The 57,671-nt window shown below is 68.6% G+C and carries 48 protein-coding genes and 1 pseudogene (1 of these 49 running past the window's edge); 36 read left to right on the top strand and 13 right to left on the bottom strand.

The window, feature by feature from the left end; genetic code table 11:
- The 4 genes from ACFFGN_RS09725 to ACFFGN_RS09710 form a co-directional block, all read right to left on the bottom strand.
- A protein-coding gene (locus tag ACFFGN_RS09725) for an MFS transporter (protein WP_380045579.1) crosses the window boundary here: on the bottom strand, window positions 1–732 show its 5' portion. Its footprint begins 483 nt before the window's first position; 732 of the gene's 1,215 nt are visible here — the first part of the coding sequence; the start codon lies at window positions 730–732; the stop codon falls past the left edge of the window.
- A 663-nt stretch (window positions 733–1,395) separates the two neighbouring features.
- Window positions 1,396–3,609: a HelD family protein gene (locus ACFFGN_RS09720; protein ID WP_380045576.1), complete on the bottom strand. Its 2,214-nt coding sequence runs from the start codon at window positions 3,607–3,609 to the stop codon at window positions 1,396–1,398.
- A 154-nt stretch (window positions 3,610–3,763) separates the two neighbouring features.
- Window positions 3,764–5,071 (bottom strand): phytoene desaturase family protein, encoded by a 1,308-nt coding sequence (locus tag ACFFGN_RS09715; RefSeq protein ID WP_380045573.1) that lies wholly within the window; start codon window positions 5,069–5,071, stop codon window positions 3,764–3,766.
- Window positions 5,071–5,682 (bottom strand): DUF4126 domain-containing protein, encoded by a 612-nt coding sequence (locus ACFFGN_RS09710; RefSeq protein ID WP_380045570.1) that lies wholly within the window; start codon window positions 5,680–5,682, stop codon window positions 5,071–5,073. Before ACFFGN_RS09710 ends, ACFFGN_RS09715 begins: the two co-directional genes overlap by 1 nt.
- Window positions 5,683–5,854: 172 nt before the next feature.
- On the opposite strand from ACFFGN_RS09710, the gene ACFFGN_RS09705 reads away from it, so the two are divergent.
- Entirely contained in the window at window positions 5,855–7,777 is a 1,923-nt protein-coding gene (locus ACFFGN_RS09705) for an N-acetylmuramoyl-L-alanine amidase (RefSeq protein WP_380045567.1), read from the top strand.
- A 44-nt stretch (window positions 7,778–7,821) separates the two neighbouring features.
- The gene (locus tag ACFFGN_RS09700) at window positions 7,822–8,577 is read left to right on the top strand and encodes a nucleotidyltransferase domain-containing protein (RefSeq protein ID WP_380045563.1); all 756 of its coding nucleotides are present in this window, start codon (window positions 7,822–7,824) and stop codon (window positions 8,575–8,577) included.
- A 4-nt stretch (window positions 8,578–8,581) separates the two neighbouring features.
- On the opposite strand, the gene ACFFGN_RS09695 is transcribed toward ACFFGN_RS09700, so the two are convergent.
- Window positions 8,582–9,052 (bottom strand): YbaK/EbsC family protein, encoded by a 471-nt coding sequence (locus tag ACFFGN_RS09695; protein ID WP_380045560.1) that lies wholly within the window; start codon window positions 9,050–9,052, stop codon window positions 8,582–8,584.
- A 213-nt stretch (window positions 9,053–9,265) separates the two neighbouring features.
- Here ACFFGN_RS09695 and ACFFGN_RS09690 point away from each other — a divergent pair, with 213 nt between their 5' ends.
- Entirely contained in the window at window positions 9,266–10,015 is a 750-nt protein-coding gene (locus ACFFGN_RS09690) for an SDR family oxidoreductase (protein WP_380045557.1), read from the top strand.
- 79 nt (window positions 10,016–10,094) lie between these two features.
- Here the strand turns inward: ACFFGN_RS09690 and ACFFGN_RS09685 are convergent, their stop codons facing one another.
- Window positions 10,095–10,736 carry a DM13 domain-containing protein gene (locus tag ACFFGN_RS09685; RefSeq protein ID WP_380045554.1) on the bottom strand — a complete coding sequence of 214 codons (642 nt, stop codon included), beginning with the start codon at window positions 10,734–10,736 and terminating at the stop codon, window positions 10,095–10,097.
- Between the two features lie 319 nt (window positions 10,737–11,055).
- Between ACFFGN_RS09685 and ACFFGN_RS09680 the strand changes: the two genes are divergently transcribed.
- The 4 genes from ACFFGN_RS09680 (at window position 11,056) to ACFFGN_RS09665 (ending at window position 13,557) form a co-directional block, all read left to right on the top strand.
- Entirely contained in the window at window positions 11,056–11,421 is a 366-nt protein-coding gene (locus tag ACFFGN_RS09680; RefSeq protein ID WP_380045551.1) for a DUF6504 family protein, read from the top strand.
- Window positions 11,418–11,891, top strand: coding sequence for an SAV_6107 family HEPN domain-containing protein (locus ACFFGN_RS09675; protein WP_380045548.1), 474 nt, complete (start codon window positions 11,418–11,420; stop codon window positions 11,889–11,891). The genes ACFFGN_RS09680 and ACFFGN_RS09675 overlap by 4 nt, the downstream gene beginning before the upstream one ends.
- Window positions 11,892–12,174: 283 nt before the next feature.
- Window positions 12,175–12,921, top strand: coding sequence for a methyltransferase domain-containing protein (locus ACFFGN_RS09670; RefSeq protein ID WP_380045545.1), 747 nt, complete (start codon window positions 12,175–12,177; stop codon window positions 12,919–12,921).
- A gap of 135 nt (window positions 12,922–13,056) precedes the next feature.
- Entirely contained in the window at window positions 13,057–13,557 is a 501-nt protein-coding gene (locus ACFFGN_RS09665; protein WP_380045542.1) for a hypothetical protein, read from the top strand.
- A gap of 45 nt (window positions 13,558–13,602) precedes the next feature.
- Here ACFFGN_RS09665 and ACFFGN_RS09660 read toward each other — a convergent pair whose 3' ends face one another.
- Window positions 13,603–16,845 carry a M36 family metallopeptidase gene (locus ACFFGN_RS09660; RefSeq protein ID WP_380045539.1) on the bottom strand — a complete coding sequence of 1,081 codons (3,243 nt, stop codon included), beginning with the start codon at window positions 16,843–16,845 and terminating at the stop codon, window positions 13,603–13,605.
- Window positions 16,846–17,360: 515 nt separating this feature from the next.
- On the opposite strand from ACFFGN_RS09660, the gene ACFFGN_RS09655 reads away from it, so the two are divergent.
- Window positions 17,361–17,837 (top strand): SCO2097 family morphological protein, encoded by a 477-nt coding sequence (locus ACFFGN_RS09655; RefSeq protein ID WP_380045535.1) that lies wholly within the window; start codon window positions 17,361–17,363, stop codon window positions 17,835–17,837.
- Between the two features lie 765 nt (window positions 17,838–18,602).
- On the opposite strand, the gene ACFFGN_RS09650 is transcribed toward ACFFGN_RS09655, so the two are convergent.
- The 3 genes from ACFFGN_RS09650 to ACFFGN_RS09640 are packed head-to-tail and all read right to left on the bottom strand — an operon-like array spanning window position 18,603 to window position 23,226.
- The gene (locus tag ACFFGN_RS09650) at window positions 18,603–20,960 is read right to left on the bottom strand and encodes a transglutaminase TgpA family protein (protein ID WP_380045532.1); all 2,358 of its coding nucleotides are present in this window, start codon (window positions 20,958–20,960) and stop codon (window positions 18,603–18,605) included.
- Window positions 20,957–22,243 carry a DUF58 domain-containing protein gene (locus tag ACFFGN_RS09645; RefSeq protein WP_380045529.1) on the bottom strand — a complete coding sequence of 429 codons (1,287 nt, stop codon included), beginning with the start codon at window positions 22,241–22,243 and terminating at the stop codon, window positions 20,957–20,959. Before ACFFGN_RS09645 ends, ACFFGN_RS09650 begins: the two co-directional genes overlap by 4 nt.
- A gap of 2 nt (window positions 22,244–22,245) precedes the next feature.
- Window positions 22,246–23,226, bottom strand: coding sequence for an AAA family ATPase (locus ACFFGN_RS09640; protein ID WP_380045526.1), 981 nt, complete (start codon window positions 23,224–23,226; stop codon window positions 22,246–22,248).
- A 527-nt stretch (window positions 23,227–23,753) separates the two neighbouring features.
- On the opposite strand from ACFFGN_RS09640, the gene mraZ reads away from it, so the two are divergent.
- The 14 genes and pseudogenes from mraZ to ftsZ form a co-directional block, all read left to right on the top strand.
- A complete protein-coding gene (mraZ, locus tag ACFFGN_RS09635; protein ID WP_328995038.1) occupies window positions 23,754–24,185 on the top strand; it encodes a division/cell wall cluster transcriptional repressor MraZ in 432 nt (143 codons plus the stop codon).
- A gap of 312 nt (window positions 24,186–24,497) precedes the next feature.
- Window positions 24,498–25,469 (top strand): 16S rRNA (cytosine(1402)-N(4))-methyltransferase RsmH, encoded by a 972-nt coding sequence (gene rsmH, locus ACFFGN_RS09630; RefSeq protein ID WP_380045522.1) that lies wholly within the window; start codon window positions 24,498–24,500, stop codon window positions 25,467–25,469.
- Window positions 25,469–26,086: a cell division protein FtsL gene (gene ftsL / locus ACFFGN_RS09625; RefSeq protein WP_380045519.1), complete on the top strand. Its 618-nt coding sequence runs from the start codon at window positions 25,469–25,471 to the stop codon at window positions 26,084–26,086. The genes rsmH and ftsL overlap by 1 nt, the downstream gene beginning before the upstream one ends.
- 568 nt (window positions 26,087–26,654) lie before the next feature.
- Window positions 26,655–28,400 (top strand): peptidoglycan D,D-transpeptidase FtsI family protein, encoded by a 1,746-nt coding sequence (locus ACFFGN_RS09620; protein ID WP_380045516.1) that lies wholly within the window; start codon window positions 26,655–26,657, stop codon window positions 28,398–28,400.
- 238 nt (window positions 28,401–28,638) lie between these two features.
- Window positions 28,639–28,800, top strand: coding sequence for a hypothetical protein (locus ACFFGN_RS09615; RefSeq protein WP_380045513.1), 162 nt, complete (start codon window positions 28,639–28,641; stop codon window positions 28,798–28,800).
- Window positions 28,801–29,376: 576 nt separating this feature from the next.
- Window positions 29,377–31,008, top strand: coding sequence for a UDP-N-acetylmuramoyl-L-alanyl-D-glutamate--2,6-diaminopimelate ligase (locus ACFFGN_RS09610; RefSeq protein WP_380045510.1), 1,632 nt, complete (start codon window positions 29,377–29,379; stop codon window positions 31,006–31,008).
- Window positions 31,005–32,402: a UDP-N-acetylmuramoyl-tripeptide--D-alanyl-D-alanine ligase gene (locus ACFFGN_RS09605; RefSeq protein WP_380045507.1), complete on the top strand. Its 1,398-nt coding sequence runs from the start codon at window positions 31,005–31,007 to the stop codon at window positions 32,400–32,402. Before ACFFGN_RS09610 ends, ACFFGN_RS09605 begins: the two co-directional genes overlap by 4 nt.
- Window positions 32,399–33,463 (top strand): phospho-N-acetylmuramoyl-pentapeptide-transferase, encoded by a 1,065-nt coding sequence (gene mraY, locus ACFFGN_RS09600; protein WP_380045505.1) that lies wholly within the window; start codon window positions 32,399–32,401, stop codon window positions 33,461–33,463. Before ACFFGN_RS09605 ends, mraY begins: the two co-directional genes overlap by 4 nt.
- Entirely contained in the window at window positions 33,460–34,902 is a 1,443-nt protein-coding gene (murD, locus tag ACFFGN_RS09595; RefSeq protein ID WP_380045502.1) for a UDP-N-acetylmuramoyl-L-alanine--D-glutamate ligase, read from the top strand. Before mraY ends, murD begins: the two co-directional genes overlap by 4 nt.
- Window positions 34,903–34,913: 11 nt before the next feature.
- Window positions 34,914–36,170, top strand: coding sequence for a putative lipid II flippase FtsW (gene ftsW, locus ACFFGN_RS09590; RefSeq protein WP_380045499.1), 1,257 nt, complete (start codon window positions 34,914–34,916; stop codon window positions 36,168–36,170).
- A 5-nt stretch (window positions 36,171–36,175) separates the two neighbouring features.
- On the top strand, window positions 36,176–37,267 hold the full coding sequence (murG, locus tag ACFFGN_RS09585) for an undecaprenyldiphospho-muramoylpentapeptide beta-N-acetylglucosaminyltransferase (RefSeq protein ID WP_380045496.1): 1,092 nt from the start codon (window positions 36,176–36,178) through the stop codon (window positions 37,265–37,267).
- On the top strand, window positions 37,264–38,697 hold the full coding sequence (gene murC, locus ACFFGN_RS09580; protein ID WP_380045493.1) for a UDP-N-acetylmuramate--L-alanine ligase: 1,434 nt from the start codon (window positions 37,264–37,266) through the stop codon (window positions 38,695–38,697). The genes murG and murC overlap by 4 nt, the downstream gene beginning before the upstream one ends.
- Window positions 38,694–39,434 carry a cell division protein FtsQ/DivIB gene (locus ACFFGN_RS09575; RefSeq protein WP_380045490.1) on the top strand — a complete coding sequence of 247 codons (741 nt, stop codon included), beginning with the start codon at window positions 38,694–38,696 and terminating at the stop codon, window positions 39,432–39,434. Before murC ends, ACFFGN_RS09575 begins: the two co-directional genes overlap by 4 nt.
- A gap of 221 nt (window positions 39,435–39,655) precedes the next feature.
- Window positions 39,656–40,951: pseudogene (gene ftsZ / locus ACFFGN_RS09570) on the top strand (cell division protein FtsZ); the annotation flags it as partial.
- Between the two features lie 852 nt (window positions 40,952–41,803).
- Here ftsZ and ACFFGN_RS09565 read toward each other — a convergent pair.
- Window positions 41,804–42,310 carry an ArsR/SmtB family transcription factor gene (locus tag ACFFGN_RS09565; RefSeq protein WP_380045485.1) on the bottom strand — a complete coding sequence of 169 codons (507 nt, stop codon included), beginning with the start codon at window positions 42,308–42,310 and terminating at the stop codon, window positions 41,804–41,806.
- Between the two features lie 56 nt (window positions 42,311–42,366).
- On the opposite strand from ACFFGN_RS09565, the gene ACFFGN_RS09560 reads away from it, so the two are divergent.
- From ACFFGN_RS09560 to ACFFGN_RS09535, 6 genes are all read left to right on the top strand, one after another.
- Complete coding sequence (locus ACFFGN_RS09560; RefSeq protein ID WP_380045482.1) at window positions 42,367–43,320, top strand: S41 family peptidase; 954 nt, start codon at window positions 42,367–42,369, stop codon at window positions 43,318–43,320.
- Window positions 43,321–43,337: 17 nt separating this feature from the next.
- Window positions 43,338–44,072 (top strand): peptidoglycan editing factor PgeF, encoded by a 735-nt coding sequence (pgeF, locus tag ACFFGN_RS09555; RefSeq protein WP_380045479.1) that lies wholly within the window; start codon window positions 43,338–43,340, stop codon window positions 44,070–44,072.
- Window positions 44,069–44,782 carry a YggS family pyridoxal phosphate-dependent enzyme gene (locus ACFFGN_RS09550; protein WP_380045476.1) on the top strand — a complete coding sequence of 238 codons (714 nt, stop codon included), beginning with the start codon at window positions 44,069–44,071 and terminating at the stop codon, window positions 44,780–44,782. The genes pgeF and ACFFGN_RS09550 overlap by 4 nt, the downstream gene beginning before the upstream one ends.
- A 49-nt stretch (window positions 44,783–44,831) precedes the next feature.
- The gene (locus tag ACFFGN_RS09545) at window positions 44,832–45,359 is read left to right on the top strand and encodes a cell division protein SepF (protein ID WP_380045473.1); all 528 of its coding nucleotides are present in this window, start codon (window positions 44,832–44,834) and stop codon (window positions 45,357–45,359) included.
- Between the two features lie 36 nt (window positions 45,360–45,395).
- Window positions 45,396–45,701, top strand: a complete 306-nt coding sequence (locus ACFFGN_RS09540; protein WP_380045469.1) for a YggT family protein — start codon at window positions 45,396–45,398, stop codon at window positions 45,699–45,701.
- Window positions 45,702–45,908: 207 nt separating this feature from the next.
- A complete protein-coding gene (locus tag ACFFGN_RS09535) occupies window positions 45,909–46,676 on the top strand; it encodes a DivIVA domain-containing protein (RefSeq protein ID WP_380045467.1) in 768 nt (255 codons plus the stop codon).
- Between the two features lie 83 nt (window positions 46,677–46,759).
- Here the strand turns inward: ACFFGN_RS09535 and ACFFGN_RS09530 are convergent, their stop codons facing one another.
- Window positions 46,760–47,290, bottom strand: a complete 531-nt coding sequence (locus tag ACFFGN_RS09530) for a pyridoxamine 5'-phosphate oxidase family protein (RefSeq protein ID WP_380045464.1) — start codon at window positions 47,288–47,290, stop codon at window positions 46,760–46,762.
- A gap of 45 nt (window positions 47,291–47,335) precedes the next feature.
- Between ACFFGN_RS09530 and ACFFGN_RS09525 the strand changes: the two genes are divergently transcribed.
- Window positions 47,336–47,815: a MarR family winged helix-turn-helix transcriptional regulator gene (locus ACFFGN_RS09525; RefSeq protein WP_380045461.1), complete on the top strand. Its 480-nt coding sequence runs from the start codon at window positions 47,336–47,338 to the stop codon at window positions 47,813–47,815.
- Window positions 47,816–47,920: 105 nt separating this feature from the next.
- Here ACFFGN_RS09525 and ileS read toward each other — a convergent pair whose 3' ends face one another.
- A complete protein-coding gene (ileS, locus tag ACFFGN_RS09520; RefSeq protein ID WP_380045458.1) occupies window positions 47,921–51,064 on the bottom strand; it encodes an isoleucine--tRNA ligase in 3,144 nt (1,047 codons plus the stop codon).
- Window positions 51,065–51,401: 337 nt separating this feature from the next.
- Here ileS and ACFFGN_RS09515 point away from each other — a divergent pair, with 337 nt between their 5' ends.
- From ACFFGN_RS09515 to ACFFGN_RS09485, 7 genes are all read left to right on the top strand, one after another.
- Entirely contained in the window at window positions 51,402–52,220 is an 819-nt protein-coding gene (locus ACFFGN_RS09515; RefSeq protein ID WP_380045456.1) for a class I SAM-dependent methyltransferase, read from the top strand.
- Window positions 52,221–52,292: 72 nt separating this feature from the next.
- Window positions 52,293–54,134: an AfsR/SARP family transcriptional regulator gene (locus ACFFGN_RS09510; protein ID WP_380045453.1), complete on the top strand. Its 1,842-nt coding sequence runs from the start codon at window positions 52,293–52,295 to the stop codon at window positions 54,132–54,134.
- Window positions 54,135–54,144: 10 nt separating this feature from the next.
- Complete coding sequence (locus ACFFGN_RS09505; protein WP_380045450.1) at window positions 54,145–54,747, top strand: carboxymuconolactone decarboxylase family protein; 603 nt, start codon at window positions 54,145–54,147, stop codon at window positions 54,745–54,747.
- A 22-nt stretch (window positions 54,748–54,769) separates the two neighbouring features.
- Window positions 54,770–55,036, top strand: coding sequence for a DUF167 domain-containing protein (locus ACFFGN_RS09500; protein ID WP_380045448.1), 267 nt, complete (start codon window positions 54,770–54,772; stop codon window positions 55,034–55,036).
- A gap of 371 nt (window positions 55,037–55,407) precedes the next feature.
- On the top strand, window positions 55,408–55,860 hold the full coding sequence (locus ACFFGN_RS09495; protein ID WP_380045445.1) for a TraR/DksA family transcriptional regulator: 453 nt from the start codon (window positions 55,408–55,410) through the stop codon (window positions 55,858–55,860).
- A complete protein-coding gene (gene lspA, locus ACFFGN_RS09490) occupies window positions 55,833–56,579 on the top strand; it encodes a signal peptidase II (RefSeq protein WP_380045441.1) in 747 nt (248 codons plus the stop codon). The genes ACFFGN_RS09495 and lspA overlap by 28 nt, the downstream gene beginning before the upstream one ends.
- On the top strand, window positions 56,572–57,501 hold the full coding sequence (locus tag ACFFGN_RS09485) for an RluA family pseudouridine synthase (protein ID WP_380045438.1): 930 nt from the start codon (window positions 56,572–56,574) through the stop codon (window positions 57,499–57,501). Before lspA ends, ACFFGN_RS09485 begins: the two co-directional genes overlap by 8 nt.
- Window positions 57,502–57,671: the final 170 nt, after the last annotated feature.

Below are 57,671 nucleotides of genomic sequence, written 5' to 3'. Positions count from 1 at the left end.
CAGAACGGCCAATAGCGGCGAGACGAGCATGACGGAGCCGCCGAAGAGCTGGGAATTCCAGAACAACGCGTTCAGGCCCCGGTGGGCGAAGATCTCGCGCCAGCCGGTGACGAGGTCCTTCGAGGCCTTCACAGTACGGACCGGCGGGGCTGGTTCCGGTGCGCGGATGCGGCTGACGCCGAAGGCCGAGAGCAGGTAGCTGACGGCGTCCAGCGCCATCGTGATAGTTGCCCCTAGCAACGAGATCAGGCCGCCGCCGATCGGCGTACCGAGGGTGTTGCTGAACCAGAAGGCGGACTCGATCCGGCTGTTGGCCAGGGTGAGGCCGTCCGCCGGGACCAGCGCCTTCAGATGGGTGCCACTGGCCGCGGTGTACGCGATCGTGGCCGAGGTGGTGACCAGCGCGACCAGGCAGAGCTGGAGATAGGTCAGGCCGTCGAGCAATGCCGCGACCGGGATGCTGGCGGCCGCGGCGAAGCGGACCAGGTCCGTCCCGATCATGACTGGCCGCTTGCGCCGGTGCTCGATCAGTCCGCCGAAGGGCAACGCGATCACGGCAGCCGCGAGGCCCGACAGGGTCGCGAGCAACGACACCTGCAGGGTGGACGCGTCCAGCACCGTGATCGCGATCAGCGGCAACGCGCCCGCCGCCAGCGCCGTACCGATAGCGCTGGTCGAGTACGCGATCCACAACAGCTCGAAATCCCGCCCCAGCGGGCCCCGTCCCACCACCCGCTGGACCCTACTGCGCCCCACCGACAGACTTGTTGCGTGGTGCAGGGCAGCCGGTTGGCGGTGCTGACGCGCCCTCGACCTGACCCGAACCGGCCAAGTGCGGCGGGATTTCAGCGGACGGGTGAGGTCTGACCGGTTGCCTCGGGTGGTCCCGTACCCCTATCGCTCCGGGTGGTTCCGCGGTTCCGTCCGGGTGGTTGGGTGTGCGTGGGTGGTTCCGTCCGGGTGGTTGGGTGTGCGCGGGCGGTTCCGTCCGGGTGGTCGCGCCCGCGCGGCTTCGTGATCGACGCCGTGAGGATGAGCGCGTCGCCGGGTGCTCCCGCGCCTGATCGCAGGGTCGACCTTTGAGGTCGGGGGTCGACGTGCCAAATTTGACGGGTCCACCCCCGATTCCGACGGTCGACCCTCGGAACAAGCCACCCGGAACGGGCTAGTGCCGGGTTCTGGTGCGACTACCTGGCTGCAACCGGGTAGTGGCACAACAACCTGGTAGCGGGCACGGCAAAACCCGGCACTGTCCCGAAACCCGGCAGTGATCCCCAAACCCCGTAGTGGCGCCGAAACCCGGTAGTGGTCCCAGAACTTGGTAGCCGGCCAGTCGCCTCGCGCTGCGGTCTCCGCCGACCTGGGAGGGCCCACCGATGATTCGGTGGGCCCGGATCAGGGCAGCCAGTTGGTGGTGCTGTTGATGGTGATCATGCGCTGGGTGGCGCGGGTCAGGACGACGTACAGGGCGCGGATGCCGCCGAGGGTGTCGGTGACGATGGCGTCGGGCTCGACCACGACCACCGCGTCGTACTCCAGGCCCTTGGACTCCAGCGGGCTGAGGGCGGCGACGCGCGGGTTGCCGATCTCGGCCAGGACCTTGCCGACCTCGGCGCGCAGCCGGGGCGGCACGATGACGCCGACGGTGCCCTCGACCAGTCCGAGCAGTTCGGTGGCGGCGGCCGCGGCGGCATCCGCGACCTGGCCGACCTCGACCTGGCGGTGCTCGGGCTCGACCCCGGTCTCACGAACGGCGTTGGGCAGATCCGCGTCCGGGATCTCGCGCCGGATCACCTCACCGGCGAAGGCATAGATCTCGGCCGAGTTCCGGTAGTTCGTGGACAAGCGGAACGTGTGCCGCTGCAGGTGACTCAGCATCGAGTCCATCGCGGCGGTCGCCTCGGCCGGATCGTGCCAGGCGCTCTGAGCCGGGTCGCCGACGATCGTCCAGCTGGCCTGCGGGCCGCGCCGGGTGACCATGCGCCACTGCATCGGCGAAAGGTCCTGCGCCTCGTCGACCAGGACGTGCGCGTACTCCGCGACCTCCTCGGCCTCGGCCGCCGCGATCGCCCGGGCCCGTCGCTCGGAGCTGGTGAGCACCTCGTTGACGCCGTCGCTGAGACCTTCCAGCCAGTCGAACTCCTCGTCCCGCTCGACCGGCAAAGGCCGTCCCAGCAGCTGATCGAGCTCGTCCAGCAAGGCGATATCGGCGACGGTCAGTTCGGTCGCGGTGCCGATCGCCTCGGCCAGCAGGCCGACCTCGGCGTCGTTGAACTCACCCCGCGCCCAATGCCGCAGCCGGCGGGCGTCGCCCAGCCAGCGCAGCACCTGCACGGGCATGAGCGTCGGCCACCAGGCGAAGAAGAACGAGGCGAACGCCGGCAGATCCGTGACGGCATCGCCGAACGACTCACGATCGGCCAGCTTGCCCGACTTCAGGTCTTCGGGGAATCGCTGCCACAAGGCGTTCACCAGACCACGCCGGGCTTCGGTGACCGCCTTGTTGCGCTGGGTCCGTCGCAGGGCGTTGCGGCGCACGTTGTCGAGCGCGTTCGCGTCGAGTTCGACCGAGGCGCCACCGACAAAGATCTTCAGCGACGTGGGCGCACCCGGCACGCGATCGCGGGCGGCGCGGCTGAGCACCTGCCGGATCCGCAGGGATCCCTTGATCCGGGCCACTTCCACGTCGTCGACGGCCGTGGCGCTGACGCCGTCGACCACCTCGCCCATCGCCCGCAGGGAGACCGTGTTCTCACCGAGGCTGGGCAGCACCCGCTCGATGTAGGCCATGAACGCGGCGGACGGGCCGATCACCAGCACGCCGCCGCGCTCGAACCGCCGCCGGTCCGAGTACAGCAAGTACGCCGCGCGGTGCAGCGCCACCACCGTCTTACCCGTGCCCGGGCCACCGCCGATGACGGTGACACCGCGGGCGGGAGCGCGAATGGCCTTGTCCTGTTCGGCCTGGATGGTCGCGACGATATCGCGCATGGTGTGCCCACGGGCCCGGGACAGCGCCGCCATCAACGCGCCCTCACCCATCACCGGCAGGTCCTCAGGGGCCCGCTCCGGCGCGAGGAGATCGTCCTCGAGGCCGATGATCTTCGCGCCGCGGCAACGCAGTACCCGGCGCCGTACGACGCCCAGGCGGTCGGCCGAGGTGGCCCGGTAGAACGGTTCGGCGGCAGGCGCGCGCCAGTCGATGACCAGTGGTTCGTACTCCGCGTCGCGAACGCCGATTCGGCCGACGTACAACGTCTCCAGCTCGTTGGCGGTGGTCGCGGGCTCGTCCGCACCGGGCCGGTCGGAGTCGAGCCGGCCGAAGACCAGGCCTTCGTGCTCGGCGTCGAGTTCGGCGATCCGGCGGGCGGCGGCGAAAACCAGCACGTCCCGCTCGTACAGGCCGGTCATCTCCTCGTCCCGGACCATGCCGACCTGCTGGGCCTGGCCGCGTTGATGGCCGTCGACGGCGATACGTGCCGCCGATCGGGCGGCCTCCTCGACCCGGCCGTAGACCCTGTCGACGTGCGCTTGCTCGACGGCCAACTCGGCCCGTTCGACGGATTCCAAGTCGGTCGGGAGACCGGTTGACTCGGGGGAGTGATCCACCAGGGTCCTCTCTGCTGCCGGGCGCGACCCCGGCACGAACACATGAACGACCGAGTCTATTCCGCCGCTCCCGCCCAGGCGCAGCCGGTCTCGGCCTTCAGCCGCTTCCAGCCGTTTGATATGACGCGGTCCGCGCTGGCTTCGCGACCGTTGCTCAGGCCTTGCCGATGGCGTCGGCCACGATCGCCGCGCCGAGCACCACGGCCGGTACGCCGCCACCCGGATGGGCGCCGGCCCCAACGCAGTACAGACCCTTCACACCGGTCACGTTCTTGGCCCGGCGGCTCGCGGTCCGGGCGCCTTCCCAGGCGATACCGGTCCACCATGAGCCCGAGGTCTGCCGGCTCACCACGTGATCGCGGATCGGCAGCCCACGGGCCACCAGCAGATCGATCACGTCGTCGCTGGGATAACCGTGTACGAGCACCGACCAGGCCTGGTGCCCGGGTGGTGCCTGCCCGGCGCGGCGGATCAGCACCGGTGGTTCGCCGTGCAGCACGGTTTCGAACGGCAGTTCCGGCAGCGGTTCGCGCAACCCGAGATGTACGACGTACTGCGACTCGGCCAGATGCGTGGACAGGATGCGACGGCGTTCCTTCTTCGCGGCCGGGTCGATCACCAGGTGCTCGAACAGCTCGCGTGGATCGATATCGCTCACGACGAGATCGGCCGCGAGTTCGCTGCCGTCGGCCAGCCGCACACCCTGGACCGTGCCGCCCGAGGTCAGTACGCCGGCCACGTCGACGCCCAGGCGGACCTCGACCTTGCGCTCGGTCAAACGCTTGCCGAGGGCATCGACCAGGACGGCGAACCCGTCTTCGAAGGTCCACCGGCCGAAGGTGCGCTCGAGGTACGAGCCGACGCCGAAGTATCCCGGCGTACGTGAAGCGTCCGAGCCCTGCAGAGTCGCGTGGAACGCCAGCACCTCGCGGGCCCGTTCGTCGCTCAGCTTGCGCTTGGCAACCTTCTCCAGCGACTGCCATGGCCGCAGGGCCCGCCACGCGGCGAAGGATCTCTTGTCCGGTAGAGGTGCCTCCAGTGCCGTCTTACGCAGCACCTGCCAGGTCTCGCCGTACGAGTCGACCAGGTCGGTCCACTCCAGCGAGGCCTTCTCGCCCGCCAGGTCCCGCCAGGCGGCGAGCTGGCCGGCGCGATCGGTGAGAGGGAGGTCGAGAACGGTGCCGTCCGTGAAGAGATGGCGGCGCGGTTCCTGGATCGGGTCGAGCTGGGCGAGCTGTTCGAGTGGCCGCCCGGACTTGCGGAACAGGTCGCGCAGGGCGGCCGGCAGCGTCGTACTGGCCGCGCCGGCGTCCCAGCGGAAGCCGTCGGCCTCGATGCTGCCGAGCACACCGCCGATCCGGTCGCGGCGTTCGCAGATGGTGACCTGGTGACCGAGCTTGGCGAGGCGGGCAGCGGCGGCGAGGCCACCGAGGCCGGCCCCGATGACGATGACGCGGGCCATCAGAGGGTGCCGTTCCCGTTCGCGGGGGCGGACCGTCTGGCCCGCCAGGCCTGGTACCGCTCGAGGCCGCGCCGGATCAGCTTGAGCGCGAGGTAGACGCCGATCGCGCCGAGCACCAGCAGGATCGCGCTGATGATCAACGCGATCTCGGGATGGAAGGCGGCGAGCGAGACGACCCCGGCGACGGCGACGTCCTCACCGGAACTGACCGCGATGTTGCTCACGGGTTCGGGGGAGGTGTTGACCGCCAGCCGCAGGCTCGCCTTGATCAGATGCGAGACCAGCGCCACGCCGCCACCGGTGGCGGCCACGATCGCCTGGTTCAAGGTGGTGGTGTCGCTGGCCATCAGGGCCGCGATCACCGCGCCGACGGTCGGCCGGATCACCGTCGAGATGGTGTCCCAGGCGGAGTCGACGTACGGGATCTTGTCCGCGACGAACTCGAACGCGAACAGCACGCCCGCCACGATCAGCACGTCGGTGCGGGTCAGCGCGTCCGGGATCTGGTCGAGTTCGGCGAACCGGCCGAGCAGTCCCAGGATCAGGACGCAGGCATAGGCGTTGATCCCGCTCGCCCAGCCCGTGGTGAATGCCAGCGGCAACGCTTCCATGACGTGCTCCGTCTTCCCCGTGGATCCTGCGTTTCGGTCAGCATTGAACGATTCCCCCCGCAGTTTCCGTAAACCGTTGACATAGACCGGCGGTGCGACCCAGAGTGAACGGGCCACCGGTCTGAGTGAGACCGGACCCGGGCCACCCCCCATCGGGTCAGGGAGATCAATCATGCGTCGTCGTCCGAAGATTCTCGCCGCATTGGCAGCAGTCGCGCTGCCGATGGCGGTGACCGGCGTGTCGTCCGCCGAGCCACCAGTCGCCCCGGCGACCGCCCAAGAGGCCGGTCCGGATGCGCTGGCCGCCGCCTTCAAGGCGGCCTCGGCCCAGTACGGCGTACCGGAGTCCGTGCTGCTCGCCGTGTCCTACGCGCAGTCGCGCTGGGACGACCACGAGGGCAAGTCGAGTACGTCGGGTGGTTACGGCCCGCTGCACCTGACGGCCGTCGATCCGAGCACCGTCCGGGAGCGGTCGGGCCGGCGTGTCACCGCCAAGGTGGACTCGCTGCAGACGCTCTACCGGGCCTCCGAACTGACCGGGCTCGCCCCGGCCACCCTCAGAGCGGACACCGCCGCCAACGTTGCCGGCGGTGCCGCTCTGCTGGCCGAGCACCAGCGCGCGCTCGGTCTGCCCACGGGTACGGAGACCGCGCCCGGCGAGTGGTACGCCGCGATCGGCAAGTACGTCGGCGCCGAGGACCGGACGGCCGCGGGCATCTTCGCGGACGACGTCTTCGCGATCCTGGCGAAGGGCGCGGCGCGGACGACGAACCTCGGCCAGCGGGTCGTGCTGCCCGCCGTAGAGGCAGTTCCGGTCAAGTCTCAGCTGGCCTTGCTCGATCTGCCCGCTGGCTCCGACCCGGCCGACAACCAGGCTGACTGCCCGAAGAGCGTCGCGTGCGAATGGCTGCCCGCGCCGTACGAGTGGTACGGCAAACCCAGCCCGGGCGCCTACGGCAACCACGACAAGGCCGACCGCCCGAACGACATGAAGATCGACTACATCGTGGTGCACGACACCGAAGGCGGGTGGCAGGGCACGCTCAACATGGTGCAGAACCCGAAGTACGTGAGCTGGCAGTACACGATGCGCTCGTCCGACGGGAAGACCTGGCAGCACGTGCCGCACAAGGACGTCGCCTGGCACGCCGGCAACTGGTACGTGAACTCGCACTCGATCGGGATCGAGCACGAGGGCTTCGCGGCCCAGGGCGCCACCTGGTACACCGAGGCGCTCTACCGGAACTCGGCCCGGCTGGTGAAGTACCTGGCCGGCAAGTACGACATCCCGCTGGACCGGGCCCACATCATCGGGCACGACCAGGTGCCGGGCACGGTGCCCGCGACCGTTCGGGGCATGCACTGGGACCCGGGACCCTACTGGGACTGGGAGCGCTACTTCGAGTACATGGGTGCGCCGATCAAGGGCACGCCACTGCCGGTTCGCGTCGGCTCGCCGGTGATCATCAAGCCGGGCTTCGAGGGCAACAACCAGGTGATGACCGGCTGCAGCTCTACCGGGTGCGTTCCGCAGGGTACGAACTTCGTCTACCTCCGGACGGCTCCGGACGAGAATGCGCCGCTGGTGAAGGACTTCGGTCTGCGGCCGGACGGTTCGCACAGCACCACGCATGTGTCTGATCACGGCGCACGGATCGCCGCGGGCTCGAAGTACGTCGTGGCAGAGATCCAGGGCGACTGGGTGGCCGTCTGGTACCTCGGCGCCAAGGGCTGGTTCAAGAACGCTCCGGCCGACAAGGACGCCTACACCAAGCCGAGCCTGGTTGTGACGCCTAAGCCGGGTCTGGCCTCTGTACCGGTCTATGGCCGGGCCTACCCGGAGCAGGCCGCTTACCCGGCGGAGATCCCGTACCAGCCGGTGACGCCGTTGCAGTACTCGATCGGCGCGGGCCAGGCCTATCCGATCGGTGACCGGGACATCCAGACGGACTACTACTACGCCAAGACCTTCGACGGATCCACGCCGCTCGACCGGACTCAGGTAGTCGGCAAGGACCGCTATTACCAGATCTGGTTCGGCCATCGGATGTTCTACGTCCGGGCCGCCGACGTAAATGTTCGGTTGTCCTTCTGATCCCGACAAGCCTCTCACCACCTAGGTGGTGAGAGGCTTGTCCTATGTCTACCGCCGAGGCTGACGAATTACTGGAACGCTTTACCCGGAAGGTCCGCCAGCTTGTCACTGTCGAGGCTGTCTGGGCCCATGGCTCATTGGCACTTGGAGACTTCCAGCCACACAGCAGCGACCTAGACCTGGTTGTACTCCTCAGTGGCGAACTGAACCTCAGCCAGTGGGCCGAAGTGCGCAACCTGCACAAGAAGCTGGCCAAGCGCTCCGAGCTGGCCGAGCGACTGTCCTGCGCGTACGTCGACAAGGCCTTGCTGGCGGACGTCGAACGGACTCACCCCACCTGGACGCACGGCAAGGGCGTCGAGAAGCCGGTGACGCCTGTCACGCGTCGGGAGCTTCTAGTCGGCGGACTCACCTTGTACGGCCGGGAGCCGGCTGGAATCGTTCCGCCGGTCACAGACGATGAGCTCGTCGCGTTCATTCGAAGTGACCTACGCGACTTCTGGTATCCCGCGACGGATAAGAAGCACATCTGGCAAAAGGACATCTGGGTAGACCTTGGGCCGTTGACGGTGGCCCGGGCGAAGGTCACGCTCGAAGAGGGCCGCCTGATCACCAAGGGCGAGGCGATCGACGTGATGAACACGCTGGCCGCCCCGCCCGCGCTGGTGGACGACATCTGCCGCCGCCGCTACGAGGTAGGCCCGGCCACCAGCCGGAAGTGGCGAGCCGAGCGAGGCGAACTGGCCCGGCGATTCGTACGGGCGCAGATCGAGAAGGTCCTCAGCCTCAGCTCCCACTGAGGATTCAGTTGACGGTGGCTGGGGTGCCGCCGGTCATGGCGAGCAGTTCGTCGTACGTGGTGGGGAAGATGGCGTGCGGGATGCCGCCGGCGGCCCAGACCTCCGGGTAGTTCGCCAGCGTGGTGTCCACCAATGTGCGCACGCGTTCGGGGTGGCCCACGGGCGCGACGCCACCGATCGGCTGGCCCGTGTGAGTCCGGACGAACTCGGGCGTGGCCCGCTTCAGCTTCGCGACGCCCAGCTCCGCCGCGACCTTGGCGGTGTCGACCCGGTGCGCGCCGGAGGTCAGGATCAGCACCGGCGATCCGTCGGCGTCGAAGATCAGGCTGTTCGCGATCGCTCCGACCTCGCAGCCGAGCTGATCGGCGGCCGCCTGAGCGGTCGGCGCGGCCTCGTCGAGAACCCGGATCTGGCCGGTCACGCCCGCGGCGGACAGGTCGGCGGCGACCCGCTGGATGTTGGGATGCTCGTGCACGTCTACTCCGGACCACTCGATGGGACTTGGCCCGATCGTAGCCAGCACCCCGGCTTTGTTTCCCGGTGTTTTGTCAGTTGAGCCTGCTGCCCGGCCTGGGTCCGGCGGTTGCCGTGCGTGTGGTCCCGGGGGTTGTCACAGGTCGGTGGGCTGTTCGGTCCTAGCTGGTGACCGGACGGCAAAGCGATGCCCCGGCGGACAGGAAGGTGTGTCATGAAGGTTGTAGTCATCGGCGGTACGGGCCTGATCGGTTCGAAGATCGTGGCGAAGCTCGGCGAGCACGGGCACGAGGCGGTGCCCGCCGCGCCGAACACCGGGGTGAACACCATCACCGGCGAAGGGCTCACCGAGGCACTGGCCGGCGCCGACGTGGTGATCGACGTGTCGAACTCGCCTGTGTGGGAGGACGCGGCGGTGCTGGAGTTCTTCGAGACCTCCACCCGCAACCTGCTCGCGGCCGAGGCGGCAGCGGGCGTCGGCCACCACGTGGCGCTGTCGGTGGTCGGTACCGAACTGCTGCTCGAGAGCGGGTACTTCCGCGCCAAGCTCGCGCAGGAGAAGCTGATCGAAGGCTCGTCGATCCCGTACTCGATCGTGCGCGCGACCCAGTTCTTCGAGTTCGTGCCGAGCATCGCGGACGCCGCCACCCAGGACGGCACCGTCCGGCTGGCCCACGTGTTCTTCCAGCCCATCGCCGGCGACGACGTGGCACAGGCCGTCGGGCGGACCGCCGTCGGTTCGCCTCTGAACGGCAAGCTCGAGGTCGCCGGGCCGGAGCGGTACCGGATGGACGACTTCTTCCGGCACGCGCTTGCCGCCCGCAACGACGATCGCGAGGTGGTTACGGACGCCAATGCCGTCTACTTCGGGGTCTCACCTTCCGAGGCCGCGCTGGTACCTGGCGGCGAGCCGATCCTCGGCGAGGCGCGGTACGACGAGTGGCTTGGTCGCGCCGGTTCCTAGTTCGGTGACGCCGCCGGGCGGTTCAGGACCAGCGTGGCGGCGCCGTTTCGGGGGGGGCAGGCTGGGACCGCGTTGAGGGTCAGGCTGGGACCAGTTTGGCGGCGCCGAAGGAGACATTGAAGCGGTCGCACCAGATCGAGACGCTGGTGAAGTTCTTGAGGTCGACGCCGGCCGGGATGGCGTAGTTCTGGTTGCCCTTGTTGCCTTTCAGGCGACCCAGGTTCTCGTACCGGCCGTCGTCGAAGACGTGCCAGCCCGCTTTGCCTTCCCGTACGGCGGCGTCCGACAGCCAGACCTTGAGGTCGGGGCCGTCGGAGGTGTCGAGGCCTTCCAGACGGAGCACGCGCGAGCCGTCGGCGAGCTGGACGATCCGGGCCGTGCCCGAGGTGTCGTGCTCATGGGTGATGAAGCTGCCCTTGGCGAGCGTTACCGGGGTACTAGCCGGCGCCTCGGTGGGGTCCGTCACGCGGGGTGGCGTCGGGGTCGACTTGGACGCCGTCTGGTCCGGCCGGGTGGGGGTGGCATCCGGTCGCACGGAAATTGTCGGTGGCGTACTCGACGATGGATTCATGGAGATCGGAGCGGTGCCCGGGAGCGCCTCGTCCACGACCTTGTCGGTGACCAACCGCCACGGCTGGAAGAGCGCGAGCCCGATGACCGCGGCGACGGCGAGCGCGCCCGCGGCGATGCTGATCACGGTTCGGCGGCTGGGGGCTGACATCGGTCTCCTCGGGTCGGTTCGGCCTGCCCGTTCAGTCTCGCCCATCCGCTGGTCATGGCGGCGTGCCCGGCGCTTACGGCCCGTTGACGATTGTCGGCGGGCAGGGTTAGGCTTCCAGTGTTCGAACAGATGTTCGACCGGTTCCGCCCCGGAGCCGGTCGCGACGTCTGATCGATCCCGGTGCGGAGTTGCGGCCGCATCGGGAACAGGTGGTCCCGGTGGCCCGGCCGCCGTGGTGGACCTCGACCCCCACCCGGCCGGCCGAGGTCATCGGGCCCACCGCCTTTCGAACGACGCTCGCGCACAGGAGGCGATGAACATGTGGCAGCTGGATGAAGCCGTCGAGGTCCGGCTCGGCGTGGTGGACGGTGCTGACGCGCCGGAACAATTCCTGTGGCGTGGGCGGTTGTGGAGAGTGTGTGCGGTGGAAGCCCACTGGGTGGAGACCGCGGCGTGGTGGGAGCGGGGCGTGATCGGTGGTTCGCCGGTCAGCGGTCCGCCCGCGGCGGCGCTCGCTACCGAGGGCTCGGCCGCGGTTGGCCTGCTGGATGACGACTGGGGCCCACGCCGCTCGGTGTATCGGGTGGAGGCGGGCTGTGGCCGGCAGGGCCGGCGCGAGCGTTTCGACCTGGCACATGACCCGCAGTCACAGCGGTGGCAACTGGAGAGGGTGACGGAGCGATGACTGTTTCACCGGTAGCACCGGCCGCGGCCGGCGCGGCCAGCCGTGAGCTGGCCCGGGCGCGGACGGCCCTGACCGAGGCCCGCGAGACCGACGACCAGTTGATCCGCTACTCCAGCGCCCACGTCGCGGCGCTGCGCGTCGCGGCCGCCGTGCTGGCCGTGCGCGCCCGTCCGGTAAAGGCCGGACCCCGGCGCCGGGTCCAGCGCAACGCCTGGGTGCTACTGGCGGATGTCGCCCCCGAGCTGGGGGAGTGGGCGACCTTCTTCGCCGCCGGTGCGTCCAAGCGGGCCGCCGCCGAGGCAGGCCTGGAGCGCGCGGTCAGCCAGCGCGAGGCCGACGACCTGGTCCACGAGGTGGAGAACTTCTACGAGCTGGTCGAGTCCAGCCTCGGCCTGACCTATCAGCCGGTCCTGCCGGACGCGGCCGAGGCCCAGTCGGTGCTGGCCCAGTCCTGGATGCGCGCGAGCTGATCCACCCGTCGCCGCTGCGCCCGCCCACGGCCCGGTCGGGCGCAGCGGTCTGGGCAGATCGTTCACGAGGCAGACGAACGCCCGCGGTCAGGCGGCGGTTCGTCCACGGCTGGTGCGCACGCGGTCAGGTGGCGGTTTGTTCGCGGGCTCGGACGTGTGCTCGGGGTGAGTTGAGAGCGTTCACGGTGGCGGCAAGTAGGGTGTTTCCCGCAGTGCAGCCAGGCGGCAGTCGCCTGGCGGACGCGTCAGCCGGAGAACTCGCCGGAGCCGAGGAGGCAGCAGGATGGTGGACCGACGTCGCCGCTCGGTGCGTACGGTGCTGGTCGCTGAGGCCCTTCGGGTCGCGCTGGCCGGCAGCGGACGGACCGATCCGACCGCTGGCTTGGACATCGTCGACCTTGGCGGTGGTACGGGTGGTTTCGCCGTGCCGCTCGCGGCCGAAGGTCACCGGGTCACCGTGGTTGACCCCAGCCCGGACGCGCTGGCCTCGCTGGAGCGACGGGCCGCTGATGAGGGTGTGAGTGATCTCGTTCGCGGCGTGCAGGGTGACGCCACCGAGCTGGCCGCCCTCACCGGTGAAGGCAAAGCCGACGCGTTGCTGTGTCACGGCGTGCTCGAGGTGGTCGACGATCCCGCGCAGGCTCTGCAGGCGATGGCCTCGGTGCTGCGTCCCGGCGGTGTGCTCAGCCTGCTCGTTTCCCAGCGCAACGCGGTGGTGCTGGCCCGCGCGCTGGCCGGACATCTGACCGAGGCGCATGCCGCGCTGTACGACCCGGACGGCCGTTGGGGTCCGAACGACCCGATGCCGCGCCGCTTCGACGAGGCCGGCGTGTGCGCGCTGCTCGATGACGCCGGGCTGTTCGTCCACACGATCCACGGGGTGCGTACGTTCGCTGATCTCGTGCCCGCCGCCTTCGTCGACAGCGAGCCCGGCGCCACCGAGGCCCTTGCCGAACTAGAGCGCGCCGCCAGCCAGCACCCGGTCTTCCGCGCGATCGCCCCCCAACTCCACATCCTCGCCACCCGCTGACCCGCAACCGCACGCCTTCGCCCCTGACCCCGCTTTCATTCGCCTCTGGTGGCGGCTTGTGGGTTCGACGGGGCGGTACCTTGAGGCATGGGGTTTGGGCGTAAGGGTTGGTGGACGGCCGTCACGGTGGTTTCGATGGCGTTTGCTGTCACGGCTTGTGGTGGCGATTCGCCTTCGGGCGGTCCTAGCGCGGACCCGGGCGAAATCACGCCGACGCCGGGACCACCGGGTACGCCGACGGCCGGTTCTCCTGGCGCGAGCGGTACGCCACAGCCGACGGCCACGGTTTCACCCGACCCAACTCAGTCGTTGCCCGGACCGGGGGAGCGGATCGCCCTTACGTTGCGGGACAACGGACGGGCCTTGGTCATACGGCGATCGACCCGCATCCGATTGGTATTGCCCGACGATTTCGTCTGGACGGAGCCGAAGGGCGCGCGGCTCGACGTACAGCGGGTGCTGTCCGATGCACCGATGGGCGTGAAGGAGTGGGAGATCCGGCCTACCGGCTCCGGCCGGACCACGTTGACCACCACGGGTAAGCAGTTGTCCCGCGACCCGCAGACGGGCCCATCGGTCTGTGGACCGACGAGCCCGTCTTGTCGCAACTACACCGTCACGCTGCTCATCTCTTGAACAGACTCTCCACCCGCCACACCTCGCGACGTGGCGACCGGCCTGTCACATCAGGAGCGAGCAGAGCAGCGGCGGCAGCAGGTAGTCGCGCTCGTTGACGCACGACAGGATCCGCGCCTGCTTGTCGAGCTGGGCACCGGTCGCCGCCGGGTTGTTGCGCACGGTCTCGGCGTTCGCGATCACGGTGGCGAAGCCCTGATCCACCTGGCCGTCGTTGTCGCTGTCGACCACGGGCTCGTTGTACTCGACGCCGCCGTTGGCGAAGTTGAGCCAGCCCGTCATCAGCTGAGCGTCGAGCCGCTTCTTCGGGGTTGAGGTGAGTAGACCCGGCGTAAGTACGTCACCGGCCTTGGCTCGGGTGGACGCGTCCCGGGTCTCGTTGAAGACCTTGCTCAGGTAGCCCGTCACCTTCAGGTAGCAGTCGAGTTCCGCGTTGGTGAAGTCCTTGGGCAGCAGAATCCCCTCGAACTGGTGTAGCCAGTAGCCCTTGCCCTGGCTCTTCTTCGGCGTCCCCGTGATCAGCACCTTCGTCGAGTCGGCCGAGACGCCACCATCGTCGTCCACCACGTTGAAGCCCACGTCATACATGCAGGACTTCTCCCACGCGTAGGCCGAGGTGCCGATGATGTCGCGCGGCTGCACGGTCGGGCTGTTCACCGGGTCGTCGGCGGGCGCGTTGACCCGGCTCTTCACCAGCGGCGAGAGATTGCCGTCGCCCCAGTTCCACTGGCTGCTGAGGTCGTCGCTGCCGGGATCGGTGATTCCCGCCGACAGCTGAACCAGTTGACCGGCGTCGGCGAAGACCGTCGGCACGCCGTTGATCATCACCGCATTGCTGTCGTCGATCGTCGCCAGCGGGTTCTTGTTCGACACGGTCACCTGGAGCAGGTCCGAGCCGGTGTCGCCGTCGTCGTCGCTGACGCTTACCGACAGCTTGTAGGTGCCGTTGTCCCCATAGGTGATCGAGGCCTGCGTCTGGCCGGTGACCGGAGCCGGGGGAGCGAGCGGGTTGGTCGCCACAGTGCCCGCGACGCCCGGCAGGTACGGCGTACCCGGGGTCAGCGTCGACGCGAAGGTGTCGAGCCAGCCCGGGTCGGTGAAGGTCGCCTTGACCGTCAGCGAGTTGTTCTCGACGGCGGTGGCGAGCTGGTTCGGATCGATCGTGACCGTCGGAGCGACGTTCGTGACCGTGACCGCGTGGGTGGTGACATTCGAGTACCCCGCCGTGTTCGACACCCACAGGCGAACGGTACGAGCGCCGTTGTCGCCGAAGGTCCAGGACGGGGTCGCGCTCACCGAGTCGTCGAACTGGCCGTCGTTGTCGAGGTCCCAGGCGTACTTCAGCGTGTCGCCGGCGTCGCCGCCGACGGTGCTGCTCGTGCCGCTGAACTGGATGGCGCTGCCCTCGGCGACGGTCGCCGGTCCAGTGATCACAGGTGTCGGGCGGCACGCCGCCGGGGTCGCGGTGCTGACCGTCGGCGTCGAGTCGTCGTCCGCGTCGGGTCCGGCGGTGACCCCGAGCTCGTTGTCGGCGAAAACCCGCCAGATCAGGCACTGGTTGTCCGCGCCCGGGTTGACCTGGTCGGCCAGCAGGTAGCCGGTCCGCGCGTCATGGAAACTCGGCGTGTCGACCGTGTTCTTGAGGCCGAGCATCATCAGCGTCTCGTGCATGGCCTTGCCGGTCACGGCGCCGTACTTGCCGATCAGCGCGGCCCGCTGTTCCCACATCGCCATCGCCCAGATGCGGCCGTCGTTGTGTACCTGGCAACCGTCGTCGCACAGATCGCCGTACTCCAGGTTGTCGGAGTCGTAGGCCACGTTGCGGATGCCGGTGCTGTAGTTGCCGTTGTTGTACTCGCCGTAGACCGGGTCGTTGTTGATCGAGGTGGCGAACGCGTCACTCCAGCCCTCGCCCAGCGCGCCAGACTGTACGTCGCTGCCGGCCAGGTTGCCGTCGCTGATGATCCGGCCGGTGATGCCGTGGGTGTACTCGTGAATGACCGTGTCGCGGTTCATCGCCCGCTGAGTGCGGCGGCCGTTGTCCTCACCGACGTACATCTGCATCCGCGGGTTGGTGCCGTCCGGGCCGTTCGCGTTGAAGTTCGCGTTGTTCCGGCAGATCACCGGCTCGTTGGCGCTGTTGGTGCACAGCTTGCTGGTGCCGTCGCCGTAGCTGTCGTCGGCCTCCGCCGAGACACCGTCGCTGCCGGTACCACCCCGGCCGAAGTTGTCCTCCTGGAAGTTCCGCGCGGTTTCGGTGAAGCCCAGGTTGTACGCGTAGTCGTGGAACCAGTTCGTGTAATAAAAGAGCTGCGTCACCACCGCGTCCCGGTTGGCCCCGGTCGTCGGCAGTACGCCGTTGAGGCCCCACGTGTCGGTCCAGGCGTAGTCGAAGTGCTGATTCGGCGCCGGGTCGGTATCGGGCTGATCCGCCGCGTCCGGGGTCTCGTCGTCGAACAGGTCCTGGAAGGTGTTCGTGTTGTTGCCCGCGGTGGTCTCACCCGCGACCCACGAACCGTCCACCCCGGTGAACGGCACGTCCGCCACCTGGCCACCAGCCTCCGGGTCGTCGCCGGTGTGCACAAGACCGTGCGGGCCTTCGTTGGACCACTGGTTCTTGCGGAAGATGACCTCGCCGGTGCTCGCGTCCACCAGCGACACGTACTCGGCGTTGCTGGCGACCTCGGTCACCACGCGCCACGCCGTACGGCTGCCATCGGCGGTCGGTACGGTGACCAGTTCGGCGCGCACCGGGTCGGCGTCCTGCATATCCGGTACGGCGAAGGTGTTCGCGAACGCCGCCGTACCCCGAGTCGTGCCCAGCCGGCGCGGCGCGGCCTTCGTGGCGCGCGGGCTCACATCCGCGACCGCCTTCGCCACGGCGGCCTCGGCGGTGAGCTTCGCGGCGGGCGCATCGGTGCTCGGGGCAACCGTTCCGCCGACGAGAATGATGCGCTCGTCCCGGTCGAGCGCGACCAGCAGCGACGAGCCGTACACGTCACGACCGTCCTGGGTCTGCTTGTAGCGCAGGAAGGTCGCGCCACTGCGGTCCCGGTCCTGCATGGTCAGCCGGAATCCGGCCAGCCCGGCGGCATCCTGTTTGAACAGGTCCGCGTGCTTGGCCAGGAAGTTGCGGGCAATGGTGTCCGGCGCGGCCTTGCTCGGTCCGGTCAGCGCCCCGGTTCGGGAGCGCAGCGAGCGCGGCGTGCCGAACTCGGACCAGCCGACCTCGATCTGCTCGCCCAGCGCGGCGGCGGCACGGACCTGCCCGGATGTGATCGGCGCCACTTTTCCAGCCGTACGCCGGTCGATGTCGGGTAGACCGTTTTCGGCGTGCGGTGGGGCCGACGGTCCGAACGGACGTGTGGCGGGTGCGTCCGTTCGAGCCGAGTCCGGAGCGGCGCTCGCGGCCCCGGTGCTGAGTGCGGATGCCAGCAGAGCGATCGGCAAGACCGCCGCCGCTAGCCGAATCCGGGCATGGGCAGGTCTGTGCGTCATAAGTGTTCCCCCTCGTTCAGGCGCCGCATCCCCCTGAAATTTCGCGCGCGGCGCCGATTTCCCCGCGATCAGGGTGCGGTATCGGCAAACGGGCGCGCAAGACCTCCGGCTAATCCCGGCCACCATGTGTGCCCGATCGGGCGCGGAAAGTGTGCCGGATCGAGCGCTGACAGCAGGTAAAACCGGTCTGGGTGGCAAACACTCGCTTCAGACAGCTGACGCGCGGACCCTCGGCGTGTCATGATCTCGTCGGTTGACCGGGGGAGTTGCCGGACCGTGACGCGCGGGAAGGGCGTCAGGGTTTCGTGGACGTCACCGGCGGCCTAGACTGGACTTGGCCTATCGAGATCGCGCTCATCATGGAGGGATCGACGGTGCCCCTCTCGGAAGAAGAGCAGCGCCAGTTCGAGCAGCTCGAACGGGCTCTCGCAGCGGAAGACCCGAAGTTTGTCTCCGCCATGCGGGGGACCAACGTGCGCTTGTACTACAAGCGTCGAGCCGTGCTCGCCGGCGCGGGATTTGTGCTGGGCATCGTGGTTTTGATGACCGGCGCCATCTTGCCCAACACGATCATTGGAGCCATCGGCTTCGTGGTCATGGTTGCCTGCTTGTATATCGCCGCGCTCAGCATGCGACGCATCAGCAATGCCGGTGACTCAGACGATGTTCCGCCGCCAATGCCACCTCCCTCGAAGAGAGGCCGGACCAAGCACGACTCGTCCGGCAGCTTCATGGAGCGCATGGAAGACCGCTGGCGCCGCCGCCGCGACGAAGACCTCTAACCAGCGCCCCACCACAGCCACATCCCTAACCTCAGGGATGTGGCTGTTCTGCACCCACCCCACCGGCCGGCGGGCGAACCGTTCCGCCCAGGTGAGGAAGCGGTGCCCCCATTCCCCGGCAGCCGGCGCACCATGCCCACGGCCGGCTCCCCATTCACCGACGACCGGCCCCACTTTCCGACGACCGGCCCCACCATGCCCACGGCGCGCGCGGCCCCACTTTCCGACGGTCGGACGCACTATGCCGACGGGCGGCCCCAGTTTTCCGACGGTCGGACGCCGCAAACCGCGTCCGACCGTGCGCAAAGTTGTGCATCGTGGCCCTTGTGGTCCGGTGCCATACCCCGCCCTCGCCGCGTCGGCGGGCGCCCGCTGTCCCAGCCCGCGCCGCAAGGCTCGCTGGTCCGCGCCGCAAGGCCCGCTCCGCAAGGCTCGCGCCGCGCCGCCGTACCGCCTGTAGCCACTTCGGCCACCCGGCGACGCGCCGGATCCCATTTACCGACGGTCGGACGCCGCAAACTGCGTCCGACCGTCGGTAAGTGAGGTGTGGGTTGGTCGCATAGTGCGTCCGACCGTCGGTAAGTGAGGTGTGGGTTGGCCGCATAGTGCGTCCGACCGTCGGTAAACGAGATGCGGGTTGGCCGCATAGTGCGTCCGACCGTGTGGAGCTAAGGAGGCGTGAGCCCGGGGGAAGGGAAGGGGGCGGGGAAGGGGAACGGCCCGTCTCGCTGGGAGGCGGGACGGGCCGGGGGAGGAGTGGGTGGATTAGGGGGTGGTGTGGCGGCCTCGGCGGGGGAGGAGGGTGGTGCGGAGGCGGGCCAGGGCTAGGTCGAACTCGTCCAGGAGGTCGGAGGCCTCGGCGCTGCCCCGGTTGAGGTACCAGCGCCACGACGGCGGGAGCAGCCTGGCGCGCCAGCGACGTGTCCACTTGGCGGTGGACCAGAGAGCCTTGCGGACCTCTTCGGCGTCCTCGCGCAAGTCGAGCTCGCTCGGTTCGCGGCCGGCGTACCGAACGGATTCCACCCCGCGGGCGAGCCGGATCACCGCCGGATGGTTGGTCTCCGGGAGTTGCGTGCGGAGCCAGTCGCCGAGTTGTCGCGGTGTTGCCGTGTCGGACCACTCGAGCCCGATGTCCCGGCTGGTGTCGCGCATCTCCGCCCAGAGGGCCTCCGCGCTCTGACGGCCGGGCGGACGCATGAAGCGGCGGCGCCGGGTCAAGGTCCGGATGAGCCAGGGCACGCACAGCAGCAGGAGTACGCCGATGGTGGTGAGCACGATGGTCGAGCCGCCGCTGTTCCACCAGTTGGTGGTCGGTGTCGCGGCCACGCCACGGTCGTCGGGCAGGTTCCGGTTCTCGTTGCGCGGGTCGTCGGGATCGGTCGTCGGCGTCGTACCCGTGGTAGGTGCGGTCGTCGGGGTCGGCGTCGGGTCGTCGATGGTGGCGTCGTCGTTCGACAACGACCAGGGCGGCGGTGTCGCGATGCGCTGGGCCGGGGTCGGCTCGAAGCGGACCCAGCCGCTGCCTTCGAAGTACAGCTCGGGCCACGCGTGCAGGTCGTGCATCTTGACCAGGTGCTTGCCGCCCTTGATCGGCGTACCCGGCAGGAAGCCGACGCCGACCCGGGCCGGAATGCCCAGCGTCCGGGCCATCAGCGCCATCGCGGTCGAGAACTGCTCGCAGTAGCCTTCCTTGCTGCTGAACAGGAAGTTGCTGATCGCGTCCATGCCGCTGCGGCCATCGGCTTTCAGGCTGTAGCTGAAGCCACCACGCTCGCGGAAGTAGGACTGCAGCAGCGCCGCCTGCTCGTAGCGGTTGCCCTTCGCCTCTTTGGTGACTTCCTGGGCCAGCGTCCGGATCCGGGGCGGCGTGCGTGTCGGGACCTCGCTGGTGAACTGGTCCGGCTGAGTCGTCGTCGGGGCTGCCCGCAGGTCCGTCTCGGACGGATTCACGTCGTACGCCGTGAGGTTGTACTTCATGCCCGCGGCGGTCCGGTTGTTCGCGGAGGTGATCGTCAGCATGGTCGGGTCGTACTGCCACTTGTTGCCGAGGTCGATCGACTGCACCGGATACGGCACGGGGGCGAAGGCGGAACGCAGGTTCCGGTTGACCTCGATCTTGTAGCGCACGGTCCGGACCGACGACAGGTCCTTGGTCAGACCGGGCGGCCGGCCGAGCTTGCCGTCGATCCGGGTCCCGGGCGGTGGCGGCGACATCTCCCAGCTGCGCCCGTTGAACAGGTCGAGCGAGGTGAGGCGCAGGTACGTCGGTGGGCCGGTGTAGGTGATCGCCTCGACGTTGTCGCCGCGGCGCAGGTTCTTGCCCATGTCGAGCATCGTGTCGCCCGGCGTGATCGCGGCGCCCACACCGCTGCCGCTGCCACCGGACAGGCCGTTACCGACCACGCCCTCGGGCAGAGCCGGCAGGAGGGCGGGCAGCAGCGCGGCCAGGGCGACCACGCTCAGGCCGATCCGGCGGCCGGCATGACCGAGCGCCGAGGCCTCGATCGGCTCAGCGCCGTCGAGCTGGGTCACGCCGGAGATGCGCCGGCCCCAACGGCTGAGCCGGGAACGGCCCTCCGCCGACAGCAGCACGATGTAACCGACGGCCGGTGGTACGAACAAGATGGCGGGCAGTCCGCCGTGCACGGTCGCGGCCGGCACGGTGTACATCATCAGGAGCAGCAGCCCTGCCCAGGCGGCCTGCCGCATCTGCACGGCGATCAGGTGGATCAGCAGGCCGGTACCGGCGATCACCGAGGCGGCGAACACGGTCAGATGGCTGTCCGGCGGCAGCGGCGCGCTGAAGCGGTTGATCGCGTCCATCGCCCGCACCAGCTGCTCGTTGTAGGCGATCAGCGTGTCCTTCCACGGCAGGATGCCGAACTTCAGCGTCGAGCTGAGGAAGAACACCGAGATCAGTTCGATCAGCACCAGCAACTGCACGACCGGTACGACGAACCTCGGGGCGCGCCAGGTCTGCAGCAGAATGCCGGTGCCGGTGACGATCGCGCAGATGAACGCGCTGATGAAGAGAAAGGGCCCGGCGAAGACCGGAACGAGCACGATCGAGCCGAGGATGGTCGCGGCCCACGCCGCGATGGAGATCCTGAGATGTCCGGTCATGCGATCCGTCCGCTCCTCAGTCCGAGCGCCGACCAGACCGTCGGCAGGTGATCGCCGCGCTGGATGCGGGCCACCCGCCAGCCGCTGCGGCGCAGTTCTTGTTCGGTGGCGTCGGTCCTGGTCCGGAGCCGAGCCGCCTTCTCCGTACCGTCCAGCTCACCGGTCCAGCTGGCGGCGTCGATCAGCAGCGCGATGCCGGTGGCCTGGCCGGTCCGCCAGCGGTTCAGCGAGGTGATGTCCTCGGAGCTGCAGATACCGAGGATGGCCACGACGAGGCTCGGGTCCTGGGCCTGCCGGTCCACCGTCAGCAGCGGCGCGAGTTCGGCGTACCGATGCTCGTCGACGGTGGCGCACTCGGTCAGCAACGCCTGCGGCGTGAGGGGCTGATGTACGGCGGTGGAGCTGCGCCGGGTGATCGCGGCGATGGTGGTCGGGCCACCGAGCAGGGTGGTGACGTAACCGCGGTGGATCACGTCCTGCCCGATCGAGGCGGCCGCGGTGACGGCCCATTCCAGGCTGGACGACGGGCCGTGACCGTGGTGCGAAGTGGTGCGGGCGTCGAGAAAGATCGAGCACCGGGACTGCCAGGGCTGTTCCTCGCGGCGCACCATCAGCGAACCGCGCCGGGCGGTCGATCGCCAGTGCACCCGGCGCAGGTCGTCCCCGTCGCGGTACTCGCGAACGGTCGCGTCCTCCTCGCCGGCCGCCGCGATCGCGCGCGGGCGGTTCTCACCGGATCCGGCCCGATCGGTTCCGAGCCGTACGGCGGGCAGTTTGTGCACCCGGGGCGTGACCAGCAGGTGCTGGCTGCGCGCGAAGGTCCGGCTGGTCTCGACCAGACCGAACGGGTCCGCCACGGTGAGCATCAGCGGGCCGACCTGGTAGAGGCCGCGCACATCCGATTTGACCGTGTAGGTGACTTTGCGTTTCCAGTTCGGGCTGACGCGATCGACCACAAAGCGCGGGCGATGCCCCAGTACATATGGAATACGGTCCTCGAGCAGCAGCAACCCGGCGGGCATCCGGCCTTCGTTGCTCAGGGCCAGCTCCACCGTGGCCGGGGTGCCGACTGGAACCTGGTCGGGGGCGAGGCTACGCCGAACCTGTAGGCGCAACCGGGTCCGGCCGATCACCAGCGCGGCAACAATCGGCAGGGCGATCAGCAGGATGCCGACGCGCAGCAGGTCCTTCTGTCCTAATAACAAGGCGCACAACGACGCCGTACCACCGGCGGCGACAAACGCGCGCCCCCGGGTGGTGAGTCCGCGTAGGGCTTGCCGCATCGTCAGTCCCGGCGGTTGCGCGGCAGCGGTACGGACGCGACCAGGCCGGCGATGATGTCCTCCGCGCCACGTCCACCGAGGTGGGCCTCGGCCGCCGGCAGCACGCGGTGAGCCAGCACCGGTACGGCGAGTTGCTGCAGATCATCCGGCAGTACGAACTCGCGGGCGTCGAGCGCGGCAGCCGCGCGGGCGGCGCGAACCAGGTGCAGGGTGGCTCGCGGGCTGGCGCCCAGACGGAGTTCCTGCGAGCGACGGGTCGCCCCGACCAGGGCAACGGCGTACTCCTTGACGGCCTCGGAGACGTGCACCGAGTGCACGGTCTGCACAAGCCGGGCGATCTGCTGGCCGTCGGTCACGGCCTGCAGGGTGTCGAGTGGCTCCCGCGCGGCGTGGCCCTCGAGCATGGCCAGCTCGGCGGCCGGCTCGGGATATCCCATCGAGACGCGGGCCATGAACCGGTCGCGCTGGGCCTCGGGCAGCGGGTAGGTGCCCTCCATCTCGATCGGGTTCTGGGTGGCGACGACCATGAACGGCGCCTCCAGGTAGTACGTCGTGGTGTCGACGGTGACCTGGCGCTCCTCCATACATTCCAGCAGCGCCGCCTGGGTCTTCGGCGAGGCGCGGTTGATCTCGTCACCGACGACGATGTTCGCGAACACGGCGCCGGGCTTGAACTCGAAGTCGCGGATCTCCTGGTTGAACACCGAGACACCGGTGATGTCCGACGGCAGCAGGTCGGGAGTGAACTGGATCCGGCGCACCGAACAGTCGATGGACCGGGCCAGGGCCTTGGCCAGCATGGTCTTACCGACGCCGGGAACGTCCTCGATCAGCAGATGTCCCTCGGCCAGCAGCACGGTCACCGCCGTCTCGACCACATCGGGCTTGCCCTCGATGACCTCTTCTATGGCGGCGCGGACCCGCTTCGCCACATCCGTGAGCTCCTGGAAGTCCGATGCCGAGCTCGTTGCGGTGGTGCTCACCCTGGGTCCTCCTGGGATCGATTGTCAGCCGCCTCATTCTCACCCGCCGACAGGGGCGCGGGGAGAGCAAGGACCGATTCGTTACTCCGACGCCGGAACGGGCCGCGAAGTTCGGCCAACTGCTTGTCCGCCCCCAGACCGGGCGCGTGCGGGCCGTGCCCTCCAGCGTACGGGCCGCGCACCAGCCCGCCGCATAACTTCCGCCAGTTCTGCCATGGGGTGCAGCCAGGCCGTCCAGCCGGGGCCGTCATTCCGGCCGTCGGCCCGGTTCGGCACCGACCGTTATAGGCCCGCCGCGCACAGTTCTCTTCTGCTGCCGACCGGTGAGACGGACGCGCCGTACGGCGTGCGCGGGACACGCCGTACGCGTGATCGGCCGCCCCGAGGGGCGCGCGGTGCGCAGTGGAGCGAAACGGGGTGAGGTTGGTTGACGGTGGGGCAAAGTGGAGTATGGTGGAGCGCAGTGGTACTGCAATGGTGGAAAAAGCTCAACCTGAGTCGGGTCACCGCAACGGGGAGGTGGAGCGATGTTCCTCGGAACTCACTTCCCCAAGCTCGACGACAAGGGGCGGCTGTTTCTGCCGGCGAAGTTCCGGGACGAACTCGCGGAAGGCCTCGTGCTGACCCGCGGACAGGAGCGTTCGCTCACTGTCTGGCCGGAAGCGGAATTCGTTCAACTGACCGAGCAGCTGAAGCAGGCGCCGATCACCAACAAGGGTGCTCGGGACTATCTGCGGATGTTGTTCGCCGGGGCCTCCAACGAGGTGCCGGACAAGCAAGGCCGGGTCACCATCCCGCCGATGCTTCGCGATTATGCGGGACTGGATCGCGAATGCGTCGTCATCGGGGCGATGAACAGGGTGGAGATCTGGAACACGGAGAGCTGGAATCGGTACTCCGCGGAGCAGGAGCAGGCATTCGCCGACCTGTCCGAGGAGGTCCTGCCCGGCATCTTCTGAGTCACGCCGTGATCGGTTCGGACGTCTTCGTCCGGCGAGATCACGGGTCCGACTTCCGACCTCCGCCCCACTGGCATCACTTCCCCGGTGCCAGTGGACGAGGTACTTCCCCGGAAGACGTACCCGCGATCTGGCCGGACGACGGCCCGGCCGGTCGCCCTGTCCGCCAGGGTTCGCGGCCCCGCCCGGGGTACCAGCAGTCGTTCCACCGCAACACCAGCAGTGTCAACCCGCGGGGGCAGGGTCGCCAGCGCGGCTATGGAAGGGTCGAGATGTTCACTGAGTGCGGGACGCCGGGACGGGTGGGCTGATATGTCAGCCCAGCCCAAGCCCAGCCATGTGCCCGTCATGGTGGACCGGGTCATCGCCCTGCTCGCCCCCGCGCTCAGCACGCCCGGTTCGGTTCTCGTCGACGCCACCCTTGGCCTCGGCGGCCACTCCGAGGCCTTTCTGAACGCGTGCCCCGAGGCCCGCCTGATCGGGCTCGACCGCGATCACAACGCGCTCCGCCTGGCCGGCGAGCGCCTCGCGCCGTACGGCGACCGGGTCACGCTCGTGCACGCCGTGTACGACGAACTGCCGCGGGTGCTCGACGACCTCGGCATCGACGCGATCGACGGCATTCTGTTCGACCTGGGTGTGTCGTCGATGCAGCTGGACGAGGCCGAGCGTGGTTTCGCCTATGCGCAGGACGCCCCGCTCGACATGCGGATGGACGACACCACCGGCATCACCGCGGCGGACGTGCTCAACACGTACAGCCCCGCGGATCTGGCGCGCATCCTCTACCAGTACGGCGAGGAGAAGTTCGCCCGCCGGATCGTGGACCGGATCGTCGCCGAGCGCGAGAAGGAACCGTTCACCACCAGTGCGCGTCTGTCCGAACTGGTGCGATCGGCGATTCCCGCGGCGACGCGGCGAACCGGCGGTCATCCGGCCAAGCGCACGTTCCAGGCGTTGCGGATCGAGGTGAACGGTGAGCTCGAGGTACTACGCCGCGCGCTGCCGGCCGCGATCGACGCGCTCGCGCTGCACGGCCGGATCGTGGTGATGAGCTACCACTCGCTGGAAGACCGCATCACCAAGCAGTCGCTGGCGATCGGCACGAAAAGCGATGTTCCCGATGACCTGCCCGTGATTCCCGCTGGACATGAGCCGTTCCTGAAGCTGCTCACCCGCGGGGCCGAGCGGCCCACTGACGAAGAACTCGAGGCCAACCCACGCTCCGCCTCCGTGCGGGTGCGGGCGGCCGAGCGGATCCGGACGAGAGGACTGGTGGCCTGATGAGCACAGTCTTCAGCCAGGCCCGCGCCAGGGCCGCGAACCTGCAGCCAGGCGTCGGTAAGCCTGCGCCCAAGACGAAGACCGCACCACGGTTGCGGGTGGTGCACGGGGCGCCGTTCCGGCCGCCGCGGATGCCGTTTGTCATGTTCGTGGTGGCGTTGCTGGCCGGCGGTCTGATCGGTCTGCTGCTGCTGAACACCGAGTTGCAGCGTGGCACCTTCCAGATCACCGCCCTGCAGCAGCAGACCGACCAGCTGCGGGACAACCAGGAGGCCCTGGAACGACAGGTGCGCACGCTGGAGTCTCCGCAGAACCTGGCCGATCGCGCGCTGCGCATGGGCATGGTGCCGAACCCGAACCCGGTGTTCCTGCGCCTGTCCGACGGAAAGGTGCTCGGCGTGCCCGCGGAGGGCAAGGCCGGTACCGGAACACAGATGTTCGTCCAGTTGCCGCCGGTCAAGCCGATCGAACGCCCGGGTGTTCAGCCGACCCAGCAGATCATTCAGCCCACTCCGCCAACGGCCAGCACTTCCACGCCGGTGACCGGGACACGCAAGCCCATCAAGCCGAACACGCAGAACCAGGCAGCGAGGACGACAACTTCCAACGGGGGATGACTGGATGACCGAACGACGAGGTTCGGACGAGCCGCCACGCAAGCGGAGCGCCCGCGACCCGCAGGGCCGGGGTGACCCGTCCCGCGGTGTTCCGCGCAAGGGCGCTTTGCCGGGGCCGCGTCTGGGCTCGTCGCGTCGGTCGGCCGCTACGGAGGGTGGCCGAACCGGAGCCAAGCGTTCGGCCTCTAACTCCGGTGACGCCCCCAGGCCGCGCAAGCGGCCCGCGGACGACGTACGTCGGTCGAAGGCTGGGGAGACTCCCAAGCCGCGGAAGCGGGCTGAGCCGGGTAAGCGGCCTACGGCTGAGAAGAAGGCTGTAGCCGACAAGCGCGCTGCGGCCATCCGTAAGGCGCAGAACTCGTCTGCCAAGACAGGCGCGGCTTCAGCGGCTCGGAAGGCTGCCGCCAAGAAGACGTCGGCCACGAAGGCCACGGCCGCTTCTGCGAGGGGAACCGCTCCTGCGAAGAAGGCGGCGGCTAAGCGGCCTACTACTGGCAAGAGGCCTCCGTCGACTCGTGGACGGGGTCCGTCGCGTCCGCCGCGCAAGCCGCGTCCCAAGAAGCCGCCGATGACGTTGCGGCTCGGGCGTCCCGCAGTGCGTTTGCGGGTTACCTTCGGCGTGATGGCGTTCGTGCTGTCCTTGTTCGCGGGACGCCTGATCATGTTGCAGGGCGTTGATCCCGACTCGTACAAGCTTGCCGCCTCACGCGAGAGCGCCAAGTCGTACATCCTGCACGCGTCGCGTGGCTCGATCCTCGACCGCAACGGCGTACCACTGGCTGTGTCGGAGGACGCCGTCGCGATCACGGCCGACCCGTCGCAGACGCGTAAGAAGGCCAAGGAGATCGCGGAGATCCTGCGCCGCAAGCTGCCCGAGTCGTCGTACAGCAAGCTGATGGCGGGTCTGACCAAGCGCAACAGCAAGTTCCAGTACCTCGCGCGCCAGGTGACGCCGAAGATCTGGAAGGAGATCAAGGCCGAACTCTCCGAGAAGAAGCTCGTTGGCGTCTACACCGCCGAAGACCCGGTTCGAACCAACCCGAACGGCACCATCGCCGCGAACGTCATCGGCTTCGTCGGTGCCCAGGGCAAGGGTATGGCTGGACTGGAGTACGGCCTCAACAACGAGTTGTCCGGTAAGGACGGCAAGGCGATCTACCAGGTCGACAGCCGCGGCAACCGGATCCCGCTGGCCAACCACACCGTGGCCGAGCCCAAGCCCGGCGTCAGCGCGAAGCTCACGCTGGACCGCGACCTGCAGTGGTTCGCGGAGAAGCGGATCGAGCAGGCGGTCAAGCAGTACCAGGCCGAGGCCGGCGTGGTGATCACGATGGACGTGCAGTCCGGCGAGATCCTTGCCATGGCCAACTATCCGACGTACGACCCGCAGGACCCGGGTAAAACCCCGGCCGCCGCCCGGACCAACCGTGCGCTCGAGCAGGTCTACGAACCCGGCAGCGTGCAGAAGGTCGCCACCTTGGCGGCCCTCGCGGACGCCGGCCTGATCTCGCTCGACACCAAGCTGAGCGTGCCCGGCGTCTACCCGGTCAACGGCGTGCGCATCAAGGACCACTGGCCGCATGGCACCCTCAAGATGACGATGGCCGGCGTGATGGCCAAGTCCTCCAACGTCGGCACGATCATGGCCGCGCAGACCATGCCGAAGGCGCAGTTCGTCGACTACCTGCACAAGTTCGGCTTCGGCGAGCCGACCGGTATCGGCTTCCCCGGCGAGAGCAAGGGCCTGCTGCCACCTGGCGACGAGTGGAGCGAGCTGTCGCGGTCGAACGTTGCCTTCGGCCAAGGTCTGTCCGCGTCCGCCGTCCAGATGGCCGCGATGGTGAACAGCATCGCCAACGGTGGAACCTACGCACCACCGAAGCTGGTCAAGGACTACATCGACGCCAACGGCATAGCCACCCCGGCCGAGGCACCACCGTCTCGCCGCGTGGTGAGCGAAGACGCCGCCCGGCAGGTGACGACCATGATGGAGGCCGTCACCGGCGAGGGCGGTACGGCGGAACTGGCGCGCATTCCCGGCTATCGCGTGGCGGGTAAAACCGGCACCGCCCAGCAGGTGGATCCGAAGGCGCCGCAAAAGGGCTACACCAAGTGGGCCACGTCCTTCGCGGGCTTCGCGCCGGCGGATAAGCCCCGGTTCGCGACGTACGTGGTACTGCAGAACCCGACCAACGGACGCAGTGGCGGTACGCAGGGTGGGCCGGTATTTCGCGATGTGACTAGCTATGCGTTGCAGAAGTACGGAGTTCCGCCTACTGGGGTGGGTTCGCCGAAGGTGCCGCTTAGTTGGTAATCCGAGGATGGTTGTTGGTGCGTCCGCTCTAGTGGTTTCGGTTGGCACCCGTCCCCCTGAGGTCTTTCGAATTGTCAGGTCGGTTCGGGCCGGACGGGTGGGGTCTGGCCGGTTGCGACGGCTGGTCCCGTGGAGGGCCGAGTCCTCGCCGGCTTCGTTCCGGGGTGGGGGCACGCTGTGTGTCGGGGTTTGCCGCCGAGCTGGCGTGGTTAACCGCTGGGGGGTGAGAGGTGGGCGGGTGGGTTTGCGGCCGGCTGGCGGTCTTGAGGTCTCGCTGGTGGTCCCAAAGGGCCGGCTGGCGGTCTCGATGGCCCAGCTGGTGGTCCGAATGGGGTTCGCGGGTGGTGCGGACGAGTCGGCTGCCGAGTTTTTGCTCGGCTACCTGGCTGCAACCGGGTAGCGGCGCAAAAACTCGGTAGCGGGGACACCGAAGCCGGGTAGTCGCGCTGAAACCCGGTACCGGGCGGCTGGATCGCTCGAGTGGTCGCGTTGTGCGGTCGTTGCAGATCGTTCTGGGTGGGAGGCGGTGTCGTGGGAGTGGCCAGCCATTCGGATGGTGGGTTACCACCTGGGATTCCGAGGTGGTAACCCACCTTGGCGATGGCCAGCCACTCCCACGGGCGGCTCGCGCGGCCGGTTGGCGCGGCGCCTCGGACCGGATCCGGCCAGGCCTTCACGGAACCACCGGTCGCAACCGGCCAGACCCCACCCGTCCACCTGACAATCGCGACCACTCAGGGGGACGGGTGCAGCGAAATCGCCCGCCGAGGGGACCCGTGCAGGGGGATGGGTGCAACGAGCCCTGCCAAGGCGACTCCTGACCTGGACGGGTTCCAGCAAACCAACAAACCAACCCAAATCCCGAACAACGCACCCCCACTCAACGTCAAGGCAGACGTAAGGAACCGCAGGAGATGCTCGAAGGGGTGACCCGGAAGTGAAGAGGCCAGTGGGAAAGAGGGTAATCTCTGGGGCCGTGTCTTCTCCCACCCCCGCGGGCGGCGCTGTGGCCGCTTTGCGACCTCGGTCAGTCGTTCCGGTGCCACTCGAAACGCTGGCTCCGATAGCCCACGCGCCGGTCCCCGCCGATGCCGGTGGGGTGGCGGTTACCGGGGTGACGCTGGACTCGCGCTCGGTGAAGCCCGGTGATCTCTATGCCGCGCTTCCGGGCACGATCACCCACGGCGCGGCGTTCGCCACCCAGGCCAAGGACGCCGGTGCGGTCGCGATCCTGACGGACCAGGCTGGGTACGACCGTGCCGCTGCTGCGGGCGTACCAGTGCTCGTCACGGAGAACCCGCGCAACGTGCTCGGCGCCGTCGCCGCGGCGGTTTACGGGCGACCGACCGCGGGGCTGAAGCTGCTGGGGGTGACCGGGACCAACGGCAAGACCACCACGAGCTACTTGCTGGATTCGGTGCTGCGCGAGCAGGGACCGGCCGCGCTGGTGGGGACGATCGAGACGCGCGTTGGCGATGAGGTCGTCAAGAGTGTGCGTACGACGCCTGAGGCCACGGATCTGCAGGCGTTGTTCGCGGTGCTGCGGGAACGGGACGTCGAGTGGTGCTCGATGGAGGTGTCGAGCCACGCGCTGGCCATGGGCCGGGTGGATGGCGCGCGGTTCGCGGTTGCCGGGTTCACCAATCTCACGCAGGACCACCTGGACTTTCACAAGACCTTCGAGGAGTACTTCGCCGCGAAGGCCTCGCTGTTCACGCCCGAGCGGTGTGACGTGGCGATCGTCAACATCGACGACGAGTACGGCCGGCGTCTCGCCGCGCTCACGGTGGAACGAGGTGTCCCGCTGGTCACCGTCGCGCTGAGCCGCGAGGCCGACTGGCAGGTGGCCAACCGCCACCGCTCCGAACACGGCACCACCGTGCTCGACATCACCGGCCCCGCCAAGAGCCACCCCGCCAAGAGCCAGGCCGCCGAGGGCCAGGCCGCCGAGGGCCAGGCCGCCGAGGGCCAGGCAGGCGAGAGCACCGGGCCGGGGGAGAGTCTCACGGTGGAGATCGCCCTGCCCGGCGAGTTCAACGTGGCGAATGCGTTGCTGGCCGTCGCGATGTTGCGCCAGGTCGACGTACCGGCTGACGCGATCGCGCGGGGCCTTGCGACCGCGGCCGTGCCGGGCCGGATGGAGACGTTCAGCCGGGCCGACGGGGTCAGCGTGGTGGTCGACTACGCGCACACCCCGGACGCGGTGGAGCTCGCGCTGAAGGCCGCGCGGACCGCCACCAAGGGCAAGGTCGTCGCGGTGGTCGGCTGTGGCGGTGATCGCGATCCAGGTAAGCGTCCCGCGATGGGTGCGGCCGCGGCTCGCGCGAGCGACGTGGTGATCGTGACCGACGACAACCCGCGCGGCGAGGACCCGGCGGCGATCCGGGCGGCCGCCATCGCGGGAGCGCGCGAGGCCGTCGCGGACGTCGACCTGCGCGAGATCGGTGACCGGCACGAGGCCATCGCCACCGCGATCGAGCTGGCCGGACCAGGCGACACCGTCGTCGTACTGGGCAAGGGCCATGAGACCGGCCAGGACATCGCCGGCGTGATCCATCCGTTCGATGACCGTCAGACCGTGCGTGAGCTGTTGGAGGCGAACCGGTGATCCCTGTCAGCTGTGGCGATATCGCCACGTTCGTGAAGGGTGAACTGGTCGGCGCCGACCCGTCAGCCGTGATCGACGGCCCGGTGGTGATCGATTCGCGCAAGGCGGCTCCCGGCGGCCTGTTCGTCGCGCTGCCCGGGGAGAACGTCGACGGTCACTCGTTTGTCGCCAAGGCCACCGAGGCCGGTGTCACGGTCTCGCTGACGTCGCGGCCGATCGAGGGCTGCCCGTGCCTGGTGGTGGAGGACCCGCAGCTCGCGCTCGGCCTCGTCGCGCGGTACGTGATGAGCCGGTTGCCGAACTGCCTGGTGGTCGGCCTCACCGGTTCGCAGGGCAAGACCAGTACCAAGGACATGATCGCCCAGCTGCTCACGCCTTATGGGCCGACGATCGCGCCGGAGGGCTCGTTCAACAACGAGCTCGGGCATCCGCTCACCGCGTTGCAGGCCGACGAGAACACCCGGTTCCTGGTGGCGGAGATGGGTGCGGCCAAGGTGGGCGATATCGCGTACCTGGCCAACATCACCCCGCCGCGGATCGGCCTCGTGCTGAACGTCGGTACCTCGCACATCGCCCAGTTCGGCAGCCAGGACAACATCGCGCTCGGCAAGGGCGAGATGGTCGAGGCGCTGACCGAGGACGGTACGGCGATCCTGAACGCCGACGATCCGCGCGTGGCCGCGATGGCGAGCCGTACGAAGGCCAAGGTGGTCACCTTCGGCGAAAGCGCAGGCGCCGACGTACGGGCGACCGACGTGGTGCTGGACGACCAGGCCCGCGCAGGGTTCACGCTGCACATGGCGGGCGGGCAGTACGCCGTGCAGCTGCAGCAGATGGGTGAGCACTACGTGCCGAACGCGCTCGCGGCAGCGGCGGCGGCCCACGCGGCCGGGCTGGAGCCGCAGCAGGTGGCTGACGGGCTCAACGCGGCTACCGCCGGTTCGAAGTGGCGTATGGAGGTCACCGAGCGTCCGGACGGCGTCACGGTCATCAACGACGCTTACAACGCCAACCCCGAGTCCGTCCGCGCGGCCCTGAAGGCGCTCGCTGCCATCGGCCGCAGCCGGAAAGCGCGGACCTGGGCCGTGCTGGGGGAGATGCTGTCGCTCGGCGCGGCGTCCACCGAGCTGCACGACGGTATCGGCAGACTGGCGGTCCGGCTGGACATCAACCGGCTGATCGCGGTCACCGAGGGGGCGCGGCCGATCCACCTCGGCGCCAACCTGGAAGGGTCGTGGGGCAATGAGTCGGTCTACGCTCCGGACATCGACGCCGCCCTCGCGATCCTGCGGGCGGAACTGGCACCGGGTGACGTGGTGCTGGTGAAGGCCTCCCACGCCCTCGCCTTCGAGCGGCTCGCCGAAGAACTGATCAAGGATGGTGGTACGGCGTGAGGGCGATCCTCGTCGCGGGTGGCGTGGCGCTGATCTGCACCCTGCTCGGTACCCGGCTGGCCATCGCGCTGCTGGTGAAACGCGGCTACGGGCAGCTGATCCGCGACGACGGCCCGACCAGTCACCACATGAAGCGCGGTACGCCGACCATGGGCGGCACCGTCATCATCGTGGCCACGCTGGTCGGCTACTTCCTGGCCAAGCTCGCCACCATGCGGGCCCCGTCGGCGTCGGCCCTGCTGGTGTTGTTCCTGTTCGCGGGCCTCGGCGCGGTCGGGTTCCTGGACGACTTCATCAAGATCTTCCGCCAGCGCAGCCTCGGCCTTCGCAGTAAGGCGAAACTGGCCGGGCAGACGCTGGTCGCGGGTACGTTCGCGCTGCTCGCGCTGCAGTTTCCCGATGATCGCGGGCAGAGACCCGCGGCGCCGTTCATCTCGTTCATCCGTGACATCAACTGGCTCTATCTACCCGCGGCCCTGCTGGTGATCTGGGTGCTGCTGCTGATCGCCGGTATGTCGAACGCCGTCAACCTGACCGACGGCCTCGACGGTCTCGCGACGGGTGCCTCGATGATGGTGTTCGGCGCGTACACGCTGGTCGGCATCTGGCAGTTCAACCAGAGCTGTGTGGTCGCACCCGGCGCCAAGTGTTACGAGGTGCGAGATCCGCTAGACCTTGCGGTGGTCGCGGCGGCGTTGACCGGCGCGTGTTTCGGCTTCCTGTGGTGGAACGCCGCTCCGGCGAAGATCTTCATGGGTGACACCGGTTCGCTGTCGCTGGGTGGCGCGCTCGCCGGCCTGGGCATCATGACCCGGACCGAGCTGCTGCTTCTGCTGCTGGGCGGGCTGTTCGTCATCATCACCGCGTCGGTGATCCTGCAGGTCGGCTTCTTCAAGGTGACCAAGGGCAAACGCTTGTTCCGGATGGCGCCACTGCAACACCACTTCGAGCTGCTCGGCTGGGCCGAAGTGACGATCGTGATCCGGTTCTGGATCATCTCCGGCCTCTGTGTGGCGACCGGACTCGGATTGTTCTACGCGGAATGGGTGGCGGGCGGATGAGCCTCGAGACCAGGGCCGACGCAGGCTGGGCGACAACCCGGTTTGTTGTCGGCGGATTCGGTACGGCTGGGTACGCGTGCGTCGACTCGCTGCTGCAGGTTGGCGCCGAACATGTGATCGCACTCGACGACCGCGACAGCGAGGCGTTGCGCGAAAAGGCCCAGATCCTGGAGACACTCGGCGCCACGATCAAGCTCGGCGAGGGCAGTACGACGACCCTGCCGGACGAGGTCGATGTCGTCGTCACCTCGCCCGGGTGGTCGCCGAACACACCCCTGCTGGTTCAGGCGGCCGAGCGCGGTATCCCGATCTGGAGCGAGATCGAGCTGGCCTGGCGCCTGCGCGATCCGGCCAACGCCGCGCCGTGGTTGTGCGTGACCGGTACGAACGGCAAGACCACCACCGTGCAGATGCTGACGTCGATCCTGATCGCCGGGGGCCATCGGGCCGTCGCCGCGGGCAACGTCGGTCTGCCGCTGCTGGAAGCCGTGATGGACCCCGAGCCGTACGACGTGATCGCGGTCGAGCTGTCCAGCTACCAGCTGCACTACACGTCGTCGATGTCGGCCCACTCCGCCGTCGTACTGAACCTGGCGCCGGATCACGTCGACTGGCACGGCTCGATGGAGGCCTACGCGGCGGACAAGGGCCGGATCTACGAGAACTGCCAGATCGCCTGCGTGTACAACGTGGCCGACCCGGCAACGGAACAGCTCGTGCTGGACGCCGACGTGATCGAGGGCTGCCGGGCCGTCGGTTTCACCCTGGGCACGCCCGCGATCTCGATGGTCGGCATGGTGGACGACCTGCTCGTCGACCGGGCTTTCGTCGAGCAGCGTGCGTCCTCCGCGCTCGAACTGGCCGCTCTCAAGGACGTCAAACCGCCGGCACCCCACAACGTCGCGAACGCCCTCGCCGCCGCGGCGCTGGCGCGCGCGTTCGGCGTCTCGGCCACGGCGGTTCGCGACGGCCTGCGGGCGTTCGAACTGGACAAGCACCGGATCGCCCACGTGGCCGACGTCGAGGGCGTCACGTACGTCGACGACTCCAAGGCCACGAACCCGCACGCGGCCCAGGCCTCCCTGCTGGCGTACGAGCATGTCGTCTGGATCGCCGGGGGACAGGCGAAGGGCGCGAGCTTCGACGAACTGGTGGAGGCGGCGAAAGCACGCCTGCGCGGTGTCGTACTGATCGGGCAGGATCGGCAGGTGATCGCGGACGCACTTGGCCGACACGCGCCCGATGTCCCGGTGATAGTCGTCGAGTCAACGGACACTGGGGCAATGGCGCAGGTGGTGGCGGAGGCGGCGAAGCTCGCGCAGGCGGGCGATACCGTGCTGCTCGCTCCGGGTTGTGCGTCATGGGACATGTTCGCCAACTACGGAGCCCGTGGGGACGCCTTCGCTGAGGCAGTGCGCCGACTGGGCTCCACCGGCTGAGAGGGGAGACCGTGACCACCGTCCCGGTCCCCGAACGCCGCTGGTCCGACACGATCCGCAACGTGCTCGACCGGCCCCTCACGTCGTACCACCTGGTGCTCGGTGCCGCCGGCCTGTTGCTGGCGCTCGGGCTGATGATGGTGCTGTCCGCGTCCAGCGTGCTGTCGCTGCGCGTGCACGGCAACAGCTACACGATCTTCAACCGGCAGCTGATCTGGGTCGGCGTGGGCCTGCCGATGGCCTACATCGCGTCCCGGATGACGCCAAGGCACTTCCGCATGCTCGCGTACATCGCGCTGCTCGGTTCCGTGTTGCTGCTGGTGCTGACGTATGTGCCGGGCCTGGGCAAGAACGTCGGCGGTAACCAGAACTGGCTGAACCTCGGTGGCCCGTTGCGGATCCAGCCGAGTGAGTTCGCGAAGCTCGCGCTGGTGATGTGGTGCGCCGACCTGTTCGCCCGCAAGCAGGCCCTGCTGACGCAGTGGAAGCACCTGCTGATCCCGATGGTGCCGGTTTGTTCCGTGGTGATCGCGCTGGTCATCGGCCAGCGCGACCTCGGTACCTCGCTGGTGCTGATGTCGGTGATGCTCGGGCTGATCTGGATCGTCGGCGCGCCCACCCGGTTGTTCGTGGCGATGATCGCCCTGGTCGGCACGATCGCGGGTTATCTCGCGGTCTCGGCCGAGCACCGGATGGAACGCCTCACCTCGTTCATGAATCCCTTCGCCGATATCAAGGGCGACGGTTACCAGGCGGCGCACTCGTTCTACGCGCTGTCCAGTGGTGGCTGGTGGGGCGTGGACATCGGCAGTAGTACGCAGAAGTGGGGCAACCTGCCGGAGGCCCATACCGACTTCATCTTCGCGGTGATCGGTGAGGAACTGGGGCTGATCGGTTCACTCACCGTGCTCACGTTGTTCCTCGCGCTGGCCTATGCCGGGATCCGGATCTCGATGCGCACCGATGACGCCTTCATCCGGTACGCGTCGGCCGGAATCACCATCTGGATCATGGCCCAGACCCTGGTCAATCTCGGTGCGGTGATCGGCTTGCTACCCATCGTGGGTATCCCGCTGCCGCTTTTGTCGTACGGTGGGTCCGCACTGCTGCCGACGCTGATGGCGATCGGCATGCTGCTGTCCTTCGCGAAGGCCGAGCCCGGCGCGCAGGCCGCCCTGCGGGAATCCCGCCGGGCCCTGCTGCCTGGGTGGCTGTCGTCGTGGCGCACACCTGGCCATACTGGCCGTGAGAACTCGCGGGAGCGTTGAGAGCTTTGCCCAGCATCGTTTTGGCCGGTGGCGGTACCGCCGGCCACACCTCACCCTTGATCGCCACCGCCGACGCGCTGCGCCGGATCGACCCGACGATCGACATCGTCGCGCTCGGTACCGAGCGTGGCCTGGAGACCCGGGTGGTGCCCGAGGCCGGTTACCGCCTCGAACTGATTCCGCCCGTCCCGCTGCCGCGTAAGCCGACGCCCGCCCTGCTCGCCGTACCGGGCAAGATGTGGTCGTCGGTCACCGCCGCGCGCAAGGTGCTCGACGAGGCCAAGGCCGACGCCCTGGTCGGCTTCGGTGGTTACGTCTCCACCCCGGCCTACATCGCGGCCTGGCGGCGCAAGACCCCGATCATCGTGCACGAGGGCAACGCCGTGCCGGGTATCGCGAACAAGTTCGCTGCCCGCTACTGCACGGAGAACGTGGCCGTTTCGTTCCCGGGCACGGACCTGCCGCACGCGCAGTACGTCGGCCTGCCGATCCGTACGGCGATCTCCTCGCTGGATCGGGCGGCCAAGCGCGCCGAGGCCCGCGAGTCCTTCGGTCTCGACCCGGACGCGCCGACCCTGTTCGTAACGGGTGGTTCGCAGGGCGCCCAGCGGCTCAACGAGGCCTTCGCGGGCGCGGTTGAGGATCTGCGTGCCGCCGGGATCCAGGTCCTGCACGCGATCGGCCCGAAGAACTCGCTCGAGGTGGCCCCCGGCCGCATGCCGTACGTCGTACTCCAGTACGTCGACCGGATGGACCTGGCGTATGCCGCCGCTGACGCGGTGGTCTGCCGCGCGGGCGCCAACACGGTCACCGAGGTGTCGGGTGTGGGTCTGCCGGCCATCTACGTACCGCTGCCGCACGGCAACGGAGAGCAGGAACTGAACGCGAAGGCCGTCGTGGACGCCGGTGGCGGTCTGCTGGTCGACAACGCGGCCGTCACGCCGGACTGGGTCCGTGCGACCGTTGTCGCCATGATGCTCGACCGGGCCCGGCTGGACGTGATGTCCGCCGCGGCGAGTGGCCTGATCCGCAAGGACGCCGACGACCGGCTCGCCCGGATGATCCTCGACGTGATCGGAACCGGGGCTTCGTCGTGATCGTGACCGCCCCTTCGGCGACCCTGCCCGCGGAGAAGCTGGGCCGAGTGCACTTCGTCGGTATCGGTGGTGCCGGCATGTCCGGTATCGCCCGCATCATGGCTGCCCGTGGCATCACCGTGTCGGGCAGTGACGCCAAGGACTCGAAGGTGCTCGGCGCCCTCCGCGCGCTCGGTGCCACCTGCACCGTCGGGCACGCCGCCGAGAACGTGGCCGAGGTCGACACCGTGGTGGTCTCGACGGCCATTCGCGAGACCAACCCCGAGGTCGTCGCCGCCCGCGAGGCCGGGATTCCGATCCTGCCCCGGGCCGCCGCGCTGGCCTCGGTGATGGTCGGCCGCCGCACGATCGCGGTGGCCGGCACGCACGGCAAGACCACCACCACGTCGATGCTGACGGTGGCCCTGCAGCACTGCGCGGCCGACCCGTCGTACGCGATCGGTGGCAACCTGAACGAGTCCGGCTCCAACGCCCACGACGGTAACGGCGATCTGTTCGTGGCCGAGGCCGACGAATCGGACCGCTCGTTCCTGACGTACAGCCCCGAGGTCGCGATCGTCACCTCGGTCGAGCCGGATCACCTGGACAACTACGGCGACGAGGCCAGCTACTACCAGGCCTTCGACGAGTTCTGCGACCGGATCCTGCCGGGCGGGTTCATGGTGATGTGCGCCGACGACGCGGGCGCCCGCGCCCTGACGGAGAAGGCCCGCGCCCGCGGTATCGACGTACGGACGTATGGCGAGGCCCACGACGCCGACATCCACGTCACCGCGATCAAGGCCGTCGGCGCGACCCAGTCGTTCGTCCCGGTCGTGCGTGGTCGTCGCTACCCGGCGGTGCAGTTGCGCCAGGCCGGCAAGCACAACGCGCTGAACGCCGCAGCCGCGTTCACCGTCGGCCTCGGTCTCGGCTTCTCCGCGGCCGATCTGAGCGAGGGCCTCGCGTCCTTCACCGGAACGGGCCGCCGGTTCGAGTTCAAGGGCATCGAGGACGGCGTCCGGGTCTTCGACTCGTACGCGCATCACCCGACCGAGCTCACGGTGGACCTGATCGCGGCCCGCCAGGTGGCGGGGGAGGGGCGGGTCATCGCCTGCTTCCAGCCGCACCTGTTCAGCCGGACCCGGATCTTCGCCGCGGAGTTCTCCGAGGCGCTCGCGCTGGCCGACGAGGTCGTGGTGATGGACGTGTTCGCGGCCCGGGAGGACCCGGAGCCCGGTGTCACCGGTGCCCTGATCGCGAATCACGTACCGCTCAAGCCCGAGCAGGTCCGGTTCGAGCCGTCGTGGTCCGCCGTACCGCAGGTGGTCGCGGATCTGGCCCGGCCGGGTGACCTGGTGGTCACGCTCGGCGCCGGTGACGTGACCCTGATCGGGCCCGAGGTGGTCGGCCTGCTGGCCGAACGGGCCGGGGCGTCCGGACCGGAATGAGCGACAGCGCGGATCTGGCGCGGGCGCAGGAGCAGTTCGCGCGCCGGCAACGGCTCGTGCGCTGGCGCGGCCGGTTGCCGTGGGTGCTGGGTGGTCTCGCCCTCGTCATCGGCGGTATCACCGTCTGGTTGTTCTACTTCTCCTCGGTTTTTGCGGTCGCGGGTGTCAAGGTCGACGGCCTGACCACGCTGACCGAGGACGTCGTCACGAACATCGCGGAAGTGCCGACCGGCGAACCGCTGGCGCGCGTCGATCTCGACCTGATCGCGGGCCGGGTCCGTACGATCCCTTCGGTGGCTGACGTTCTGGTGGCCCGGGCCTGGCCGGACGACGTGGTGATCCACGTGACCGAGCGTGAGCCTGTGGTCGTGGTGACCGACGGTGCCCGTTTCGAGCTCGTCGATGCCACCGGCAAGGCCTATCGCACCGTCGACGCCCGGCCCTCGGGTCTGCCGCAGGCGGTCGTTTCCGGCGTACGGCGGCCGGTGACGGTTCGTTCGATCGTGACGGTTTCGGCCGCTTTGCCGGACGCGTTGCGAGCCCGGGTGATCTCGATCTCGGCGGCCTCGCCGGACTCGATCACGCTCAATCTGGCCGCCGGCGTGAAGGTGGTCTGGGGCAGCGCCGATGACAGCGCGCGCAAGGCCGAGGTACTCAACGTGCTGATGCGCCGGGATGCGAAGGTGTACGACGTGTCCGCGCCGGATCTCCCTGTCACCAAAGGGGAAAAGAAGTAATCGTCACATCCCGGCGCCGTGCGGCGGGGCGCGTGGACATTGCCGGATTCGGTCCCGTACCGTGCGGCGTAATCTAAAGTTGACATAACTCTAACCATCAAGTTGAGGTCGAGACTGCAGGCCGTCTCACTTCAAAGGCACCTGATGGTGTTCGGGAGCAGGCGCAGCTCGGACGGCCATCCGGCCATAACGGGAACAGAACAAGGCGAGAGGCGCGGGACGTGGCGGCACCGCAGAACTACCTGGCACTCATCAAGGTCGTCGGCATCGGCGGAGGCGGCGTCAATGCCGTGAACCGGATGATCGAGCACGGTCTGAAGGGCGTTGAGTTCATCGCCATCAATACCGACGCTCAGGCGCTTTTGATGAGCGATGCCGACGTGAAGCTCGACATCGGCCGGGAGGAGACCCGCGGCCTTGGCGCCGGGGCGAACCCGGCCATCGGCCAGAAGGCAGCCGAGGACCACGCGGAGGAGATCGAGGAGGCGCTCAAGGGCGCCGACATGGTCTTCGTCACCGCGGGTGAAGGCGGCGGTACCGGCACCGGTGGCGCGCCGGTGGTGGCCCGGATCGCAAGGTCCCTGGGCGCTTTGACCATAGGTGTCGTCACGCGGCCGTTCTCCTTCGAAGGAAAGCGGCGCGCGACCCAGGCAGAGGACGGCATCGCCACCCTCCGCGAAGAAGTCGACACCCTGATAGTGATTCCGAATGACCGCCTGCTGACCATCAGCGACCGGGCCGTCTCCGTGCTGGACGCCTTCAAGCAGGCCGATCAGGTGCTGCTGCAGGGTGTTTCCGGTATCACCGACCTGATCACCACCCCTGGCCTGATCAACGTCGACTTCGCGGACGTCAAGGCCGTGATGTCGAACGCCGGTTCCGCGCTGATGGGCATCGGCTCGTCGCGTGGTGAGGACCGGGCCGTCGCGGCAGCGGAAGCGGCCATCTCGAGTCCGTTGCTCGAGGCAAGCATCGAGGGCGCGCACGGCGTACTGCTGTCGATCGCGGGCGGTTCCGACCTGGGCCTGTTCGAGATCAACGAGGCGGCCCAGCTGGTCTCGGAGTCGGCGCACACCGACGCCAACATCATCTTCGGCGCGGTCATCGACGACGCGCTCGGCGACGAGGTGCGGGTCACGGTGATCGCGGCCGGCTTCGACGGTGGCATGCCGAAGCGTCGCGAGCAGGCGATGAACAGCGCCCGCCCGCAGGCGTCCTCGCGGCCCACCCCGCCGCCGCCCGCCGGTACGGCGGCACCCGCGCCGATCACCCCGGCGGCGACCACACCTCCGGCCCAGGCCTCCACTCCGGCCCCGGCTCCGGCTTCCGCTTCCGCGCAGCAGTCGACGCCGCCCGCCGGTGCGGGCTGGCCGTCGACGTTCGCTGGCAATGGCCAGCCGTCGTCGAACGGCGCGGCCCCCTCCTCGACGCCGGCCTCGACGCCGCCGGCGGTCGGTTCGGTCTACGGCGGTCCGGTGCCTCCCGCGCCGGTCGCGGAGGACACCGTGCCGGTCCCGACGGCCGGTACGACGCACTCGGCCCGGCCGCAGACCGGTGACCCGGTCCGTACGCCGCCGCCCAGCCAGCCCACGCACCACTCGGCGCCGCAGACGACCCAGCAGTCGCCGCAGCCCACCTCGCAGCCGGCCCCGTCCAACCCGCAGTCGACCCCGCCGCCGTACCAGCCGCCGGCCCCGTCGTCCCAGCCCCTGCGGCAAGGCCCGACCCGCAAGCCCCCGGTCGAAGAAGACGAACTAGACATCCCCGACTTCCTGAAATAACCCGCACTTTTCACGGCAGGCTTTGCATTCATCGGTCCGAATCTGCCCTCTCCCACCGCCGACCTGCCCAGGTCAGCGCACAGGAGGGCAGATTCGGACCGATGAATGCTTTCACGGGAAGGCGTCCGCCCGTCCGGGCCTCCACTCGCGAGTCATGCACTCCTCTGGCGTGCGGCCCGTTCCGGCCTGGGATTGGGGTCAGTGGCCGTGGACCCGGTATCGCTGTGGTTCGTTCTAGGTCCGGCCGCGAGTGGTCGCGTCTGCACGCGTGAGGGCTGGCGGGTTCTGGTGCCGCTACCCGGTTGTAGCCGGGTAGTCGGTACAAAACCCGGCAGCGGGCTTGCGGAAAGCCGGTAGCGGAGCTGAAACCGGGTAGCCGCGCTGAAGCCTGGTAGCCGCGCTGAAGCCTGGTGGCCGGGCTGAGTCGTACGCCTCGCCCATCCATTTCGGACTAGCGGGTCACGGCTTTCCATGAGCGGCCGCCTCTTGACCCCGCGAGTGGTCGCGTGTGCACGCGACCACTCGCGGGAGTCGGCACCGGGGCGCAGGCGGACCTTGGGCGTGCGGCGGGGAGTGGGGCGGATGTGGTTAGAGCTGGTTGGGGCGGTAGAGGGTGGCTAGGAGGCCGTAGCGGGATTCGCCGGGGCCGGCGTCGGGGAGTTCGTCGATGATCGACTGGAGCCGGTCGGCCAGGGCTTCGGCCTGTACGGCGGTCAGGCGGACGTTCCGCAGCGACAGGAGCAACGTTTCCGGCGCGTGATCCAGCTCCGCCGCGACTGCCTGCAGGATGGCGCCGGCCGCGGCCTTTTCGCCCTCAGGGCTGAAGTGCAGCTTGCGCGCGGTCCGTTGGTAGTACTGCTCGGTCCCACCCCGGACCTGGCGGGTCTCGACCACCCGGACCATGCCGGCCTCGCGCAGTACGCCGAGGTGGTGGGCCACGTTGCCCTTGCGGGTGTTGAGCGCGACGGCCAGCTGGCTGATCGTGGCCGGCTCCTGCCCGAGCGCGAAGAGCAGCCGATGCCGCAGTGGATGCCCCAGCGCCTTGAACTGCTCCGCGGCGTCGATCCTCAGTTCCGCGTCCATCGCGTCGCTCATGGCTCAAGCGTCAAATGTTCTTGACGCTTTGTCAAACCGCGGTGTCTGATGTCCGCATGACCGCTCAAATCATTGAAAAACTCGCCACTCTCGTGAGCGAGTACTACGTCTTCCCCGAGGTCGGCGCCGCCGTGGCCGACCGCCTTCGCGAAAACCTCAAGACCGGCCGGTACGACGACCTCGGCGATCCGGAGGCCTTCGGCGCTCTGGTCACGGCCGACCTCCAGCTCGGCAACAACGACAAGCACCTGCGGCTGAAGTACCACGTCGACGAGGTGGTGGACGAAACCGACGAGGGCGCGGAGTACGCGTTCTACCTCGAGCAGTCCCGGCTGAACGCGGGTGGCATGGCCCGGGTCGAGCGGCTGCCCGGCAACATCGGCGTACTGGAGATCCGTCCACTGTTGTACGGCCCGGAGACGGCGGGTGATGCCCTGGCCGCGGCGATGACGTTGCTTGCGGCAACCAACGGCCTGCTGCTCGATCTGCGTGGCTGCCGGGGTGGTTCGCCGCACATGGTTGCCCTGGTGTGCAGTTACCTGCTCGACGCCGAACCGGTGCACCTGAACGACCTGCACGCTCCGGCCGACGGCACGATCAACCAGTACTGGTCCGTGCCGCACCTCGCCGGACCGCGGTACGGCTCGGAGCGCCCGCTGTGGATCCTCACCAGTGGTACGACGTTCTCGGGTGGCGAGGAGCTGTCGTACGACCTGCAGCAGCTCAAACGGGCCACGCTGGTCGGCGAACGTACGGGTGGCGGCGCGCATCCCCGCGAGGGCTTCAAGCTTCACCCGCACTTGGAGGCCACGATCCCGATCCAGCGTACGGTGAACCCCATCTCCGGCACGAACTGGGAGGGCGTCGGCGTCCAGCCCGAGTACGACGTACCGGCGGAGCAGGCGTTCGACGTCGCGTACGCGCAGGCTCTCGATCAGGTGCTGGCCGATCCCGGTACGTCGCGCGCGGTGCGGGACGAGGCCCGGACGCGGCGACGCGAGTTGGCCTGAACCGTTAGGGTTTGTGGGTGTTCGGCTATGACGAAGTGATCGAGGATGTGCGGTTCGCTTTCACCGATCGGTACGGCGGGGTGAGCCAGCCGCCGTATGCCGAGCTCAATCTCGGCAGTGCCAGTGGTGACGACGTTCAGGCCGTCGCGGAGAACGTGCGCCGCGTCGCGCACGCGTTCGGCGTCGGGCATGGCGCGTTGATCCGGGTCAGCCAGGTGCACGGCGCGGACGTGCATCACGTCGACGCCGAGGCGGACCTGACGTTCGGCTCACCGATGGCGACGGCGGACGCGATGGTGACCACCCGGACGGACGTCGCGTTGTGTATTCGCGTGGCCGACTGTGTACCGATCCTGCTGGCCGATCCGGTCAACCGGGTTGCCGCCGCCGTACATGCGGGTCGTCCGGGCATGTTCGCGGGCGTCGTACCGGCCGCGGTGGACGCGATGCGCGAGCTGGGTGCCCAGGACATTCTCGCGATCGTCGGACCGCACGTGTGCGGCCGTTGCTACGAGGTGCCGGTCGAACTGCGCGACGAGGTGGCGGCCAAGGTGCCCGCGGCGTACGCCGAGACGAGCTGGGGCACACCCGCGCTGGACGTTGGTGCCGGGGTGACGGGCCAGCTGGCCGATGCGGGCTGCCGGATCATCGACGCGGCGCGTTGCACGATCGAGTCCGACGACCTGTTCTCGTATCGCCGGGAGGGCAAAGCCAGTGGCCGCCTGGCCGGCGTGGTGAGATTGCTGCCGTGACCCGTTTGGATGAACTGACCACCAACCTCAAGCGGGCCCGGCAGTCGATCGCCCAAGCCTGTACGGCGGCCGGGCGGTCTCCGGCCGAGGTGACGCTGGTGGCGATCACGAAGACCTTTCCCCTCGACGATGTCCGGGCCCTCGCGGGTCTCGGCGTCACCGATGTCGGGGAGAATCGCGAGCAGGAGCTGAAGGCCAAGGCGCCCGAGGCGGCCGATCTGGATGTGACTTGGCACTTCGTCGGGCAACTCCAGTCGAAGAAGGCCCGTTCGGTCGTGAAGTACGCCGACGTCGTGCACTCGGTGGATCGGGCCTCGCTCGTCACCGCGTTGTCCAGGGCCGCGACGGATCTCGGCCGGCCGGTTCGCTGCCTGATCCAGGTCAGCCTCGCCGAATACGGACCAGGCCCGGTGGCCGGAACCGGCCGCGGCGGCGTGGAGCCTCACGACGTACCGGCGCTGGCTGAGGCGGTTGCAGAAGCCGAGGGGTTGGTGCTGGGTGGTGTGATGGCCGTCGCGCCATTGGGCGGAGATGCCGGGAAAGCCTTTGACGGACTCGCTTCCGTAGCAGCGCGGCTACGCTCCGAACACCCCGGTGCCGACTGGATCTCGGCCGGTATGAGCGGTGATCTCGAAGCCGCTATCACACGTGGGGCGACACACGTTCGGCTCGGGCGCGCATTACTCGGAACGCGTCCTGTGCTGGGTTAGTGTCGACATCGAAGTAACGTCGGAAGATCGACCGAAAGGCTGGAGGGCCATGAGCGGCGCGCTGCGCAAGATGGGTGTGTACCTCGGCTTGGTCGAGGACAGTGACCGTTACGGCTCTCGTTACGACGACGACTACGACGGTTACGACGACGAAGAAGAGTTCGCCGACGACGAAGAGGACGTGCAGTCCGAGCCTGACGAGGCCGAGCCCGTGGCTCAGCGCACGAACGAGCCGAATGGAAAGGTCAGCAAGTTGTCAGATCGGCGCGGTGTCTCAGCTGCCCCGGAGGTTACCGAGTTGGCCCGCATCACCACCCTGCACCCGCGTACCTACAACGACGCGCGTGTGATCGGGGAACACTTCCGGGACGGTACGCCCGTCATCATGAATCTGACCGAGATGGACGACGCCGACGCCAAGCGCCTGGTGGACTTCGCCGCGGGTCTGATCTTCGGCTGCCGGGGCGCCATCGACCGGGTCACCTCGCGGGTGTTCCTGCTCTCACCGCCGAACGTCACGGTCACCGCGGAGGACAAGGAACGGATCGCCCAGGGTGGATTCTTCAACCAGAGCTGACCGGTTGCCACGTCAGTCTTCTACACTCGGTCTGACATGAACGTTCTGGAGCTTGTCCTCGTCGTCCTGTACTACGCGCTGCTGGCCTTTTTCTTCGTGCTGGTGGCGCGATTCGTACTGAGCCTGATCGTGATGTTCGCGCCGCAGTGGCACCCGAAGGGGCCGCTGCTGCTGCTTGTCGAGGTGGTTTACTCGATCACTGATCCGTTCCTGCGGCCACTGCGCCGCATCCTGCCGCCGATCGGCGCGGGCGGGGTCCGGATCGATCTGTCGATGCTGATGTTGTTCGTTCTGGTCTCCTTGGCCATGTCGATCAGCACGACCGCGATCGCCGCGATCTGAGCCGGGAATCGACCCGATGACGGCGAGAAACAGCAGGGATGAACAGGGGAGAGCTGGGTAAGAGCAGACCGGATCGAGACCGGATTGGGCCCGTTATCGCCCGCCCGGATTCCGCCAGAACACAACGAAGCGATAACGTGATCTACTGAGGTCGCCGAGGTCCTGCTCCATGGGGGCCCGCCAAGACACAGACAAACGAGGTGAAAGATGCCGCTGACGCCGGATGACGTCCGTTCGAAGCAGTTCACTCCCGTCCGCTTACGGGAGGGCTACGACGTCACTGAGGTCGACTCCTTCCTCGACGAGGTGGAGGCAGAGCTCGAGCGCCTCCTCGCGGAGAACGAGGAGCTGCGGGCCAAGCTCGCGGCAGCACAGCGTGCCGGTGGTGGAGACCGCCAGCCGGACGCCACCGCCAGCCTGGCTGCCGTGGCGCCGAAGCCTGCTCCCGTGGTCGAGAAGCCCGAAGAGAAGGCACCGACACCGCCGCCCGTCGTCGCTCCGGCCGTAGCCGCTGCGGGGGCTGCTGCGGCGGCAGGAACCGTCGGGGACGCCTCCAGCTCGGCCGTGCGCCTGCTGGAGATGGCCACCAAGCACTCCGACGACCTGGTCCAGGAGGCGAAGGACACCGCCGACAAGATCATCGGTGAGGCCCGTGCCAAGGCCGAGCGCCTGGAGAACGAGGCCCGGGGCAAGGCCGACCGGATGACCGGCGAGGCCCGTGCCCGCGCCGAGAAGCTGGATGGCGAGATCAGCGAGCGCCGCGCGCAGATGCTGGGCACCCTGGAGAAGCAGAAGGGCCAGCTGGAGCGCACGATCGACGACCTGCACGCCTACGAGCGCGAGTACCGCAGCCGGTTGAAGACCTACTTCACCGAGCAGCTCAAGGCGCTCGGCAACGGCGACGACACGCTCAGCCCGCGCAACGGCTTCCGCCCGGAAGCCACCCGTGCGCAGGCTCACGGTCACGGCGTCTGATCTGAGTTAGACGAAATGCCGGCTTCGGTCGGCAGGGGCGGTGCCTTCCGGCGGCACCGCCTCTTCGTCATGTCTTCTTACGTTCACCCCACGCCTCTGCCGGCCGCTCTGGCTGCCGCCTTCGGCCCTGCTTTGGCGGATCGCCGCCAGCTGGTCGGCGGTCGCTGCCCGGTCAGGGTCTCGATGCCGGTGATCCTGAGCCGGTACGGCGCCAGCCGCAGCAGGCCGACCTCATCACTGTCCGGGCCGGCCGGAAAGACGCTCCAGAAGTCGTAGCCGAGTGGAGCCGGCGCATCGCGGTACGCCGCCCAGATCCGAGCGCGGCTTGGTCCATCCGCCACCCACATGGCATCGCAGTCGGCGATCGCGACATCCTGCGCCGGATCCCAGTAGGAGCAGGTGGCGAACGGCGTCCGCGCGAGATGTGCCACCTTCACCGGCGTAGGCCTCGTCACAATCCAGCCGGCCAGCCCGGCCGTCTCGTCGTACTCCCAGAGCGGATGCAACACCCGCGCCCGCGGCCGTCCCTTCGTGTCCGTGGTCGCCACCGTGCACCAGACGATGCGATGGGCGACGGCGATGAACTCTTCGGCGATCTCCTTATCCACAACCATGGTTGTACTTTAGCTGATGTACAACCTTGGTTGTAGAGTTCGGTCATGGCTGACTTCGATCCGGCTGCGGCCGATCTGTCGCTGGTGTCGTTGTTCGCCGGTTGGGGACTGGCCGACGAGGTCCAGCGGCGGCTGGATGCCGAGGGGTTCGCGGACAGCCGCTTCGCCGACGGGGTGGTCTTCCAGCACCTGGTGGACGGACCGCTGGCAATCGGCGTACTGGCCGAACGGCTCGGTGTCAGCCAGCAAGCCGCGTCGAAGTCGGTCGCTGACCTGCAACGGCGGGGCTATCTCGCCCGGGAGGCGGATCCGGCCGACGCCCGGGCCCGCCTGGTCGCACTCACTGACCGCGGTCACGCGATCATTGCGGCCGCCCGCGAGCACCGCGCCGCCATCGACGCCGAACTGGTTGTTGCCCTAGGCGCCGACCGCGTCGCCAGCACCCGAGCCGCCCTGGCCGACATCGTCAACCACCTCGGCGCCACTCCCGCCCTCCGCACCCGCCGCGCGCGCCCGCCACGCTAGCTCCCTTTGCCGTTCATCGGCCCGAATCCGCGCTCCCATCGCCACTGACGGCAACGGCCGGGGGCTCTCCGGGTGGGAGAGGCCTCCGGCCGTTGTGGGTGGGCGTTAGATCTTGCGGAGCCAGTAGGTGAGGGCCAGGTCTTCGTCGGTGCCGGTGACGAGGCCTTCGGTAGTGGCGGCGTTGTGGTGCAAGGCGACCGCCAGGATCTCGCGGCCTACCTCGTCGCCGTGCTGGGCCAGCGCGTCGGCCAGTTCGCCCGTCGCGGACAGCCAGACCTCGATCCGGTCGGAGACCTCGAGGCCGGCGTTCTTCCGGGCTTCCTGGAGCGTACGGACGACCTCGCGGGCGAGACCGGCCTGCCGCAGCGCGGGCGTGACCTCCAGGTCGAGGGCCACGGTCTCACCCTGCTCGTTGACCACCGACCAGCCCTCGCGCGGGCGCTCCGACAGCAGCACCTCGTCGCCGCTGACCTCGACCGCCTCGCCATCGACGGTGACCGAGGCCTTACCGGTCGCCTTCAGCGCGGCGGCCAGTTCGGCGGCGTCGGTCTCGGCGATGGCCTTCGCGACCACCGGGGTCTGCTTGGCGAACCGCTTGCCGAGTTCCCGGAAGTTGCCCTTCGCGCTGAACTCGACCAGGTCCGCCCCGGCCGAGGACAGCGGCTCGACCGAACCGACGTTCAGCTCGTCCGCGATCTCGGTCAGCAGCTCCTGCTCCAGATCCGCGATCGCGGCCGATCCGACCAGGGCCCGGCTCAACGGCTGCCGGGTCCGGACCTTCGCCTCGGCCCGGGCCGACCGCCCGAGCTCGACGACACGACGGGCCATCGACATGTGGGTGGCCAGGGTGTCGTCGATCAGCCCCGCGTCGTACGTCGGGAAGCTGCTCAGGTGCACCGACTCGGGCAGGCCGACGCCGACCGGGCGGAACACGTCCTGCCAGACCCGCTCGGTCACGAACGGTGTCAGCGGCGCCATCAGCCGGGTCAGCACCTCCAGCGTCTCGTGCAGGGTGGCCAGCGCGCCGGCGTCACCCGCCCAGAACCGGCGGCGCGAACGCCGTACGTACCAGTTCGAGAGCACGTCGACGAACTGGCCGATCAGCTGGCCGAGCTTCGCCGTGTCGTAGTCGTCGTACGCCGCCTCGGTGTCGCGGACCAGGCGGTTCGTCTCGCTGACGAGCCACCGGTCCAGCACCGAGCGATCCGCGACCGCGGGGGCCTCGGCCGACGGGTCGAACCCGGCCAGCCGCGCGTACAACGCGTGGAAGGCAACGGTGTTCCAGTACGTCAGCAGGACCTTGCGCACGATCTCGTTCAGCACGTTCGGCCCGACGCCGCGCGGCTTCCACGGCGAACCGGAGCAGGCCATGAACCAGCGCACCGCGTCCGCGCTGTGGTCGTTCATCAGCGGGATCGGCTCAAGGATGTTGCCCAGGTGCTTGGACATCTTCCGGCCGTCCTCGGCCATGATGTGCCCGAGGCAGACCACGTTGCGGTACGACGACTCGTCGAACACCAGCGTGCCGATGGCCATCAGCGTGTAGAACCAGCCCCGGGTCTGATCGATCGCCTCGGCGATGAAGTCGGCCGGATAGGCCTGCTCGAACTTCTCCTTCGAGCCCTCCACCCACGGGTAACCCCACTGCGCGAACGGCATCGAGCCCGAGTCGTACCAGGCGTCGATCACCTCGGCCACCCGGCTCGAGGTCTCGCCACAGGTCGGGCAGTCGAAGGTGATGTCATCGACGAACGGCCGGTGCGGATCGGTGCTGCTGAGGTCCCGGCCCGCGAGCTCGCCGAGTTCCTTGAGTGAGCCGACGCAGACCTGGTGGTCCTCGGCGCAACGCCAGATCGGCAGCGGCGTTCCCCAGTAGCGGGATCGCGACAGCGCCCAGTCGATGTTGTTCTTCAGCCAGTCGCCGTACCGGCCCCACTGGATCGATTCCGGGTACCAGTTGGTCTTCTCGTTCTCCCGGAGCAGCGCGTCCTTCACCTGGGTGGTGCGGATGTACCACGAGGGGAGCGCGTAGTACATCACCGGCGTGTGGCAGCGCCAGCAGTGCGGATAGGGGTGTTCGTACGGCACGTGGCGGAACAGCACGCCCCGGGCCTGCAAGTCCTTCACCAGGTCCGTGTCGGCCTTCTTGAAGAACTGCCCGCCCACCAGCGCCAGGTCCGCGTCGAACGTGCCGTCGGCCCCGACCGGCTTCACGACCGGCAGTCCATACGCACGGCAGACCAGGAGGTCGTCCGCACCGAAGGCGGGAGCCTGGTGGACCAGACCCGAGCCGTCCTCGGTGGTGACGTAGTCGGCCAGTACGACGAAGTGGGCCGGCTCCGGGAACTCGACCAGCTCGAACGGACGCTGGTAGTTCCACCGCTCCATGTCCTTGCCGGCGAAGGTCTCGGTGACCTCCCAGCCCTCGCCCAACGTACCCAGCAGGGGCTCCGCGACCACGAGGGCCTCGTTGCCGTCGGTGGCGACGACGTAGGTGACGTCGGGGTGGACCGCGACGGCCGTGTTCGAGACCAGCGTCCACGGGGTCGTGGTCCAGATCAGCATCGAGGCCTTGCCCGCGAGCGGGCCCGACGTGAGCGGGAAGCGCACGTAGACCGAGGGGTCGACGACCGTCTCGTAGCCCTGCGCCAGTTCGTGATCGGACAGGCCGGTGCCACAGCGCGGGCAGTACGGCGTGATCCGGTAGTCCTCGACCAGCAGGCCCTTTTCGTGGATCTGCTTGAGCGACCACCACACGGACTCGACGTACTGCGGGTCCATCGTGCGGTAGGGCTCGTCCATGTCCACCCAGTAGCCCATCCGGGTGGTGAGCTCGGCGAACGCGCCGACGTGCCGCAGTACCGACTCGCGGCACTTCGCGTTGAACTCCGCGATGCCGTAGGCCTCGATGTCGTTCTTGCCGTTGAAGCCGAGTTCCTTCTCGACGGCCACCTCGACCGGCAGGCCGTGGCAGTCCCAGCCGGCCTTGCGCTCGACCGAGTAGCCCTTCATCGTCCGGTAGCGCGGGAACACGTCCTTGAACACGCGCGCTTCGATGTGGTGCGTGCCGGGCATGCCGTTGGCGGTCGGCGGGCCTTCGTAGAACGTCCACGGGGTACCACCCGCCGTCTGCTCGAGACTGCGCGCGAACGTGTTGTTCTCATCCCAGTGGGCCAGGATCTCCCGTTCCATCCCGGGGAGGTCGACCTGCGCCGGGACCTGCTTCCAGGGAGTGGTTGGATCCGCCATCGTGCACTTCCTCCGTCAGTACAGCCCGAACCTGACGAAGGGACGAGACCGGCGCTGTCGCCTGGGCCCCGCGGTACCACCCTTCTTGGCGACGGATTCCCGTCGCCCTCTCGATAACGCACCACTGCTGGTTCTACTGAGCCGGACGGCCGTTCTTCCAGCGACTCCGGGGTGATGGCCCCATCAATGCCTTGTGATCACGCCCTCGCAGTGTACGACCGTGGCCCATCCGAAGACGAATCCATAAACCCGTCACACGGTGGCTCACACGGAGGTGGGGGACGTTGGGCGTAGGCCGCGGGGGTGCGGTCGAGGGGAATCGAGGGAGATGGTGGAAATGCAGACGGAAACTCCTGACTACAAGGCGGTCAAGGACAAGCAGCGGGCCGGCTGGGAGACGGGTGACTACCCGCGCGTCGGCAATACGTTGCAGATCATCGCGGAGCGACTGACCGAGGCGGCGCAGGTGCACGCCGGCGACAAGGTGCTCGACGTCGCGTGCGGTCAGGGCAATGCCGCGATGTCGGCGGCCCGGCGGTTCGCCACCGCCACGGGGGTGGACTACGCCGCCAACCTGCTGGTGCAGGGACAGGTCCGGGCCGAGGCGGAGCAGCTGCCGGTGAACTTCGTGGAAGGCGACGCGGAGGACCTGCCCTGCGAGGACAGCGAGTTCGACGTCAGCCTGAGCACGGTGGGCGTGATGTTCGCGCCGGACCAGTTCCGGGCCGCGGCTGAGCTTGTCCGGGTGACCCGTCAGGGCGGCCGGATCGCGCTCGCGAGCTGGACGCCGGAAAGCCTGGTCGGCGGCATGTTCAAGGTCATCGGCAAGTACGCGCCGCCACCGCCCGCGGGCGTGGTCTCGCCAATGCTGTGGGGAACCGAGGACCGGCTGGCCGAGCTTTTCGGTGACAAGGTCGAGTGGATCGCGCTGAACCGGCGTACGTTCGACTTCTGCTACCACTCGGCCGATCACTTCTCGGAGTGGTTCCGGCAGTACTACGGCCCGATCACCCGGCTGGCGGGCACGCTCGACGAGACTGCGCGGGCCCGGTTCGCCGCCGATCTCGCGGAGGTGGCGGGCCGCTATAACCAGGCCGACGACGGCACGCTGCTGGCGCCGGGCGAGTACCTGGAGGCCGTGGGTATCCGCCGCTGAGGCTGAGCCGTGTTTCAAGGGCTGACGTGGCGGGGGATCGGCGCCACAATGAGGCCGGGGGGAGTGCTCAACATGGTGACGATTCGTCTACTCGGGCCGCCGGCGATCGAGCGGGACGGTCAGGTGCTGCGGCCGCCGCGGGGGCGGAAGGCCTGGGCGTTGCTGGCCTACCTGCTGCTGGCGGATCGATCGCCGAGCCGCCGGCACCTGGCCGAGCTGCTGTTCGCGGACGCGGAGGACCCGCTCGGCGCCTTGCGCTGGACGCTTGCCGAGTTGCGGCGAGCGCTCGGCGCACCAGGGGTGCTCGGCGGGGATCCCGTCAGTACGGACTTCGGGCCCGACCTGATCGTCGACGTGGTGCTGGCGATGCAGGAAGGCGCCGACCTGCTTGCGGCGCGAGGCGAACTCCTGGAAGGCCTAGAGCTGCCGTCGAGCCTGGAGTTCGAATCCTGGCTACTGGTCGAACGGCATCGGGTCTCGTCGCGAATCGAGGCCCGGCTCCATCAGAAGGCTGTGGCGCTTCTGGCTGCTGGGCGCGCCGGTGAGGCCGTCACGTATGCGAGTCGCGCGGTCGCGTACAACCCCTTGGAGGAAGGGCACCACGAGTTACTCGTTCGAAGCCTGGCTTTGACCGGCGACCGGCCTGCCGCGCTCAAGCAGGTCGCGGTCTGCCAGGACCTCCTCCGCGTGGAGGTTGGTATCGAAGCCTCCCTGGCTCTAACGGAGGCGGCTAGCGCGTTGGCTGTGCGGACGCCCACTGGCGTCTCAACCGGCTCAGACCGCTCGGGGACTTCCAAGCTGCATATGCCGGGTCCATTGGCCAGTGGGCGTGGATCGGCCGTGGGCCAGTTGGAGGCAGGGCGGGCGGCTATAGCGGCCGGTGCCGCCGACGCCGGGGTCGAGTGCCTCCGCCGAGCTGTGTCCGAGGCGGCCCGTTGCCAGGACGTTGCCCTGCAAGCGAGGGCTTTGGCGGCTCTAGGCGGTGCACTGGTTCATTCCGTCCGCGGCCGCGATGAGGAAGGCGCACTCGTACTGCACGAGGCGATCGACCTAGCGACGTCCGCCGGGGATGACGGCGTACTCGTCACGGCGTACCGCTTGCTCGGTTTTGTCGAGGTCCAGGCCGGGCGTCGTCGTACGGCCGACAGCTGGTTGGCGAAGGCCCAAGCCGTCGCACGGACTGACGCCGAGCTGGCCGCCGTACAGGGTGTGCGCGGGATGAACGCCTCGGACCGGGCCGACTACCCGGCGGCGTTCCGGCATCTCGAGGACTCGGTAGACCGGGCAGCCGCGGCGGGGGACTCGCGCCAGCAATCCTGGTCGTTGTCGATTCTCGGCCGGGCCCACCTGCTCCGGGGCGAACGCAGCCAGGCCGCCGTCGCGCTCGACCGCTCGATCGAGTTGGCGCACGAGCAACGCTGGATCGCGTTCCTGCCCTGGCCGCAGACGCTCCGCGCCGAGATCGACCTGTACGACGGACGGCTGGACGCGGCGGCCGACCAGCTCGAACAAGCCTGGGTGATGGCCTGCCAGCTCGGTGATCCGTGCTGGGAAGGCATGGTCGCGCGGGCGCTCGGCCTGTTCAGCACGTTACGGGCGGATCACCCGGCCGCGGTCGAGTGGTTCGCCGAGGCCGCCACCCGGTCGAACCGCGGGCCCGATCGCTACCAGTGGATCCACGCGCACGTCCTGGACACGATGATCGCGACCGCGCTGGATCGCGGCGAACCCGATCGGGCCGCGCCGCTCGTCACCCGGCTCGGCGCGCTCGCCGCCCGTTGCGACATGCGCGAGCTGGTTGTCCGGGCTCACCTGCACCGCCACCGCCTGGGCGATCAGCCGGCGCTCAGGGCCGCCCGCCTGCTGGCGGTGGACATCGACAATCCCGTCATCACCCAGCTGTTGGAGAGGTAATCGGCGAGCTATGACCACCTCATTCCTGCCCGAGCCCGATGGCGAACCGACGCCCGAAGCCCGTCAGTTGTACGACGACGACCTGGCCGGGCTCGGTTACGTCATGAACGCCTCCCGGCTCTGGGCTCACCAGGCGGCTGCGCACGACGCGCTGTTCGGCCTGCTCGGTCAATGCGCGGAGGCGGCCAACCTCGACGATCGGCGCCGCGGCATTCTCATCACCGCGACGGCCTCGACCCTGGGTGACTCGTACTGCTCTCTCGCCTGGGGTACGAAACTGGCTGATCCGAGCCTCGCCGCGAGTCTCCTGCAAGCATCCGATGACCGGGTGGAAGGTCTCGATGACGCGGAGCGGGCGATGGCGGCGTGGGCCCGGAAAGTGGTTCGCGATCCGAATGGCACCCGCCAATCCGACGTACAGGAGTTGAAGGCGGCCGGATTCACCGACGCGGAGATTGTGGCGATCACTTTGTTCGTGGCATTGCGGATGGCGTTTTCCACCGTGAACGATGCCCTCGGCGCGAGGCCGGACGCGGCGTACCGGGCGACCGCACCGGCAGAAGTGCTCGCGGCGGTGAATTACGGCCGCCCCATCGCGCCCGGCCCGACCTGAATCGGTTTGAGAGACTTCGCGGGTGCGGATTCTGGTGCGGGTCAAGCCGGGCGCCTCGCGGACAGCGGTCGGCGGCCGGTACGACGGACCGGGTGGTGCCGCGCTGGTCGTCGCCGTACCGGCCCGGGCGGTCGAGGGCCAGGCGACCAAGGCCGTACTGTCGGCGGTGGCCGATGCGTTCGGCGTACGGCGCTCGGCGGTGACTTTGGTTTATGGCGCGACCAGCCGGGACAAACTGCTGGAGGTCGACGGGGCGTCAGCGGACCGTCTCGCTGTGTTGCTCGGATAGCACAACTGAAACGTTTGTGTCACGCTCCGAAGTTACAACTCGTCTCATATGACGCAAACAACATCGAGAGCGCTTGAAGAAGCGACTACCGTATGTCCACGGTCTGCGCGTCGGGCTGGCACGTGGGCCGTACGTGCCCTACTGTCTTGCGACCAGTCCGCATCAGTCCCCGACGATTGCAGGGGGTAGTCGCCATGGCTACATCGGCTCCGAAGAAGTCCGCCCCCACAAGCACGCCCGCGGTCAAGAAGAAGGCCGCGGCATCCGCTGAGTCCGGCGCTGCCAAGAATGCGCCGGCCACGACCCCTGCTAAGGCCACGACAACTGCCAAGAAGGCATCTGCCCAGGCAACATCGACGAAGAGGGTGGCAGTGAAGACGAGCGAGAACAAGACAGCGGCCCCGGCGTCCGGCAAAGCTGCCAAGGGAGCGGACATCCTCACCGTTGGCGCGGGCGATGCCCCGTGGACGGCGGCTGAGATCGCGGAGATCCGCGGCGAGCTGGAATCCGACGCCGAGCACCTGCGCGAAGAGATGAACACCGCCGAGCAAGAGATCGCGGGCCTGTTCCGCGACGGCGGCGACGGTGCCGGTAACGACCCGGCCGACGTCGGCTCCAACACGCTGGAGCGCGACAACGAGATGTATCTGGCCAACAACGCGCGCAACATGCTGGAGCAGATCGAGCACGCCCTGTCCAAGCTGAACGACGGGACGTACGGGGTCTGTGAGAGCTGCAGCAAGCCGATCGGCAAGGGTCGGTTGCAGGCGTTCCCGCGTGCGACACTGTGCGTGTCATGCAAAGAACGCGAAGAACGCCGCTGAGTCAGACACCAGTTGCCAGTTCCGGCGACACCCCGGATCGCGATCCGGGCGCACAGCCGGAGAATGCCGAACCGGCCGACACCTCGTCGGCCGGTTCCGCGTCGTTGACCGAGCCGTCGTCGACCGAGCCTCCGTTGACCGAGGCGTCGGCAGGCGAGTCCTCGGCAGAGTCCGGGCCAGGGCAGGACGAGCCGGCCGGTTCGGTGCCGGGGCAGCGGTCCTCCCTCCGCCTGCCGCTGCTGTTCGGCCTGCTGGGGCTGCTCGTCATCGGCCTGGACCAGCTCACCAAGGTGCTCGCCCTGCGGAACCTGGAACCGGGGGAGCCGGTCGACCTGGTCGGCTCGCTGCTGCGGCTGAACCTGATCCGCAATCCCGGTGCCGCCTTCAGCCTGGGCAGCGACTACACGCCGGTGATCGCGGTGATCCAGATCTCCGTCGCGATCGCGGTGGTGTACCTGGCCCGCCGGCTCGGCTCGACCGGCTGGACGCTGGCCTTCGGCTTTCTGTTCGGTGGTGCCGTCGGCAACATCATCGATCGCATCTTCCGCGAACCGTCGCCGTTCCACGGGCACGTGGTCGACTTCCTGCAACTGCCGCACTGGGCGATCTTCAACGTGGCCGACATGGCCGTCACCACCGCCGCGATCCTGATGGTGGTCCAGACCCTGCGCGGTATCCGACTCGACGGCACCCGCGAGGTGAAGGCGACCCATGAGTGACTCCCGCACCGTGATCGTGCCGGACGGCCTCGCCGGCGAACGCCTCGACGCCGCGCTGTCCCGTTTGTTCGGTTTCTCCCGGACCAAGGCTGTCGAGATGATCGAGGCCGGTCTGGTCCAGGTCGACGGCTCCGGCGCGATGAAGTCCGCTCGCGTGGTCGCGGGCTCGATGCTGGACGTCGAGATCCCCCCGCCGCCGGGCGAGATCACCGTCGTACCGGAAATGGTCGAGGGCCTGCGCATCGTGCACGACGACGACGAGATCGTGGTCGTCGACAAGCCCGTCGGCGTCGCGGCCCACCCGTCACCGGGCTGGACCGGCCCGACCGTCATCGGCCACCTCGCGGGCGCCGGTTTCGCCATCTCGACCAGCGGTGCCGCCGAGCGCAAGGGCATCGTGCACCGCCTCGATGTCGGCACCTCCGGACTGATGGTGGTGGCCAAGACCGAGCACAGCTACACCGCGCTCAAGCGTGCCTTCAAGGAGCGCACGGTCACCAAGATCTACCACGCGCTGGTGCAGGGCCATCCCGATCCGTTCACCGGCACCATCGACGCGCCGATCGACCGGCATCCCAACCACGACTACAAGTTCGCCGTGGTCGCCGGTGGTAAGCCCAGCGTCACCCACTACGAGACGCTCGAGGCCTTCCGCTTCGCGACGCTGCTGGAGATCACGCTCGAGACCGGCCGGACCCACCAGATCCGGGTCCACATGGCGGCCATCGGTCATCCCTGCTGCGGTGACGCCCAGTACGGCGCCGACCCGGTGCTCGGCGAGCGTCTCCAGCTGAAGCGCCAGTGGCTGCACGCGATGCGCCTCGGCTTCGCGCACCCGGGCTCGGGGGAGTACGTCGAATACACCTCGACCTATCCCGAAGACCTCGACCAGGCTCTCGCGGCCCTCGCCGACGCGCACTGACCCAGCGACGAAGGCAGCGCCATGGATGAACACGGCGCGAGCCCGGGTGGCGCGGCTACCGGGTTGTGGTGCGGCTACCGGGTTGTGGTGTGCCCGCTACCGAGTTTTGGCGCGGCTACCCGGTTGCAGAGCCTGTTGCGTTTTGGGTGTGGCGCGGGTTGCTGGGTGGG

Origin of the sequence: Kribbella deserti, from assembly GCF_042434725.1 — a bacterium.
Taxonomy (GTDB): Bacteria; Actinomycetota; Actinomycetes; order Propionibacteriales; family Kribbellaceae; genus Kribbella; species Kribbella deserti.
The sequence above is the reverse complement of the archived record's forward strand: the minus strand, read 5'-3'. Positions and strand labels throughout refer to the sequence as shown.

Bases quoted from the DNA above. Each gene is read 5' to 3' on its own strand.
- ACFFGN_RS09715 (WP_380045573.1), bottom strand. From the start codon at position 5,071: ATGGCCCGCGTCATCGTCATCGGGGCCGGCCTCGGTGGCCTCGCCGCC.
- ACFFGN_RS09710 (WP_380045570.1), bottom strand. From the start codon at position 5,682: ATGGAAGCGTTGCCGCTGGCATTCACCACGGGCTGGGCGAGCGGGATC.
- ACFFGN_RS09705 (WP_380045567.1), top strand. From the start codon at position 5,855: ATGCGTCGTCGTCCGAAGATTCTCGCCGCATTGGCAGCAGTCGCGCTG.
- ACFFGN_RS09700 (WP_380045563.1), top strand. From the start codon at position 7,822: ATGTCTACCGCCGAGGCTGACGAATTACTGGAACGCTTTACCCGGAAG.
- ACFFGN_RS09690 (WP_380045557.1), top strand. From the start codon at position 9,266: ATGAAGGTTGTAGTCATCGGCGGTACGGGCCTGATCGGTTCGAAGATC.
- ACFFGN_RS09685 (WP_380045554.1), bottom strand. From the start codon at position 10,736: ATGTCAGCCCCCAGCCGCCGAACCGTGATCAGCATCGCCGCGGGCGCG.
- ACFFGN_RS09680 (WP_380045551.1), top strand. From the start codon at position 11,056: ATGTGGCAGCTGGATGAAGCCGTCGAGGTCCGGCTCGGCGTGGTGGAC.
- ACFFGN_RS09675 (WP_380045548.1), top strand. From the start codon at position 11,418: ATGACTGTTTCACCGGTAGCACCGGCCGCGGCCGGCGCGGCCAGCCGT.
- ACFFGN_RS09670 (WP_380045545.1), top strand. From the start codon at position 12,175: ATGGTGGACCGACGTCGCCGCTCGGTGCGTACGGTGCTGGTCGCTGAG.
- ACFFGN_RS09665 (WP_380045542.1), top strand. From the start codon at position 13,057: ATGGCGTTTGCTGTCACGGCTTGTGGTGGCGATTCGCCTTCGGGCGGT.
- ACFFGN_RS09650 (WP_380045532.1), bottom strand. From the start codon at position 20,960: ATGACCGGACATCTCAGGATCTCCATCGCGGCGTGGGCCGCGACCATC.
- ACFFGN_RS09645 (WP_380045529.1), bottom strand. From the start codon at position 22,243: ATGCGGCAAGCCCTACGCGGACTCACCACCCGGGGGCGCGCGTTTGTC.
- mraZ (WP_328995038.1), top strand. From the start codon at position 23,754: ATGTTCCTCGGAACTCACTTCCCCAAGCTCGACGACAAGGGGCGGCTG.
- rsmH (WP_380045522.1), top strand. From the start codon at position 24,498: ATGTCAGCCCAGCCCAAGCCCAGCCATGTGCCCGTCATGGTGGACCGG.
- ftsL (WP_380045519.1), top strand. From the start codon at position 25,469: ATGAGCACAGTCTTCAGCCAGGCCCGCGCCAGGGCCGCGAACCTGCAG.
- ACFFGN_RS09620 (WP_380045516.1), top strand. From the start codon at position 26,655: ATGACGTTGCGGCTCGGGCGTCCCGCAGTGCGTTTGCGGGTTACCTTC.
- murD (WP_380045502.1), top strand. From the start codon at position 33,460: ATGAGCCTCGAGACCAGGGCCGACGCAGGCTGGGCGACAACCCGGTTT.
- ACFFGN_RS09575 (WP_380045490.1), top strand. From the start codon at position 38,694: ATGAGCGACAGCGCGGATCTGGCGCGGGCGCAGGAGCAGTTCGCGCGC.
- ACFFGN_RS09565 (WP_380045485.1), bottom strand. From the start codon at position 42,310: ATGAGCGACGCGATGGACGCGGAACTGAGGATCGACGCCGCGGAGCAG.
- ACFFGN_RS09560 (WP_380045482.1), top strand. From the start codon at position 42,367: ATGACCGCTCAAATCATTGAAAAACTCGCCACTCTCGTGAGCGAGTAC.
- ACFFGN_RS09545 (WP_380045473.1), top strand. From the start codon at position 44,832: ATGAGCGGCGCGCTGCGCAAGATGGGTGTGTACCTCGGCTTGGTCGAG.
- ACFFGN_RS09540 (WP_380045469.1), top strand. From the start codon at position 45,396: ATGAACGTTCTGGAGCTTGTCCTCGTCGTCCTGTACTACGCGCTGCTG.
- ACFFGN_RS09535 (WP_380045467.1), top strand. From the start codon at position 45,909: ATGCCGCTGACGCCGGATGACGTCCGTTCGAAGCAGTTCACTCCCGTC.
- ACFFGN_RS09530 (WP_380045464.1), bottom strand. From the start codon at position 47,290: ATGGTTGTGGATAAGGAGATCGCCGAAGAGTTCATCGCCGTCGCCCAT.
- ACFFGN_RS09525 (WP_380045461.1), top strand. From the start codon at position 47,336: ATGGCTGACTTCGATCCGGCTGCGGCCGATCTGTCGCTGGTGTCGTTG.
- ileS (WP_380045458.1), bottom strand. From the start codon at position 51,064: ATGGCGGATCCAACCACTCCCTGGAAGCAGGTCCCGGCGCAGGTCGAC.
- ACFFGN_RS09515 (WP_380045456.1), top strand. From the start codon at position 51,402: ATGCAGACGGAAACTCCTGACTACAAGGCGGTCAAGGACAAGCAGCGG.
- ACFFGN_RS09510 (WP_380045453.1), top strand. From the start codon at position 52,293: ATGGTGACGATTCGTCTACTCGGGCCGCCGGCGATCGAGCGGGACGGT.
- ACFFGN_RS09505 (WP_380045450.1), top strand. From the start codon at position 54,145: ATGACCACCTCATTCCTGCCCGAGCCCGATGGCGAACCGACGCCCGAA.
- lspA (WP_380045441.1), top strand. From the start codon at position 55,833: ATGCAAAGAACGCGAAGAACGCCGCTGAGTCAGACACCAGTTGCCAGT.
- ACFFGN_RS09485 (WP_380045438.1), top strand. From the start codon at position 56,572: ATGAGTGACTCCCGCACCGTGATCGTGCCGGACGGCCTCGCCGGCGAA.